Raw genomic sequence first — 41,696 nt, 5'->3', positions numbered from 1 at the left:
TCCCTAGTACGAGAGGACCGGGATGGACGCACCGCTGGTGCACCAGTTGTCATGCCAATGGCACAGCTGGGCAGCTAAGTGCGGAACGGATAAACGCTGAAGGCATCTAAGCGTGAAGCCGACCTTAAGATAAGATATCCCTTCGTAAGAGTAAGACCTCTCAAAGACTATGAGTTTGATAGGCTCAAAGTGTAAGCGTGGTGACACGTTCAGCTTGCGAGTACTAATCGGTCGAGGGCTTTTCCTTTTTACTTCATTCAGAGTTCACGCCTCGCATTACGCTTTATTCGTTTCAAAACTTCAATAAATAGTCGGTGCTTATGGCAATGAGGTCACACCCGTTCCCATTCCGAACACGGAAGTTAAGCTCATTCGCGTTGACGATACTTGGCTGGCGACGGCCCGGGAAACTAAATCAGTGCCGACACTATATACATTATCGGAAGCTGAAAAAGCTTCCGATTTAATGTTATAAGGGCCATTAGCTCAGTTGGTTAGAGCATCCGGCTCATAACCGGACGGTCTGGGGTTCGAGTCCCTAATGGCCCACTCAAAAAAGCACTTCGCATTCCGAAGTGCTTTTAATTTTTATGTAAAAGTAAGCCACCTGCGTAATACAGGTGGCTTTGATATTATGTGTGCCATTGTTCGTTGAGAAATTCTATCCTGCTATTGAGCCAATCAAGAAGAAAATCAGCAGCTTCTTTTTCTGTTTTGCATTTTTTTTCAGGTTCAGACAGTTCATTTACAAAATCAGAATTGTTTTTGATATTGTTCCATTTCTGATAATTTTTTTCAAAATCATTTGTTAAATTGGTGCTGTCATCGGATATAAGCTTACAGGTGCGTTCAAAAACTCCGTTATCATAGGCTTTGGTCCATGTTTTCCTGACCATATCCTGATACCAGTCCTGATGTGCAAGAACAACGAGCCAAGGATTTATGGTGTCATATCCGCCGAATTTGCTGCCGCCGTCAACATCGGGTACTACATTTGAAGCGTAAAATCCTGTTCCGTCAATACATCTGTCCTTATTGCCCATTGAGGAATCAAAATCCCACGGAGCTTCAAATGTAAGTTTTTTCTTTCCGTCAGCACCAAAATCAGCGTCCATATAAAAGCTTGACCAGTAAATATCAGCGTCGCAGGTCAGCTCACTTATGATGTACATATCAACGAGAGACTGTACATCAACCACGTTTTCTACAGCCTGCTGAGGTGTAATTTTTGTGTTTTCCGAGATATTCTTGTAATCTGCATCGAAAACAAAAGCCTTGTCATGATATGCTGCCTCATACATGATCTTGTAAGTGTTATTTACGAAGTTTTCGATAAAATCGTGCTGTTCCTGAGAGTAAATATCGCTCTTTATGGTCATACCCACAGGTTTTTTATGTTCCATTTTTGTTGCAGGAAGAGCTCTCATCTTCTGTCCATTATCCGAACCATTAAAAGCTGTCAAGGGAGCATTGCCTGCCAGATCAAGAGTAAATTTATGCAGCTCATCCTCGTAGTCAAAATAGCCGTCATATTCCATGAAATAGCCGATATCAGTACCGGTGTAGTCCTTTTTGGGCTCTGTGATATTTACTCTGTTAGACGACACCTGCAGAGTATCAGAGAGCAGATAAAGTCCCAAATATTCGCCGTTTATGATAACCTGTACGAAGTCCGTGTCAGCAGCGTAAAGACCGTCCTCACTAAGTATCTCACGGGACGCATAAAGAGCAGCCTTATTTCTTAGCATTGAAGCGTCCTTATACTCAGCAAGCAGCAGCCAGCTTTTCTGCTCAGCGCCGTTATTAAGACCAAGCATACTCTGCTTTTCATTGAACTTTATCTTCAGAGGCTTTTTATCATATAATGTAGTCCAGTTTCCACGAACCTTTACCTTTGCATCTGCGGAATCCACCGTAACCTCGCCGTTCTTGTCCTTGAGAGTAATGGTGCAGTCCTCATAATACGGCTCAGGAGGAATCTTGTAATTTGGTGTCCATGAAGCTATAGCCTCTGAAACATGACCTGCTACAGGCTTATTTATAAAATCGAGGACATTTGCGTCCTTGCTCTTTGTTTCAATTGAAAGTACGGGAAGAACATCGGAAATAGACTCTCCGGTATTTGCCGCAGTTGATGCTACGTCAGTTGTCTGCTGTGTTTGACTTATTGCAGAATCAGATTCAAAGCTGCTGTCATTATTGGCTGAACAGCCAAAAAGCATTAATGCCGCAGCAGAAGCTGAGAGTATTCTGGGAAATTTTTTCATTATTTAAGCTCCTTAAAAGAAAAATCATATTTATATATTACCACATATTGCATGAAAAATCAAGGCATTTATGCACAACTTTTAGCTTTTTTATTTGACTTTTCACTATAATTATGTTATAATAATACCAAATAATACATCCATGTAAGGAGCAGTTATGAATAAAAACAGAGAGTTCAGCATATTATTTCCAAATTTTGCTGACATAGAATATAAGCAGCTCTCACCTGAAAGCTGTCACGACCTTGGTCTTGACACACTTTGCAGCTGTATTACAAACGATTCGAAAGAGCAGAATCTAATTATGAATATAATCTCGAATATGACAGCTGATCCGCGTGTCGCTGAGTACAGATGTCAGGTATTTGGTGATATACTGCGAAATCCAAAGCTCAGAACTCGTATGGTTGAGCTTTTTGATAAGCTTGGTTTCATAAAGCAATTCAGCGCTTCACGCATACAGTCCGACGAAAAGCTTGGCTTCTGGCATCTTATGCACAGGCTTGATGAGCTGAATGACTACATAAAGTGCGTTGAGGAGATGAAGCATTGTCTCGAAGGGGAAAAGCTCGAATCCAAAGGATTGAAGGGCTTTCTGAGCTATATTGATGAGCTTTACAATGAAGCCTGCTTTGCTGAGATGAAAAAGGATATTGCTGAATTAAAAGTAAAATCCGCTGATATACAGAGCGTTACTGTTGGTATCAATGTAAACGAGCGCTTTGAGGCAACAAGCATGGGACTTATCTCCGTAAACGCAAGACAGTTCAAAAAATCAAATATAGTCAGCAATTTTGCTGACGCTCTTGCTTCTAAAAACAAGATAAACGACAGACCTGCATGGGACGGCGATATGCATTATCATCAGGTAGATAAGCTAAGAACACACGTTATTTCTAAAACCATAAATAAAATGGGGGAGTATCTGGCTGTAACGAACACGCCTTTTGTTGACGGCAGGATAAGAGCTACAGTTACGCAGACTCCCGACGGCGACGGCTCAAGCGGCGCGACCTTCTATCTTGATAAGGTGCTGAATAAAATGCTTGACTCAATGGTGAAGAAGCTCCGTGATACACTGTCTAAATACGCGGATATAGCCATTGTCAATATTTCTCAGCTTGTTCCCGAGTTCTTTTATTATATCAGATTTGCTGATTTTATTGAGCAGTACACTGAAAAAGGCTTCAAATTCTGTGAAGCCAAGACTCTTTCAGACGATGATATATTCATGGACGCTAAGGGAATGTACAACATGAAACTTGCAGTCAACAGCGAAAAAATGGAGGATATCGTCTGCAACGACCTTGTTTTCGATAAGGAGCATACTATTTATATCCTTACAGGCGCAAACAGAGGCGGCAAAACTACTATAACTCAGGCTGTGGGTATCATGTACGTTCTGGCGCAGGGCGGTATTTCCGTTCCTGCGGATTCTTTCCTCTACAGACCTGTGGACTGTGTATATACTCATTTTCCTGCGGACGAGGATAAGACTCTTGATCTTGGCAGACTTGGCGAGGAATGTGTCCGCTTCAAGGATATCTATTCAAGCTGCACCAAGGACAGTCTGCTTCTGCTCAATGAGACTTTTTCAACAACTTCATTTGAGGAGGGCTTCTTTATCGCACGTGATTCAGTAAAGGCGATAGCTCAGAAGAAGGTTCGTACTATTTATAATACACATATGCATAAGCTCGCGCTGGAGGCTGATGATATCAACTCCACCGAAGGCTACGCGAAGGTTTCTTCACTTATCATGAAGAGCGATAACGGACAGCGCTCATTCAAGGTAGAGGTCGGTTCGCCCGAGGGTATGTCCTATGCTCATGATATCGCCGTGAAATACGGAGTTACCTTTGATATGCTGACAGATACAGAAAAAACCACCCATTAACCGTGATATTTAAATAGAAGTTTTACGCTTATTATTGAGAGAACAATTTTGAAGATGTTTTCTCAGATTTCTTTCAAGACCGTTATTTCATTTTTTCTATAAAAGAGCCCCAAAATTAAACTTGCCCCTCTGTAAAAATTACAGAGGGGCTCTTTTATAGAAAAAATCAGCTAAAAGTCTTTGGAAAGGGGTTCGGGGGAAAGCCTTTCTTCAGAAAGGTTTCCCCCGATAAAAAGTATAATCTGCTATATAAGTACACAGTTAATAGGTGGTTTTATTGTCTGACGCTGCGTTTTGCTTTTTTGTTTTCATACATTCTGGCGTCGCTTATTTTGAGGAAGTCCTCGAGTCTTCCTGTTGCGTCGGTTTCAATAAGATAAGCGCCGCAGCTCAGTGATACTGAGTAGGGCTTCTTGGAGTAACCGTTATAGCTCTCACACAGGTCGTTGAGCCTTTCTATAAAGCGTTCAAGCTTTTCCTCGGAATAGTCGGGAGCAAAGATATAGAATTCATCGCCTCCTGCTCTTCCAGCTATTTCGCCCGAGTCGCAGCATTTCGTGATTATGTCCGCAGCGCCCTTTATAGCACGGTCGCCTTCGTAGTGACCGTAATCATCGTTGATACGCTTAAGACCGTCCATGTCAATGACCATGGTGCAGACTGTGCGGCTTTTTTCAATTGCAAGGATAGCCTCGCGTGACATATCGTCGAAGCCGCGGCGGTTCAGCATACCTGTAAGAACGTCCTTTATGCTGAGATTTTCCAGTGAACCGATAAGCTTGTTGATTCGGTCGTTCTTCATAAAGGTTTCCAGTGTCATTGCGATATTCAGCAGCCATACATTGTAGAACTCGTTGAATACGTGCTTTTCTGTCATCTCAATTGCAGCATATCCGAACATTCGCTCAGCGCAGTGAACGCTCATAATGTAAATAGAATGAGGTTTGTCGGACTTTGTCTGCGGAACCATTGACGAGAAGTCAAAGGTGAGGGGAGAGCGGTCGTATTCATTGTTTTTATCTATCCAGATAGCAGGCGTGAATTTTCCTGACGGACAGGTATAATCGCTTTCGCTTGAAAGTCTGCCGCTGCCGTCGATATGGAGCATAAGGAAAAATGCATTGAAGTTTCCGAAATTAGTGGAATCAGTCTCAAAAACGTCAGCAAGACCTTTCAGGTCGTCCACCTTATTAAGCTTCAGGATAGATGATTCAGAATCATAAAGATTATAGGTGAAGGAGCGGTTAAGCGCATAGACGTTATTGATATTCTCGGATTCCTGCTTGTAATCCAGTGGGTGACAGCCGCATGAGTGCGTGAAAATCGGAGACGGAACGATACGAAGATCGGTAATCTCTTCTTTTTTGTCAGCCAGATCCTTTAAAAGCTGGATACATTTATAAGCTATATTGCGCCTTTCTCGGGTAGCAGATGTGATATGCGGTATGTATTCCTGTCCTTCTATGGAGCCGTCATAGCCGGAAATGGCAATGTCCACGGGAACCTTGATACCGCGCTTTTTCAGTGCTGTTATAAGAGCGATAGCCATATAGTCGTTTGAGCAGACTATAGCTTCGGGACGTTCAGGGCGTGACAGGAAAAAATCAGCAGCCTCCTCCCCCTTATTGAACCAGAAATCTCCCTCGAATACACCGACGCCGTCCTTTGGGAATCCGTGTGATTCCATTTCCTCATTGAATACTTTCAGACGAAGCTGTGCGTCAGGGTGGGTGAGATAGCCTGCCATAAAGCCAATTTTTGTATAGTGATGAACATCTATCATATGCTCGATGAGCTGACGCATACCGCCTGCGTCGTCGAAATCGATATTATAGAAGCCCTCTACATAGCTGCTCATGGAAACAACGGGACACTTAGCTCCGCGGAGCTTGTGAATGACCTTTTCGGTAATGCCGTCAATATTGTAGCCCTCACCATCGAAAATAATACCGTCGAACTGGTCAAGGTCAATGAATTCAATGAGATCAAACTCATAATCACCGTACTGTGCGTTTTTGCCGCCGATCTTACCGAGGGAATTGATATAGACCAGATTTACATTGAGCTCCTGTGCTGCATCGTTGAAAGCAGTTGGCATACTTTGTCTGTAGAGACTTGAATAAGAACAGCCAAAGATAGCAATAGTTTTCAGTTTTTCGGTCATTGTCAAGCTCACCTCGGTTGGATAATCCTATAAAAATTGTAGTTATTAGTAGTATATATATCCTTTTATATTATAATAATATCACATTTTAGCCTGTTAGTCAATGAATATTTTGTTACAAAATAACATTTTATGAGAAAAAAAGAGTTATTTTTTTTAATTAATACATATAGTTATCTAAGTAAACATTTATACAGCTCAGCCAAAAGAAGTATAGTTTACAATTTAAAACGATTTACAGAATATTCATACAATATTATAAAATATATACAAATTTACATTAAAACTATGCTATAATAAAGTAAAAGTAAACTCATTTAGGGGGTGAGTTTTTGACACAAAGCATTCAGGTGCAGATGTGTGCAATGGTACTCATGCTGCTTGTCTGCTATTTTTCTTTTATCAGACACAGCGTTGTACTGAAAAGTATGCTGCTGTACAGGCAGCTGGTAGTAGTTACAACAGGATGCGTTGCGGCGGATATCCTGTCAATTATTGGTATCGCTCACGCAAATTCGCCTTTGACCGATATATTATGCAAGATATATTTGTTTTTTGTTATATGGACAAGTTTTCTGTCCTTCAATTATGTCTGTTATGACATTGTAAAGATCAGGCGCAAGGTCATGCTGCTGCGTTTTTTCAGGTTCTTTACTCTTGTCAGCAGTATCATACCGTTTTTTCTGCCCATTGATTTTTACAATTCGGGAGACGAGATCTACAGCTTCGGACCTGCTGTGACCTATACTTTTGTAATTGCTCCTATTTTTATAATAGCTTCCATGGTACTTATCCTCATATGCAAGAAGCATATGAATCCTTATCGCAGCAACGCTGTTATGATATGGATGCTTTTGGAGACCGCAGGAGCGCTTATCCAGATAAATAACCGCGGATTGCTGCTTATAAGCTTTTCTATGGCTTTAGGAGTTACTGTCCTCTTTGCTAAGCTTGAAAATCCCGACAGCGGTATTGAGCGTGTTACAGGCTGCTATCGTATATCGCTCCTGAGGGAGTATATCCAGCAGCTATACGATAACGACGATAAGGAAAGAGCGCTTATAGTTATTGAGAACGAAGAACTGGAAAAGGAACTTTCTATTGAAGCTATCATGCTTATCGAGATAGCTAATTTCCTGAAAAGATTGAATTGCGGAAAGGTGTTCCGCGGTATTGGGAACGATTTCGTTATCGTCTTCAATGACGTAAACGAAGCGAAAAAGATTTTTCCTGCTATAAAGGAGCGCTTTGAATTCGGCTGGCATGAGGGGAATATACTTCACCCGCATTATCTTCTTGTACCTACTATCACGGTATTTGAGAATCCGGGTGAGCTTTTCTCCACATACAGATATTACTCCAATATGACTGCTGATAGCAGCGAGTCCTTTTTGATAATAGATTCGGAAGCTCTTGATAAAATGAAAGAGTTCCGTTTCATGCAGAGCGAGATAAAAGCTGCGCTTAACGAAAACAGGTTTATTGTCTTTTTGCAGCCTATATACTCTGTAAAGGAAAGAAAGTTTGTATCTGCCGAGGCTCTTGTACGTATGAAGAACCGCGAGGGCAATCTAATCATGCCGAGCAGCTTTATCCCTATAGCCGAGCAGACAGGACAGATAGAGCAGATAGGCGAGAGGGTATTCGAGATAGTCTGCGACGTTATTAAGGAGCATGACATACAGGAGCTTGGACTTAATTATATCGAGATAAATCTTTCAGTCATTCAGTGCGAGAACCGAAATCTTGCAGCTCGATTTTCGGATATAATCCGCAGATATGAGATAGAGCCAAATACAATAAATCTTGAAATAACCGAATCGGGCTCTATAAAGCAGAAAAGCATACTTCTTGACAATATGGACTACCTCAGCAGATACGGCTGTACGTTTTCACTGGACGACTTTGGTACAGGCGAATCAAACCTCAATTATATCGTGAATATGCCCGTGGATATCGTAAAGTTTGACCGCTCCATGATACTTTCCTATTTTTCAACGGAAAAAGCAGGCATTATGCTTGAATATGTAACAGGCATGATAAAGCGCATGGGTATGAAGATAGTTGCCGAGGGCGTTGAGGAGAAATACCAGTTCGAGGCGCTTTCAAAGCTCGGAATAGACTATATACAGGGCTATTACTTCTCAAAGCCGATACCGATACCCGAGTTTATCAGTTTTGTCCGCCGTGCCAACACAAGAAAGTAGCAGCACGTACTGTTTCCCCAAACAGTTTTCCGCAGACTGCCTGCCGATGATTGTCGGCAGGCAGTTTATGATTTTATGTTGATTTTTCGTCATATAATACGATTTGTATTGACAAAAATCGGCTATTATGTTATAATTTAAGTTGGTAAAAATCTATATCGCGCGGGGGTGACATTAATCAAAAAAATATTGAAATACGCGTTGAATATAGGTCTTATTCTCGTTATAACGTTGTTTACGCTGAATCTGATCTTCAAGGAGCAGGAGCTTCCCGAGATAATCAGCGACCTGAAATTGGCAGATCCCCGTTGGATAGCTTTAGGAGCGGCGGCAGCGATATTCTTTGTGGCAGGAGAGTCATCTATCATTCACTATATGCTGAGAGTGCTTGAACAGAAGACCAGCTTTTTAAGGTGTCTGAAGTATAGCTTCATCGGTTTCTTTTTCAGCTATATTACACCGTCCTCAACAGGCGGTCAGCCTATGCAGATGTACCACATGAAGAAAGACAAGATAAAGATAGGCTATTCTACGCTGATAATGCTTCTTATTACTATAGCGTACAAGTCGGTTCTTGTACTGCTGGCGCTGGGATTCCTGATATTCAACTTTGATACTGTCGCCTTGTATGCAGGGGACATGAAATGGCTCATAGTTCTTGGATTTGCGCTTAATCTTTCGTTTATAATCCTGCTTCTGCTGGTTTTTATAAAGCCTATATGGGCAAGAGCTCTTGGTATCAAGGTAGTTGACCTGCTTACAAAGCTTCATATAATGAAGCGCAGGAACAAGGAAAAATACACCGAAAAGCTCATCAGGATATGTGATACCTATGCTATGGGAGCGGACTACATCAAAAAGAATCTTTCGGTAGTGTTCAATGTATTCCTTATGACCGCAGTTCAGCGTATCTGCCTGTTTTCCATTACATGGATAATCTACAGGGCATACGGAATGAACGAAACAAGATATATCGATATTCTGACCATTCAGATAATGATAGCTGTGGCTGTGGAAATGCTTCCTCTACCGGGAGCGGCAGGCATCACAGAGGGCTGTTTCCTGCTGGCGTTTACAGAGATATTCACTATGGAGAGAGTAAAGCCTGCACTGCTTATCAGCCGCGGACTTAACTTCTATCTCATTCTCATTATCGGAGCTGTTGTGACCTTTGCAGCGCACATAATAAACATTAAAAGAGACAAAAAACAAACAGAATAGCAATTTATCTCCGCGGGAACGCGGAGTTTTTTATTGTCAAATAATCGTAAAATATCTTGCAATTTAATATTTATGGTGTTATAATAATGTGTGAGGTGATAAAATGAGTATAATTGCTAAGCTGCTTCAGAGTATAGTTTCATCTGATATATATATTCTTTTTTTCTGCTTTGCGGCGCTGTTTGTTGCATTCAGAGTAAGCAGGCTGACAAAGAATGTTGACAATGATATATATGACTGGGAAGAAAAAAGCGACGAATTATCAAATAATCCCGAGAAAACAAATAAGGTATTTGACAGCTACAAGCATCTGAACCGCAGCTATACTGTTTTTATTGCCTTGATATCTATTTTTCCGCTTTTGGGAATGTTCGGCACAGTCACAGCGCTACTGAGTATTGATATGTCCGATGCTGAAACAATAAACACTGCTAAAAGCAGCTTCTTTAATGCACTGACATCAACAACATGGGGCATTATTTTTTCAGTAGGCTTTAAAATTGCAAATGCTTACTTTTTTGCAGATGTTGAGGACCTTATACAGAGGCTTTTAGCTTTGAAGAAAAAGCTTATCAAATACGGAATAGATGAATCCATAAAGAATAAGTCAGGGTGGCGCGTATGAAACTGCGCGAGATTATCCTTGATTTTACGTCCCTGCTCGATGTTATAATGATAATCCTGTTCTTTTTCGTCCTGTACAGCACCATGGACACAGAAAAAGCCGCAAATAAGGCTAAAGAAGCGGAACAGACATACAATCATCTCATAGTTGAGCAGAAGGAGATAAATGAAGAAGCTCAGAAGGATCTGGAGCGTATCAAGGTTGCGGACGAAAATGCGGCTGTTAATCAGCAAGCTCTTAACGCCTTTGATAAGGGCGACTTTTTCACTTTCCGTCTTGATGTTACCGAGCAAAGCGACAACTGGACTTTGAGTATATCATTTGGCAGAAAGCGGCTTGGCAGTATACTTTCGCAGGAGACTGATGATATAAAGGGCTCTATAAGAGATATACTTGAAAGGTCAGGCTTTACGACCGAAGATACATATCTTTGTATCCTGTCCTATGACGGTCAGCAGTACGGAACTGCACTGGCTTTCAGGGAAATTGACGAAGCAATAGATGATATTCAGCGCGAATATCCTAATTTATATTTTTCAAATCTTAATAAGTGAGGTAATCAAAAATGAAGAAATTATTGGCATTTATTCTCTTAGCAGCAGTTATTGCAGCATTAATCTGGGCATTCCTGCACTTCAAGGGCTTCGGACTGCTTGGTGACAAATCAGAGGACGGCAATGGCAAAAATGATACAAGCGTATCCGAGGTTGTCGAAAATACCGAACCTGTAACAACCGAGAAAGCAACTGAGGAAAACAAGGACGAAAAGCTTGAAATATCAATTTCCAAGAACGAATACGTTATCGACAACAAGATGACGGGACTTGACGACCTTATAAAGCTCATTTCCGAAAAAGACAAGAATATCGGAATTGAAATTACAATTGACGATACCGCTGCAAAGAACACAGTGGACGAGCTCACGGACAAGCTTGACGAGCTTGGCTACAAGAACTATAAAAAGCTTGATAAATAAGAAAAAGGCTGATACGAAAGTATCAGCCTTAATTTTATGTAGTTTCTTTTCTGATGACAGTACCTTTTGGGAAAATCAGGTCGGACTTGAAAGAGAACTTCATCATTGCATGATTTGCAGTCTCAATTTCCTCGCCGTTTTCGTCATACAGATTATTCAGTACCATTGCCACAGGCTTTTGTGACGGTGCAAGAAGCTCCACGGTATCGCCTGCAAAGAACTTGTTTCGCTGTGTGCAGTATACAGTGCCGTTTTCGCAGCTCTCAACAACTGCCACAACATCATAATTGCGAATATATCCGCTGTTTTCATAATACTGTGACTCCTCGGGAGTACCGAAGAAAAAGCCGTTGCAGTATTTTCTGTGGCTTACTTTGTAAACCTCGTCCCTTATCCAGTCGGGGAGTACAAAGTTATCAGGGTTCTTGTAATAGTGGTCAACAGCCATTCTGTAGGCATTTGTGACGACTGTAACATAGTAAGCGGACTTTGCGCGTCCCTCTATTTTCAGGCTCATAACGCCTGCCTTTGCCAGTTTGTCGATGTGTTCTATCATGCACATATCCTTGGAGTTAAGGATATATGTGCCCTTTTCGTCCTCGAAAACAGGGAAGAACTCGTTGGGGCGCTTTTCTTCTACAAGATGATAGCCCCAGCGGCATGGCTGAGCGCATTCACCGCGGTTTGCGTCACGGTTTACGAGGTACTGTGAAAGAAGACATCTTCCCGAGAACGAAACACACATAGCTCCGTGAACAAAGGTCTCGATATCAAGGTCGGGGCTTGTTTTTGCTCTTATCTCGGCAATTTCGTCCAGAGATAGCTCTCTTGCGAGAACAACGCGCTTAGCGCCCATATTGTAGAGTTCTCGTGCAGTAACGTAATTCACGATACCTGTCTGAGTTGAGATGTGTATCTCCATATCGGGAGCGTATTTCTTTATCAGCATGAGAAGTCCGATATCAGCAACTATAAGGGCGTCTACCTTGGCTTCAACAGCTTCCTTCACGAACTGCTCGAAATCAGGTATCTCATTGTTTCGCGGCAGGGTGTTGCAGGTGAGATACACCTTTACACCTCTGTCGTGAGCAGTCTGAACAGCTTTGCAAAGCTGCTCGAAATCGAAATTCATGGGCGAAGAACGCATACCGAACTGCTTTCTGCCGAGATATACAGCGTCAGCACCGTAATCCACAGCAGCAGTGAAGCGTTCCTCATCGCCTGCCGGAGCAAGAACTTCAAGCTTATTCATTAGCAGCAGCCTCCGCTTCCTTCTGTGCTTGTTCTGCTTCGTACTGAGCCTCGTCAGCCTTTACCATAGCCTTCTTCTGCTCATGCTCGTCATTGGTCTTGGAGAAGTAAGTCTTCTGAGTATAGATATTAGCGATGAAATAGTAATCCTCGGACGGCATTTTTTCAAGAACAGCGTCAATAGCGTCGATACCGGGGTTGCAGATAGCTCCCGGAGGAAGTCCCTTTGACTGATAGGTATCGTAAGCCTTGACGATATCGTTGTTGAGTACAGTCATATGAGGCTTGATAGTGTAGTTTGCGTAGTTCTTGGTAGGATCTGACTGGAGCATACCTACTGTTTCAGCGTCCTCATGTTCAAGACGGTTCCAGAATACGCTTGCAACGTGATTCATGTCCTCACGATTCGGAGCCTCCGCCTGAACGATTGAAGCGAAAGTAACAAGCTGATCCAGTGAAAGGTGGAGATTCTCCATTTTCTTGATACGCTCGTCTGTGAGCTTCTGGTCGAAGTTGTAGTATATTTTCTGGCATACCTGCTCAGGATCCATATCCTTTGTGAATGTGTAGGTATCAGGGAAGAGGTAGCCTTCCATACGTGTATCAGCGAATCTGAGAGTGCTTGTATTCTTGTTGAGCTTGTCCTCGAATCTGTTGCCGTAGCCGCCTGCATTGAAGTAGAACATGAAGTCGCTTGCCTTGCATACGCCCTGCTGCTCGAGGAGGTCAGCTGCTTCGTAAAGAGTAATTGCTTCACGGAATGTAACATTTACAGCTTCTTTTTTCTCCTCCTCAGCCTCATTGGTGAGCGTATCTATGATAGTCTCGTAAGCCATATTGGGACTTACGAAGTGCTCTCCGGGGAGGTACACATCGGGAGTTTTTCTGAATTTAGAGAAAAGCTGGAAGCACTTGGGCGAGTTAATGATACCCTCCTCGTAAAGCTGCTGTGATATCTGCTCCGTGTTGGTGTTTTCAGGGACGATTATCATTTTTGTAGTGTCGTCCTTGCCGATGCCGAACATATCTTTGCCGAATGCTATTATAACAAGAGATAGACAGATAGAAACGGCGAAGATAAATACAGTCAATATCAGAACACCCGGTAGTCTGCTTCTTCTCCTTTTCTTCTTTTTCTTGTGATGAGCTGCATTGCGCTTTACAGCCGCACTGTTGCGAACGTGCTCGGACTCGTTTATATGAGGTCTTGGAGCTCTCGCAGGCGGGGGAGCGGCAGCGCCCTCATGTCCGCCCTCGGCACCTGGACGAGGACGTCTTTCAAACTGTCTGTGAACAGGTCTTGGAGCAGGCGCAGGAGCAGGAGCTTCTTCACGAACAGGCTCCTCTGAGTTTCCGACAGCCTCAGCCTTTTCTTCTGTTTTTTCTGGTATTTGGTTTATCTCTGCCTCCTGCTTTTTGGCATTGTCAAGCTGATTAAGGATATCATTGATAACATCATTGTTGTTATCAGCCATTGCAGAGCACCGTCCTTTCTTCTGTAACTATTATATCGACTCTGAGGTCGTGCTGCATAAGGGGCAGCTGATCGACGATAAGCTCCTCATAAGCGAGAGCTATAGTCGTCATATCGTGGTTTTCCTGTATGAATTTATCGTAGTATCCGCCGCCGTAGCCGAGACGTCCGCCCTCTTCCGTAAACGCCAGACCTGGGATTATGCATACGGTCTTATCGGTTATAACAGGCTGGGGGAGAGCGCTGTCGGGCTCTGAGATACGGTACATACCCTCATGCAGGTCGGCTACAGAGCCGATGATGTGGAAGGTCATCGAACGCTCGCCGCAGCATATTGGCAGAGCAACGTTCTTGCCCATTTCTATGAGCTTGTCAATGAGCAGATATGTATCGACTTCCGAGCCAAAGGAAGCATAAAGAAGGATATTGTCAGCCTCCAGTATCTTTTCTTCCTCAAGAAGTCTTTCGGTGATATCCATATCCTTTGAGACCTTGTCGCGTATCTCCGCGCGGAGATGTGAGAATTCTTTTCGCAGTTCTTTTTTATTATCCATATCAATCACATAAGATAGCATTACGCTGTCGTCGGCTTTCTTCCTTTGAATGAACTTTTTCCACAAGCTTCAGACCGAAATCAACGGCTACTCCTGCACCTCTTGCAGTGATGAAAATGCCGTCCTCGGCAACGCCGCCGTTTCCGATGTTTGCGCCGTCAAGCTGAGTCTCGAAGCCCTCGTAGCAAACGGCTGTCTTGCCGCGGAGAAGTCCCTTGTGTCCGAGAATAGACGGAGCAGCGCAGATAGCGCCGATGTATTTATTATTAGCTGCGCAGTAGTCGATAGCAGCCTGAACGTACTCTGACTTTTCAAGATTGAGAGTACCCGGCATACCGCCGGGGAGAACTATCATTTCAAGCTCGTCGGAAAGCTTGGCTTCCTGAGCAATGGTATCTGTGACAACAGGGATACCGTGTGAGCCTGTGATGATGTTGTCGCCGACGCCAACGGTAACTACCTGCTTGCCTGCGCGTCTGAGAAGATCAATGGGTGCGATTGCTTCGGTCTCTTCAAAACCGTCTGCGAGAAAAACGTAGATCATGATCTGTTTCCTTTCATTTAAATGTAACAGTATATTTTTTGAGGAGAAATGCAGGGTGATAGGACTGCTTCGACCTGCGAAGCCCCTCAAGCCCTAAATCTTCCTCTCTGTTGATATATTTATAGTCGGCAGCGGCAGCTTTTGCGAAGCTGTTGTTGATACCGACATATATTCCGCTGTATTGGGTATCTGCCTTTTCGATGTGAACGCAGAATGTTTCGTTGTTGAGCTTTTCGCCTATAGTGAAGGCAGCTACCTTGCCGTCTATGCGGATAACTCCGCCTGTAAGTCCAAGCTCATTAAAAAAATTGAAGTAAGTATTTATAGCGTACTGCTCGGCAATAAAGGAGCGGTCTGAAATATCCGTCTTGTTATTGTACTCAACTGCACTGAATGTTATGCAGTCATCGAAGTCTTTTTCAGTCATCAGTGAAAATTCAGCGCCGAGCTCATTGAATCTTGCCAGATGATTGCGCTTGCTGTGATATTTTCTGCCAGAAAGCTCAATAAGGTCGGCTGAATTGTAGATGTAGTCCCAGTCACCATCGTCTGTATCCACGGTAAAACTATCGGGAAACAGCTCGTTCAGCATTTCAAGTGAAGTTTCAGTAACACCTGCAACTCTCAGAGGTTTACCCAGAGAATAGGCGTACTCTTTCATAGCGCCCATGACTTCAATATAGCTGCCCTCGCCCGATGGAAGAAAGAACCGCGGTATACCGTCCTCGGTAGTAAAAGAACAGCAGATGTAGAAATCCTTGTAAAAGGCTATCTGTGAATCAGCAAGCCGCCGCCACGCCATATTATTGGCAAAGCTGTACTCGCAGCCCATAAACTGCGATTTGCTGAGCGCTTTTGTTATGCGCTCCTTATCAGTTATATCAATAACTCTGAATTCGAACATTTACTTATCATTTCTCTTCATTGCAGCGAAGTAATCCTTTACTTCGTTTATTTTTCCGCAGGTCATCTTGCCCTCAGGACATTTTCCCTCAGCCACACAGGAAGGACCTGCATGAGAGAAGATATGGGGAGCGACCTCCATGCACTGACGGAGCATTTCGTTTGCCACAGCTCTTATCTCCCACTGTGCGCGGTTGCAGCAGCGGTGACGGAAGAAGTTGAACAGTGAGCGGACATTCATGGTAACGACTATTTTTGTCTCACAGGCATTAGGAAGAAGAAAACGTGCGTCCTCGTTAGCCATTTTTGAAGCCTTTGAACGGGCTGTTTTTTCGTCCATGCCCTGAGTCATGAATTCCGCGGTATGCTTTTCTGTAAGGATATTGGCAAGCTTTTCATAGCTTTCGGTTATCTCGGCGATAACTCTGTCGTACTCTGCCTTAGCTTCTGGTATTTCCTCAATAGCAGGGGGAGTGATGAACTCAAAGCCGTTCTCGTTTACATAGCGCTGGCTTTTCTGAGAGTAGGAAGCTATACGGTGCCTTACAAGCTGATGTGAACAAGCTCTTGATATTCCCTCGATACCGAAAGTGAAGCTTACGTGCTCCATAACGCTTTCGTGACCGATAGAAACGAGCATATCCAGAAAGCTTTCGATCTTCTCCTCGGTAAGTCCGTCACGGAGAGATTCGATATCGCTGCTTGAATAGCAGAGCTTTGCAGCTGTAGCGATAAGCTTTTCAGCGTCAGGAGTATGTGATAAGAGTTTGACGTTCAATACAGACACCTTCCTTTATAATAAAGCATATACATCTATTGTAACATTTATCTGTAATTAAGTCAAGGAAATAACGCGAATTTTAATTAATGTAATTTATTTAATAAGTAGATTTGGTGATAAAACGGAAAAAATTTTCGTTTTACTATGGACAAACCGAAAAAAATGTTGTATAATTAAACAGTATCTGGAATCTACAATTATATCGGAGGAATATACAGATGAATAAGTTTAATAAGTTTGCGGCAGCAGCTGCTGCATTTGCGCTTGCTGCGGCTTCAACTTCATGTGGCGCACCCGAGGCTATCACTTTTGGAAAGGGTACACAGACAGCGCTTACCGTTGACGGATATGATGTCCCCGCAGGCGTATTTATCTATAACGAGCTTTACGCATACAATCAGGCGTCATATGAGCTTTACGGCACACTTGGCAAAATGCCTACTGTAGACGAGGTCAAGAACCACCAGTTTGAGACGCTTGACGCTACAGACTGGATACAGGACAAGGCTACAGAGTCATGTATCGATTTCGTTGCCAACGAAAGAGAGTTTGAAAAGATTGGCGGAGCTCTCACAAATGAAGAGCTTAATGAGATAAAGGAATTCGTTTCTTCAAACAGCGCACAGGCAATGTTTGCTGATAACGGCGTAGGCGCAGACTCCCTCACTAAGATAATGGAAAACAACTACAAGCGTGAGGCTGTTTTCAAGCATTACTACGGACTTGATTCCGAAAAGGGCTGCACAGAGGACGAGCTCAAACAGTATTATCAGGACAAGACAACAAGAGTAAAGTATTTTTCTGTTTCTATGGTCGATGATAACGGCGAAGCATTCGGTGCTGACGAGAAGCGCCGTCTCAATAACATGATCGATGATTATGTTGATGAGATAAACGCAGAGAGCTCCAACAGCGCAAGGCTCAAGAAGATCGACGAGTGTGAAAAGGAATACAGCGAGTATGTTGAAAAGCGTACTGCCGAGGCTGCTGCAAAGGCTGCTAAGGAGGCAGGCGAGACAACAACTACTACCACAACTACTACAGCCGCAGGTACAACAACTACTACAACAACAGATCCTTATGCAAACGAAGTAACGGTCACAAAGCGTACAACAACTACTGTTGATTCCAATGCTGTAAGTGCTGTAACTACAACAACCGCTTCTGCCGAGGCTGCCGCTTCACAGAAGGCGTTTGAGGATTACAACGATTATATTTTCGAGAAGCTCGGCTTATACAAGGCTGAGAAGTATCAGTACGATGAGAACACAGTATACGTCATCATCAAGGCTGATATCAAGGACAGAATGAACTCCGCTGACCTCTGGACTGAAAATACTATCCAGTCACTGCTCAGCGAGCGTTACTATGAAGATTTCGAGAATATGATGAAGGGTATCGCCAAGGGCTATACTTCCGAGAAGAACAGCTCCGCGTACAGAAAGTTCACACCATTCAGTCTCAAGCTTGAAGACAAGTAAAAATGATAAAGGCTGCCGAAAAGGCAGCCTTTTTTATGCATTGTTTCGTTTTTGAAGTCTTACGTCCTTGCCTCTGAATTCAAGGCAGGTGTACATGGAGACTATTCTTGACATTACACGCTTGTCATACCTTTGGGCAATGCCTTCAAGGTCGAGGTTTGTGCTGATGATAGAAGGTTTGCCGCAGTTAAGACGGGTGTTGATTATGTTGTATATAGTAGCGGTGTAGAAAGGGGTTACATATTCCGTTCCCAGATCATCGAGAATAAGCAGGTCGGTGTTCATTACGAGGTCGATCATTTCCGAGTTGTATTCGCGGTTGAAGTGTTCCTTTTCGATACTTCTGAGAATATTTATAGCCGAGTCATAAATGACGCTGTAGCCTTTTTTCAGTACAACATTTGCGATAGCAAGTGAAAGATGGGTTTTTCCCAGACCTGTTTCGCCGAACATCAGTATGCTTTTTGACTGATTATTGAAAGTTTCTGCGTATTGCTTTGTAAACTCAAGGATATTCTTCATTGTCATGTAGTTTTCCCCTGAGTAGTATATAAGGTCGAAGCTTTCAAAATCCGACAGCTTTAGCTGAGAACTCTTGTTGAGCTCGTCCGCAGCAAGTTTTCCGCACAGTGTCTTGAAGCACTCACAGTATTTGCTGCCGTTATAGCCGCGGTCACAGCATACAGGGCATGTGTAGTGCATATCGAGATAATCCTCGGGGTAGCCATGCTCAGCAAGTATCTTTCTTGACATAGCCTGAGCGCCGAGGTTGTACTGCCTGAGCTGTTCGACCTTTTCGGATATATCCTGTCCTTTTCCGTTTGAGATAATAGAGATAAGCTGTTTTCCTGTATTGAAAAGAACGTCGTTAATCTCTCTAATCTGCGGAATTTTTTTATTTATCTCATCGATACGCGCTTCATTCTCGCTTTCAGCCCTCTTGCGGCGGTTAGTGAGGATAGCCTGCGCCTTATCGAAAATTTCGCTGTCCATTTATGCTTCTCCTTAATAAAGAAATTTATTGATAACGGATTTATATTCCTCGATATCTGTGGAATTATTACCGCTCGGTGATGAATTCTTTTTCTTTTTGTAGTCGTTTTCAGCGTTCTGAACGTCCTTAACGGTAGCAAAGCCGTTGTCTCTCCATGAAAGGAGAATCTTGTTTATGTAATCGAAATTCAGCTTATCTATGCGCTCAATGGTCTTTTCATAGGCATAGCGTATGAGCTCGACGGAAAAACCTGCATTTTTCCACTGCTGTATAAGCTCAGCCTGCTTAGTTGTGGGACGGCGCGTCATTTCAAATGCACGCATTATACCCGAAATGTAGTCTCTTGAAGCGCTCATGCGCTGTATCTCGTCCTGTGCCGCAGCCATAGTGTTTATATCGTTTTCAGCCCATACAGAGGCTATTTTTTCAACATAGGCAGTATTGGTCTTTTCAATAGAAGCACAGTAAGATATGAGAGTGATTATTACCTCTTTTTTCAGTCCTAAGTGGTCGTACATCCAGATAATAGAGTTCATCTGGCTGTTTTTCAGACCTCCGAGAATGCTTTCTGTTATCTTGAACAGCTCTCTGATATCCTGAGAGTCAGCCATAATAGCAGCTATCTCCTGACCGCTGAGATTTGTTTTATGGTCGGGAGCAGGTTCTGCTGTTTTCTGAACAGCAGGTGCGGTAGGTTCGACGCTCTGAGCAGGCTGTTCCATTAAAGAGGGGACAGGAGCAGGTACGCCGCTTGTCTGCGGACTGAGAACATTTGCCTGCTGCCAGAAAAGAACAGCTTCCTCGGCTTCTTCTGGCGAAACTCCTGTATTGGCGGAAATATCTTCTGTGGAACACATTTTTCCAGAATATCTCAGCAGATACAGCAGGACTTTTATCTGTCCGCCTGTAGCCAGCTTTAGAAAATTATCGGCAACGATACTGGGAACACCGAACATTGCTCCCCATATGCCGCAATTGACCTTGAATTCCAAGAAAGACACCTCCGAAAAAATACTGCAAGAGATATTATAGCATATAGATGAGAAAATAGCAATTGACAAAAACAGATAAATTTAGTCTGCTTCTGTAAGGATTTTTTCTGCCTCTGCGTATTTCTGCATACGCTCAATAGTCTTATCGCTTATGCGCTTTTTGATATCGGTGATACGGCTGATATCAGAGTTATGGTGCAGGTCGGCGAGCTTGACTGTCTTGGCGACTCTGTTTCTCTTTACAGCGCGGATATAGTCGAAATAGTCCACATTATCGCTGTGAGTAAGGAGCTTTACAGCTTCAGTGACCTCAGAAGGGAACTCCTTTTCAAGGTCCTCGATAGTAACGTCGGTGTCCTCGACAACATCGTGAAGCAGAGCGGCACATACTGTAAATTCGTCGGTCATCTGCTCTGCTAAGTGATACGGGTGGAAGATGTAGGGGATACCGCTTTTGTCTAACTGTCCCTGATGAGCGTTGTATGCTATATCCATTGCTTTGCAGGTAAGTTTTGTGTAGATCATGGCTTTTCCTTTCTGAGTTCTCTGTCGATAAACTCTTTTAACGGCTTGCGGATTATGGCGTTTCGGTTATTTCTGAACCATTCGTATGACTGCCTGAGTGATTCTTCAAGGGGAGTAAGCTTATCGATCAGAGCATTCATTGCTTTGACATCAAGAATGTACTCATAGTCATAGAACGGGAAGTAGCTTCTCTGTGGGATATCCTCGGTAACGTATTCAAAACGCGGAGTCCTGCCCACGACACGATAGCACAGCTCCGCCCATTCTTTCACTGTTACGGGAGTTTCATATCCGACGTTCAGAATATGCTGTTCAGGCTTCTTTTGCAGAATAGCTTCGATCACGCGGCAAAGATCGCCGATATGGAAGAATTGAAGCTTCATTTCACCATGCTTCGGCAGATAGAACACTCTGTCCTGTTCAGCACATTCAAACACAAAGGCTTCACGGTGCAGATTATTCATAGGACCGCATAAATATGGCGGACGAAGCGCATATGCTTCGGGAACACGGCTGAAAAGAGCAGTTTCGGCGGATATCTTATCGGTTCCGTATTTGCCCCAGATACTATTCTCGCCGCATTTGTCAGTCTCTTTGAACGGCTGTGGGAGCGTTTCAGGATAAACGGCACTGGAGCTGATGAAAATATAGCTGTCAAAGCTGTCAAGACCGTCAAGCAGATCGTTCACATCGTCTGCATTGTAGGATGTTACGTCTATTACAGCGTCGAAATGCCTGCCGCGGAGTTTATCGCCAAGGTCGTGCCTGTCGGCTATGATAGGTGTGACGCCTGTGGGATTAGGACGGCTTCCGCGGTTGAGAACAAATACATTATGCCCGTTTTCAGCAAAATATTCGGCAGTATATCTGCTGGCGAAGACAGTTCCGCCTGTGACAAGGATATCCAAGCTCGTTGCTCCTTTCTAAAATATGAATCAATTATATCATAAAAATAATGAAAAAGCAACAATCGGAGCTAATAATCTCACGTTTCAAATCAAAAAGCTGCATTATCAAACATTTTCTTCAGCTTGCCGATAGCTTTTTTCTCGATTCGTGATACGTAAGAGCGTGAGATGCCCATTTTTACGGCAGTTTCGTTCTGCGTATGGGGTTTGCTGCCGTAAAGTCCGTAGCGGTAGACGATGATATCAAGCTCCCGCTTGTCGAGACATTGCGTAAGAAAGCTGTAAAGCTGTCGTGAGCGGATAAGAATATCCACCTGCTCATGGATATCTACTCCGTCGTCGATAAGGTCCATGAGCGTGAGGGCGTTCCCGTCTTTGTCAGTCTCAACAGGTTCGTTGATGTAAACGTCGCCTGCGGATTTTTTTGCTGCGCGAAACTGCATTAGTATCTCATTTTCAATGCATCTGCTTGCGTACGTAGCGAATTTTGCGCCTTTTGAGTTATCAAAGGAGGATACGGCTTTGATAAGTCCCACAGTTCCTACGGAGATAAGTTCATCCTGCTCGTCTGCTCCCGAAGCGTATTTCTTTACGATATGGGCTACAAGACGCAGATTATGTTCGATAAGCCTGTTTCTTGCGGAGCTGTCGCCCTTGGACATAAGCTCGAAGCACTCATTTTCTTCTTTTTTAGACAGCGGCTTGGGGAATACGGCAGAACTTTCGATATGCAGAGCAAAAAAGAAAAGATTCCGCAGCAATTCAATAAACATAGTACATCACCTCATTGTTCCTGATAGAAAATGATATGAAGAAAAGCATGGACAATATAAAAAATAAATGTATTTAACATTGCTTCATACAGATATGTTTTTATAAAAATAAAATAAAAAACAATTTATCTGTATTGACGTTGAGCGATAAATATTATATAATAATAGTGTATGGATTTTTTAAGAAATGTTTTTGTCTGATATTTCAGACCAGTTACATCGGAAGAAGTGATAAATTGAAAAATTATGTTTCAGCTTCTGTGCTTAGCGCAGATATGCTTGAACTTGGCAAAGAGATAAAAAAGCTTGAGGATAACGGGATAGATATGCTCCATTTTGACGTTATGGACGGCATATTCGTTCCGAATATAACCTTTGGCATACCTGTGCTTCAGCAGGTGAGAAATGTCACTGATATAACTCTTGACGTTCACCTCATGATAGCCGATCCTTTGAAGTACGTGAAGCGCTTTGCAGAGAGCGGCGCTGATATAATATGCTTCCATATCGAAAGCGACAGCGATACACTTGAAACTATCAAGGCTATAAGAGAATGCGGAGTAAGGGCGGCACTTGCCATTAAGCCTGCAACTCCTGTGGAAAGCGTTTTTGAGTTTCTGCCTTACCTTGATATGGTACTTGTTATGACAGTTGAGCCCGGCTTCGGCGGTCAGAGATTTATTACCGAGACAGTTGACAAGATACGCGCAGTCCGTCAGAAGATAACCGAACTCGGACTTGACGTAAATGTTGAAGTGGACGGCGGCATAAACGGCGTAACATCAGGAACAGTACGGGAAGCAGGGGCTAATGTGCTTGTTTCGGGCAGCTATCTTTTTGCTGCCGAAGATATGGCTAAGGCTGCACAGTCCCTTAAGGAAGATATGCCATGCTGAAAAAAGCGAGAAAAGAACGCCTTATATGGCTTGATATAATGCTTACGCTCCTTACACTGGAGCTGATGTCCTATTTCTATTACGGAATGCGTTCTGTTGTTCTTGCAGGAGTTTGTGTGGCTGTTTCGGTTGCGGCGGAGTTCATATCTCTGCGTATCATGAATAAGAAATTTACTGCTGATGACCTTACCTGTACCTCTGACGCACTGATACTTGCGCTGATGTTTCCTGTAGTTATGGACTACAAGGTCGCGGCGCTCGCCGTGCTTTTTGCGATTATCGTTGCCAAGAACGTCTTTGGCGGCAGGATAAACATGATTTTTTCTCCTGCGGCGGCAGGATATATTTTCGTGCTGACCTCATGGGGACGACAGCTTCTTCAGTATACCGAGCCGTACACCAAGACAGGTATATTCGATCACCCGACATCACTGGTGAAATCGGCTTCATACATTTTCAATACAACAAGAGTTTTCTCCCATACGGATTTTGAGCTTTTGCTGGGCAATTTCAGCGGTCCGTCGGGCTCCGTAAGCGTACTGCTCCTTTGCGTTGCGGCAGTAGTGCTTATGATGAGGAGAAGTATTTCCGCAGGCGCTTTTATCGGAACAATTTTCGGTACAGGCTTTTTTGCGATTGTAACTCCCGTGCTCAGTTCAAGGACTGCTTCGCTCAAATATTCACTGGTACTGAATATGGTGCTGTTTTCGGCTATATATATAGTTTCAGATGTAAGAATAGCTCCAAAGCGTAATTATTATGCGTTTTTCTACGGACTTTTCATCGGCATCATTTCCTATGTGCTTGTAGCTACGGGTGTTAAGGAAAACGCTATTATCATTGTTTCGGTACTGTTCACACCTATTGCTCTGGGCTTCAAGAATCTTGAAAAGAAGATAGAGATAGCCGAAAAGGAGCATATCGAAGCTGTAACGGCTCAAAACGCCGACGGAGAGGGGGCTGCTGTGCATGAATAACAACAAAAAGCAGCTTCTCGGCGGTATCCTCGGCGATAATATCGTTCTTTCCGGTCTTATGGTCATATCTCCTGTTATAATCTGCGGAGATACGCTGAAGAACGCCGAAGCCCTGATATACGCATTTACGGCTATAACATTTCTTTCGGTGCTTATTTCTTCATTTGTTCCGAGAAAACTGCCATATACCGTAAAAGTAATACTTTATGCGCTGATATCGGCTCTTGTATATATACCCGTAAAGCTTGCCACACGAGAGTTCTTTCCGGGAGTCATCGAGCGAATAGGTATCTATTTTCCACTGCTTGCGGTGAATTCACTTATAGTTTTTCAGACGGAGGCAAGGTTCTTCCGAATGAAAAGAACTGATATGGCTGTATCTCTCATATTCTGCATAATCGGATTTGACGCCGTCATGCTCATAACAGGCGTTCTGAGAGAGCTTTTTGCATACGGTACAATAAACAGCCGTATAGTGGATATAAATACGCTTATAAGCGGACTTTCACAGCCATTCGGAGGATTTATCTTTCTCGGACTTATGTGCGGAGCCTACAGGTTTATTCGCGGGCTTGTTTCAAAAAATAATGATGTAAGGAGTAATGCTGATGTTTCTGATAGATGAACTTATAGCGCTCCTTGCGGCAAATCTCATATTATCACAGGCGCTTGGCACAAGCACCATGTTCATAGCGGCTGACAGCAAGAAGAATATGCTTGCAACGTCCTGCGTCATCACGGTTTTCACAACTTTTGGTTCTGCGGCGGCATATTTTATCGACTGTATGCTTCCCGAGCCGGCGGCAGACCTGAGACTGCTGCTTTATACGGCAGTCATTGGTATACTGTATGTTATCATGCTTACTGCGTCTTATTTCGTCGGCAGGAACTGGTTTGCGGACTTCCGCAAGTATATCCATGTATCGGCGTTCAACTGCGCTGTAATGGGTACGCTTTTCACTATAAGCGGCAGAGCTGCAGAGAACAGCTCGGAATTTGATCTGGGCTGGTATATCTCGTCGGGCTTTGAAGCAGGCATAGGCTTTATCGTGGCGGCACTGATCCTTGCTGCTGCATACCGTAAGCTGAATTCGGCAAAGGTACCTGCGTCGTTCAGGGGATTCCCTGCAATGCTCGTTTACCTCGGGATCATTTCAATGGCAGTATATTCGCTTAAGTAAAAGGAATATACTGATATTATAGGAGAGTTATTAAATGAAATTCAAAAACAAAGGAAGAAAGATCTACAAGACCAAGGAGAAGAATTACTACGGCAAAAGCCCTGTGGGAAAGGCTTTTTCTGTCGGTCTTACTGTTCTTCTGATAGGCGGTATAGGCTTTATTGGCTACAGTGTTGCCGAGCCGCTTATAAATTACTCTAAGAAAAAGGGCGACAATACAGAAAGCTCTGTTGCAGAGGCAGCTACCGAGGAGCTTACCGACGAAAACGGCGAGGTAGTTACGGAAAATACTGCCCCTGATGTTCCGCTTCCCGTAAGCGCGGAAAAGTACAGAGCATATTCGCTTACTACCAATGATCTTATCGGTACTGATACTCTTAAGGACGCATTGAAAAGAGTTCCGGCAGGCGAGAATATCGAGTACGTAGAAGTGCCGCTCAAGGTGGGCGGCGGAGAAGTTTACTACGCTTCCAATAATTATTACGTTACCTCGGCAGGTCTGATACGTTCATATATCAGGCTGAAGGATATAGTTTCTACTATAACCGACGCTGGTTATAAGCCTGTTGCCTGCGTAAGCACTTTTAACGACAATACGCTGCCGAACTACTTCCGTGATATGAGCTATCTCTGCGTTGACGACGGCTCACAGTGGATAGATAACACAGTTGAAGCAGGCGGAAAGCCATGGATGAACCCTTTTTCCGAAACAGCGGTAAGCTATAACGGTGATATAGTTGAGGAGATATCATCGGCAGGTTTTGACAAGGTAGTGTGCTATGACTTTATATTCCCTGATTTCCGTCCCTCTGACGCTGAATATCTCGGAACAGAGGTCACAGGACCTGACAGATACATGGCTCTTACCTCGGCTGCAAATCTTATGTATGATAAGATAATGCATAATGGAGCAACAATGCTTCTTGAAGTCAATGCAGCCGATCTTCTCAGAGGCAAGGACGATGTTTTGCAGCCTATGCTTCTTAAGGTAAATACGGTCGTTCTCAACATAGATGTGGACGCCATAAGCTATGGAGTCTATACAGGAGAGACTGTGTATGAATTCAATGGTACTCCTGCTGAAAACGTAAAGAAAATGCTCGAACTTGTTAGCGATGACGTTGAGGATTTCAACGTTGCAGTGCGCGTTTCAGGCGTTACGGCAAGCACACAGGATCTTCTCGATGCAAAGGATGTAATAGTCGAATACGGGTTCGATTCATATGTACTCGGCTAAAAAATAACTCCCGACATAACGTCGGAGAATGGAGATTGTTATGGCAGAAGTTTTTAAGGTATCACTTCAGCGTTTGATCGATGAATTCAAGCTGGAAAACATCTATACCCCAAAGGATCCCAATGAGATAATGATCGATGAAAACGATGTAAACCGTCCCGGTTTACAGCTCATGGGCTTCTATGAGTATTTCAATCCCGAGCGTATCCAGATCATCGGCAAGATGGAGTTCGCTTATCTTTCCACTATTGATGAAAAGACCAGAAGAGAGCGTTTACAGTGCCTTTTCTCGCAGCGCATACCTGCTCTTATAATCACCAGAGAGCTCCCGTACTTCCCTGAAATGCTGGAGCTTGCCACGGAGTTCGAGGTACCGCTTCTCAGAAGCAAGGAAAGCACATCTAACTTCATCGCAGGACTTATTGCATTCCTTAATCTTACACTTGCTCCGAGAATAACACGTCACGGCGTTCTTATCGAGATATACGGTGAAGGTGTTTTCATTACAGGTGAGAGCGGCGTAGGTAAGAGCGAAACAGCTATCGAGCTCGTAAAGCGTGGACACAGACTTGTTGCCGATGACGCCGTTGAGATTAGAAAGGTCTCAAACATCAGCCTTGTGGGAAGCTCGCCCGACAATATCCGCCATTTCTTGGAGCTCCGCGGTATCGGTATCATCAATGCAAGACGACTCTTTGGTATCGGTGCTGTCAAGATGACTGAGAAAATAGACCTTGTAGTTGAGCTGGAGCAGTGGAATTCTGAAAAGATTTACGACCGTATGGGTGTAGATACCGAGTTTGTAAATATTCTCGGCGTAAAGATACCGTCCCTTACAATTCCCGTAAAGCCGGGACGTAACCTTGCAGTAATACTGGAAGTTGCTGCTATGAACAACAGACAGAAGAAAATGGGCTATAATGCAGCCCGTGAGCTTCTTAACAGACTTGGAATGGAATCCGATCCCAAGGAAGTTGTGCGTGAATACGACGCATTCTGAGGATAGCATTACATAATTGAAAGATTCAGGGGGAAACTACTTTGGATATCAATGAATTGACAAAATTATGCGAAAAGCTCGGCTGCAAGATAACTCCCGAGGTTTCGCTTAAAGAATATATAACATTCAGATTCGGCGGTCCGTGCAGAGCTCTTATAAATATCAATTCTGCCGCTTCTGCCGCTGAACTGATAAAATACATGAAGCAAAATAATATCAAATACGGTATCCTCGGCAGAGGAAGCAATGTTATTGCTTCTGACGAGGGATTTGACGGAGTTATACTTCATTTCGGAAGTGATTTTTCCGATATCGAAGCCGACGGAAATACTATCCGCTGTGACGCGGGAGCACTTCTTGCTTCTGTATGTGTCCGTGCCCAGCAGCTTGGACTTACAGGTATGGAGAACCTTTTCGGTATTCCCGGTACTGTAGGCGGTGCGCTTTACATGAATGCAGGCGCTTACGGCAGCGAAATGAAGGACGTAGTAGTCTCAGCCGAGTATATCGACGAGGACTGTACCATAAAAACAATTAAAAAGGACGATATGGAGCTTGCCTACCGCAGAAGCTTTTTCTCGGGTTCCGACAGAGTCATAACATCTGTTACAATGGAGCTTGCTGCTGGCGACGCCGACGAGATAAAGGCGGCTATGTCCGAATGTATGGCAAAGAGAAGCTCCAAGCAGCCGCTTGACTACCCAAGCGCAGGAAGCACCTTCAAGCGTCCCGAGGGAAGCTATGCTTCACTGCTCATAGACCAGTGCGGGCTTAAAGGTCTGACCTGCGGCGGTGCAATGGTAAGCGAAAAACACAGCGGTTTTGTGATAAACAAAGGCTATGCAACCTGCGCAGACGTCCTGGAGCTCTGCGAAAAGGTAAAAAAGGTAGTAAAGGAGAAAACAGGATTTCAGCTTGAGCTTGAACCTGTTATCCTCAGCTGACTTTTAAGGTAATTAAGGAGAGAATTATGCAGTTACTGATAGTAACGGGTATGTCTGGCTCGGGTAAATCCAGCGTTATGGACGTAATGGAGGATATAGGCTTCTATTGTATAGATAATATCCCCCCAAAGCTTATAACGCAGTTCGTTGACCTGTGCAGGCAATCCGAAACTGATATCAATAAAATAGCCGTTGCGGTTGATATCCGTACAGGCGATATGTTTGCGGAGATTTACCGCTCGTGGCTCGAACTGAAGCGTCAGCCCGATGTTGATGTAAAGGTATTGTTTATCGAGGCAAACCATGACGTACTGCTTAAGCGTTATAAGGAAACACGACGCAAGCACCCACTGTCCGATAAGTTCAACGGAAGTATACATGACGCTATAAACTTTGAGTGGTCACAGCTTTCACAGCTGCGTGAGATAGCTGATTATTACATAGAGACCTCAAACTTTACCACCTCACAGCTAAAGGAGCAGGTAAAGTCAATATTCCTTGAAAAGAATTCGGATTCGCTTATAATCAAGGTCATGTCATTCGGCTTCAAGTACGGAGTTTCCACTGAGGCTGATCTGGTATTTGACGTCAGATGTCTGCCCAATCCGTTTTATATCGAGGAGCTTCGCAACCATACAGGCTGCGACAGCTGTGTAAGGGACTATGTTATGGGCTTTGAGCAGTCGGCAACTCTTTTTGAAAAGCTCAAGGACCTTATCGACTATCTTATACCGCTGTACGTGCAGGAGGGTAAGAGCCAGCTCGTTATAGCCTTTGGCTGTACAGGAGGAAAGCACCGCTCCATAACCTTTGCGGAGCTTATGGCTGACCACCTTATCGAAAAAGACTATAAGGTACAGAAGTACCACCGCGATATAACAAAAGATAAAAAATTCTGAGCAGGGAGTGAGTTAAAATATCCTTCTCAAATGATGTAAGGCAGGAGATATGCTCATCTGTAAACGATAAAGACAGGCGATTTGCCTGCCTTTATGGTATGCTGCTGTTCTGCAGAACGCTCAATCGTGAGCATATCTGCTTCCAGAGCGAGAGCAGAGTCTCCGCCCAGCTATTTTGCAGCCTTTTTGAAGCTGTTTTCCGTAAAAAGCTAAGCATAACCGAGCACACAAGAAAAAACGGTATTATTCTTTGCTCATGCGATACGGACGGCGATACTGCACAGGAAGTTTTTCAGAAATACCGCCTTTCAGATAACAAAAGGCTTATCGATTCCGAGATTATTGCAACAAATAGTCTCGGAGTTTTTACAGCAGGAGTGTTTCTTGCCTGCGGAAGCGTAAACGATCCTAACAAGGAGTATCACCTTGAATTTGCCTGCCCTGAGGAGGGGCTCGCTCAGCAGCTTGCAACACTTCTCGGCGACATAGGCGTTACCGCAAAAACAGTTGTCCGCAGGGGACAGCACATAGTCTATATCAAGGGCAGTGAGTCCATTGAGGACACGCTGACCTTTATCGGTGCGTCCCAGTGTACTCTTGAGCTGATGAATACCAAGATATACAAGGATATCCGTAACAAGGCAAACAGGATAGCCAACTGCGACGCTGCCAATATCGACAAGGTAGTCAAGGCAGCTATGAAGCAGATAGATGATATCAAGCTCATCGACCATGCTGTAGGACTTGATACGCTGTCAGACGAGCTTCGTGAGGTAGCACAGCTACGCCTTGATAATATCGACATGAGCTTACAGGAAATAGGTGAGACTCTCAGCGAGCCCATTAGCCGCTCGGGTGTAAATCACCGCTTCAAGAAGCTTGCTAAGCTTGCAGACGAGATACGCGGAGGTTCGTATGAGAAGTGACGAGTTTGTAAATCTTCATGTCCATACCGAATACAGCCTTCTTGACGGTGCCTGCCGTATAAAAGAGCTTATTGCACGTATCAAAGAGCTCGGGCAGACTGCTGTTGCCATAACTGACCACGGAAATATGTACGGTGCTGTAGAGTTCTGGAACGCCGCAAGAGCCGAGGGCGTGAAGCCTGTTATCGGCTGTGAGGTCTACGTTGCAAGGCGTACACGCCATGACCGTGAGCCAAAGCTTGACGCTTCGCCATATCATCTCATACTTCTCTGCGAGAACAACGAGGGCTACAGAAATCTTGTAAAGCTTGTCTCTCTGGCAAGCATAGAAGGCTTTTACAATAAGCCCCGTGTTGATCTGGATCTCCTAAAAAAATATCACAGCGGACTTATCTGTATGTCAGCTTGTCTTGCAGGCGAGATACCGCGGCTCCTTGTCGACGGTCACTATGACGAGGCAAAGGCAGTTGCTTTGAAATACCGTGATATCTTCGGCGAGGGTAATTACTTCATAGAAGTTCAGAATCACGGCATAAAAGAAGAACTGAAGATACTTCCGCTTTTATATAAGCTTTCCGCAGAAACGGGTATCCCTCTTGCGGCTACAAACGACTGCCACTATATTGAAAAAAAGGACGCCGAAATGCAGAACGTCCTTCTTTGCATACAAACGGGAAAAACTCTCAGCGATCCTAACGCTATGCATTTTGAGACTGAGGAGTTTTACGTTAAGTCCGCAGATGAAATGGCGGCTCTTTTCAAGGGACACGAGGAAGCTGTCAGCAATACCGCTCTTATTGCGGAGCGCTGTAATGTTGAGTTTGAGTTCGGCAATATAAAGCTCCCGAAGTTCACTATCGAGGGCGTTGACGATAATAAGGCGTATTTCCGTGAGCTTTGCCGAAAAGGCATGATAGAACGCTACGGCGAGGATCCTCCGAAAAAAGTCACTGAGCGCATGGAGTATGAGCTTGACGTTATCACAAAAATGGGCTATACAGACTACTATCTCATAGTCTGGGATTTTATACGGTATGCCCGTGAGCATAACGTACCTGTAGGTCCGGGGCGTGGTTCGGGAGCAGGCAGCCTTTGCGCCTACTGTATCGGTATCACCGGAATTGATCCTATAAAGTTCAATCTGCTCTTTGAGCGTTTCCTCAATCCCGAAAGAGTAAGTATGCCTGACTTTGATATCGACTTCTGTATCGAGGGGCGTCAGAGCGTCAAGGACTACGTTGTACGCAGATACGGTGCGGATTATGTTTCAGAGATAATAGCATTCGATACGCTGAAAGCCCGTGCGGCAGTCCGCGATGTGGGACGAGTTCTCGGCATATCCTATCAGCTCTGTGACAGAGCCGCAAAGGAAATAGATCCGAGGGCTACACTTAGTCAGGCTATGAAGGAGTCCGATGAGCTCAGCGGGCTTTATCATTCAGACAGAGATATGCGCAGATGCATTGACCTTGCAAAAAAGCTTGAGGGAATGCCGCGCCACGCTTCAACTCATGCGGCAGGTGTTGTAATATCCGCAGTACCTCTGAGCGACCTTGTGCCATTACAGAAAAACGACGATACAGTAGTTACTCAGTACACTATGGGTGTTCTTGAATCACTGGGACTTCTGAAAATGGATTTTCTCGGACTTCGAAATCTTACTATTATAAGAGACACGGTCAACGAGATACACAAGACTGAACCTGATTTTGATATCAGTGCAATACCTGTTGACGATAAAGCAGTCTATGAAATTATGACGAAAGGTGATACAGAGGGCGTATTCCAGTTTGAAAGCGAAGGCATGACTGCCCGTGTTATGGAGCTTGCTCCCGAGCGCCTTGAAGACCTTATCGTTATAATCTCACTTTACCGTCCGGGACCTATGAAGTCCATACCTATTTATATTGAAAACAAGAAGCACCCAGAAAACGTCACCTACAAGCACCCGCTTCTGAAAGACATACTTGCCGATACCTACGGCTGTATGGTATATCAGGAGCAGGTAATGGAGATTTGCCGCAAGCTTGCAGGATATTCCTACGGACACGCCGATATAGTCCGCAGAGCTATGGCGAAAAAGAAGCACGACGTAATGCTGAAAGAGCGTGAGAGCTTCGTAAAAGGAGCGGCTGACAATGGTGTTTCAGAGGATATTGCAAATTCGGTATTCGATGAAATGGTAAGCTTTGCGTCGTATGCTTTCAATAAATCCCATGCGGCAGCATACGCCTACCTTGCGTATCAGACTGCATATCTGAAATGCCATTACCGCGGTATTTATATGGCGGCGCTTATGTCCAGTGTTATGGGACAGAGCGACAAACTTGCGGAGTATATAAACTCGTGCAAGGAAAACGGCATTGAGATACTCAGTCCCGATATAAATAAAAGCAACAAGGGCTTCACATTTGTAGGCGGCAAGATGTATTTCGGTCTGCTTGCCATAAAAAATGCAGGAAGCGGACTTGCGGACAAGATAATCGCAGAGCGTACAAAAAACGGTGCTTTCACAAGCTTACAGGATTTCTGCGAGCGCGTCGAGGGCAGGGAGCTTAACAAAAAAGCTCTTGAGAATCTTATAAAGTCAGGAGCATTTGACGGTCTGGGACTTAACCGCAGACAAATGCTGGAAAGCTATGACGAAATACTGGATATGACAGGAGCAGGTACAAGGGGAGTCATTGAGGGACAGCTCAATTTCCTTGAAGGCACGGATACCTCAGAGATGAATTTCCGCATCCCGTATAAGCAGGAGTATGATACAAAACAGCTTCTTGCAATGGAAAAGGAAGCCACGGGAATGTATCTCAGCGGACACCCACTTTCGCCTTATTACTGGATAGGGGAGCTTATGCACGTCCGCAGGATAGGTGATATCCTCACAGACAGCACTGTAAGGGACGGTATGTCCGTAAAGCTTCTTTGCTGCGTGGAAAGCTCAAAGCTTCATGTTACAAAAAACGGCGACAAGATGAGCTTTGTTTCCTTTGCTGATGAAACAGGGGAGATAGAAGGAGTTGTGTTCCCAGACCTGTTTATGGTAAGCGGCGGAAAGCTTGCCCCCGACGGTATTGTTATTGTTAGCGGCAAAATATCCGTCAAGGACGACAGACTTTCTGTGATATGCGGAGCAATAACTGCTGATACAGAGCTTGAACGCCTGATATCCACTATGAAGCTCTGCATAAAGACGACCTCGTCAGAAGCCTCTTTTACCAAGGAATTTATTGAACTTTGTGCCCGAAACAAAGGGACTACAGCGATATGTTTGTATCTTGCGGATATGAAAAAAACTGTTATCCCGAGGACAAAACTCAGCGTAAAGGTCACAAGGGAGTTCTGCGAGGAGCTGAAAAAACACTATTATCCCTCTCAGATCGGACTAATACAGTGATTTTTAAGATGAAAGCGGAAAAAATACGGAATACACTTGACATTTTTTCCACAAAGTAGTAAAATATAAGAGTATGGAATTACGCCGCAGTATTCCTGCGGATTAAACAATATATGCCAAGTGCAGAATGGAGAATATGTATGATCAAGAAAATTGGTGTTTTAACAAGCGGCGGTGACGCTCCCGGAATGAATGCCGCTGTAAGAGCTGTTGTAAGATCTGCTCTTGCAAAGGGTATGGAAGTTTACGGTATCCGCAGAGGTTATGTAGGACTTCTCAACGGTGATATCATCAAGATGGACGAGAGAAGCGTTTCTGATATTATCCACAGAGGCGGTACAGTTCTTTATACTGCAAGATGTCCTGAATTCAGAACAGCAGAGGGCGTTGCAAAGGGTAAGGCTAAGCTTGACGAGCTCGGTATCGAGGGACTTGTAGTTATCGGCGGTGATGGCTCATTCAGAGGTGCAGCTGATCTTTCTGCACAGGGATTCCTTTGCATTGGTATTCCCGGTACTATCGACAATGATATTGCCTGCACAGATTACACTATCGGTTTTGATACAGCTATGAATACAGCTATGGAGCTTGTTGACAAGCTTCGTGATACATCTCAGTCACATGACAGAATCTCAGTTGTTGAGGTAATGGGAAGAGGTGCAGGTCACATCGCTGTTAATACAGGTATTGCCTGCGGAGCTACAGATATAATCACAAAGGAAGTTCCTTACGATATCAATGCTATTGCAAATACAATGCTGGCTAAGAAGGCTAAGGGCAAGCAGAACTTCGTAGTTATCGTTGCTGAGAGCATCGGTCACTCAGACGAGATCGCAAAACTGCTCCACGAAAAGACAGGCATCGAAGCAAGATCAACTATCCTCGGTCACGTACAGAGAGGCGGCTCTCCTACAGTAAGAGACAGAGTTGAAGCTACAAGAATGGGCTACTATGCTGTTGAGCTCATTGAGCAGGGCGTTGGCAACCGCGTTATCGGTATCAAGGACAGCAAGCTTGTTGATTATGATATTCAGGAAGCACTTGCTATGCACAAGGATTATGACGAGAAGCTCCACCACATCGCTGAAGAGATCGCATACTAATAATAATACTAATGCACCTGTTTTGGCAGGTGCATTTTTTATGTCAGAAGCTCGTTGAGATATTTTTATCAGAGGTTTCAGTCGAATACTTCCAATGATCAATGTGATTTGAGTTTATGAAGTATTCAATTTCCTTTGGCGGAGCATATTCACCGCAAATGTCTACTATTATAAGCTTTACCTTCATTTTTTCGGGTATTATAGCCTTTATGTAGACGCTGACGCTTTGCCCTACGGATATGCCCTCCTTTGATTCGGCAAGTCCTGCGAGATTAGGCGTAAGCTCCACAAAAACGCCGTAGCTCTCGATTGAGCGCACCACACCGGGGACAGTTTCGCCCGTTCTGAATCTGCTTGCATTTTCCTCCCATGTACCGAGAAGCTCCTTGTGGGTGAGGAATATCCTGCCATTTTCAACACCCTTGACCACTACTTTTATGAGCTGTCCGTTCCTGAATCTGTCAGTAGGATGAGATATCCGAGATACCGACATAGTATCTATAGGCACAAGAGAGGGGATACCGCAGCCTATATCAACGAAGCTGCCGAATTTTTCCATGTGGGATATCCTTGCGTCGATTATATCTCCCGATTCAAGCTTTGATACGAAGTTCCTTTCACATTCTTTCTGTGCCGCTTTTCGTGAGAGCTTTGCCTCAAGCTCTCCGTTTTCTGTAAGCTCAAGCTCTGTGACTTTAAAGCATACTATTTTATTTACGCGTGATATAAGAGCTATATCACGCGTTTTGCCCTCTGCTATGCCTATAGCGCCCTCCTCACGGGGGATAATGCCCCTTGCGCAGGGCAGCTCTACTATAAGGTCGTGGGAGCCTGTACAAAGTATCGCCTTTGCTTCAAGGATAATTCCTTTTTCCATAGCCTCTGTCAATCCCTCAGCCGTGGATATATACCTTTGATTGGACGGCGAATCATATAAGCAGCCTTCTGGTCTGAATTCCATGTTTTTACCTCCGTTATAACAACTTTACAGTCAATCATATGCGGCTGCTCCTGCTTATATGCTACTGTGCAAAGCGTATATTAAGTCCGCCCATAGCATTTAGAACTGAGATGACATTGTCAACTGCAGCACTGCCGCAGACTATGCAGGCAGTGGTCTTGCGATTACGTGCAGGCTCAGGTATTATATCCTTTGATGCAGGGGACTCCATTACAGCTGTTAGAAAATTTGTATGGGTATTGCAATAGGTAGGGATAACAGTAAAGGTAGAGCCTCGCCCAAGTCTTGCGGAGCGCTCGGCTATCCTGTTGTACATCATTTTTGCGGAATAAACATAGTCCACACTTTCTCGTACACGCCTGAGAGCGTACTCAGCAAGCTCGGGTGTTTCAAATTCGGCAGTTACTCTTGATATCATAATTTTTTCCTTTCTATTTTTTGTATGGGTTCAATATGAATAATTGGGAGTTTTTATTATTTTTCACCAAAATGAAAAAAATATACCCACAAAATATTGATTTGAGAGCAGTTTTAGGGTATAATAAAAATGTTCGATTTTTTCTATTTACGCGAAAGGGGGATAATGTCTTGGATATCAGACCGGGTGATGTGCTTACAATGAAGAAGAACCACCCCTGCGGCGGCAGCGAAATGTTCGTGATACGTGCAGGAATGGATTTCAGATTAAGATGCGTCAAGTGCGCAAGAGAATTTATGGTCGCCCGAAATAAGATTGAAAAGAGTATCCGAAGCGTAAAACACGCCGATGAGGGTTAGCATAGTGCAACATTTATTGTAATATTTTTAGCATTAAGGAGAATACTGAATGTTTGAAAAGCTTGCATTAATGGAGCAGAAATACGAAGAAATAAGCGCCAAGCTCTCTGAACCTGACATAATCAGCGATAATAAGCTGTATACTCAGCTTATGAAGGAGTTCAAGAACATGACTCCTATCATTGAGAAATACAGGGAATACAAAAAGGCACAGGCAGCCTTTGATGAGGCGAAGGAGCTTCTTGAAAGCGGCGGTCTCGATAAGGATTTCAAGGAAATGGCTCAGGCTGAGTACGATGAATCCAGAGAGAAAATGGAGACCTGTACACAGGAGCTCAAGGTTCTTCTTTTACCGAAGGATCCTAACGATGACAAGAACGTTATTATTGAGATAAGAGGCGGCGCAGGCGGCGAGGAGGCTTCGCTGTTTGCAAATTCCCTCTATCGTATGTATACAATGTACGCAGAGACTATGGGCTGGAAGCAGGAGGTGCTCAGCGCCAATCCCACTGAGTTGGGCGGCTTCAAGGAGATAAGCTTCTCTATTGAAGGCGAAGGCGCTTATTCACGCCTTAAGTATGAAAGCGGAGTTCACCGCGTACAGCGCGTTCCGGAAACAGAATCACAGGGACGTATCCACACCTCGACAGTTACCGTGGCAGTTCTCGTCGAAGCAGACGAGGTGGAGCTTGAAATAAATCCCACGGATCTGAAAATAGACTATTTCCGCGCAAGCGGTGCAGGCGGACAGCATATAAATAAAACAGAGTCCGCTGTAAGAATAACTTATCTCCCCACGAATACCGTGGTGGAGTGTCAGGACGAAAGAAGCCAGCATAAGAACAAAGATAAAGCAATGAAAATTCTGCGCTCACGTATTTACGAGGCTATGCAGGAGGAGCAAGACGCAAAGATCGCTTCGGAGAGAAAAATGCAGGTCGGAACAGGCGACCGCTCCGAACGTATCAGAACATACAATTATCCGCAGGGACGTCTTACGGATCACCGTATCGGTCTGACTATTTACAGACTGGAGGACATTCTCAACGGAAATCTTGATGAAGTGTTTGATGCGCTTGCAACTGCCGATCAGGCTGCCAAGCTCGCAAGTCAGGAAGCGTAGTTTTTATGGATACAGTTTTACTAAATAACAAGGAAAAAGACCTTGAAATAGCTGCTGAATTTATTAAAAAAGGTGAAATAGTCGGTATACCTACAGAAACAGTCTACGGACTCGGTGCAGACGCTTCTAATGAAGCTGCTGTGCGCAAGGTCTTTGAGGCAAAGGGCAGACCTGCCGATAATCCGTTGATAGTACATCTTGCAGATTTTTCACAGGCTGTTGACTACACATCAGCTATACCTGCTCTTGCATACAAGCTTGCAAAGCGCTTCTGTCCCGGACCGCTGACTATGGTACTTCCAAAAAACGACAGGATACCCATGATAACTTCAGGCGGACTTGACACAGTAGGCATCAGAGTGCCCTCACATCCTGTAATGCACAGGATAATAGAGCTCGCAGGCAGACCTATAGCCGCTCCGTCAGCGAATACATCGGGATATCCAAGCCCTACATCTGCTGACCACGTTATGCGTGACATGAACGGTAAAATAGCAGCTGTAGTTGACGGCGGCAGTTCAGAATTCGGCGTTGAATCAACAGTCATCTCCATTGAGGGAGAGAGCACTGCAAGGATACTTCGCCCGGGCTGTGTCACAAGGGAAATGCTTCTTGAAGTATGCGATGAGGTCATAATCGACCATGCTATACTCCACGAGCTTGAAGCAGGACAAAAAGCCGCTTCTCCCGGAATGAAGTACAAGCACTATTCGCCAAAGGCAGATATAATCATGGTCGAGGGCTCACTTGAAGGCTTTATCTCCTATGTGGGAGAACATAACGGCGACAGTGTTTATTCGCTTATTTTCGATAATGACAGGGATAATTTCCCATACAGATATATGACCTATGGTAAGGACAGCTCTCAGCAGGCACATCTTCTTTTCCAGAGACTGCGTGAGCTTGACGACATAGGTGCCAAGGTAGTCTATGTCCGTGCTCCCGAAACAGAGGGAGTAGGACTTGCAGTATATAACCGTCTTATAAGGGCGGCAGGATTCGAGGTGATAAGGATATGAACAGTCTCAACGGAGTTATGGTCGTTGGTCTGACAGGTCAGACAGGGGCAGGGAAGAGCACAGTCTCAAAGATATTTGCCTCCAATGGCTTCACAGTCATCAACTGCGATCAGGTGGCTCGCAAGATAGTAGAAAAAGGGACAAAGTGTCTCGATGAGATAGCTGACCTTTTCGGTTCTGCTGTTATAAATGAGGACGGCACTCTTAACAGACGCGGTCTTGCAGGCATAGTTTTCTCAGACAAGTCCAAGCTTGAAGCGCTTACCACTATTACATATCCTTACATCACAGGCGAGATACTTCGTCAGATAAGAGTTCACTCTATGAAAGGTGAGAAGCTCATACTTCTTGACGCTCCTACACTTTTCGAGAGCCGAGCAGATGATTTCTGCGAGATAATCATATCCGTCCTTGCAAATGCTGATATACGTGAAAAGCGTATAATCGCCCGCGACGGGCTTACAGTGGATCAGGCTCACAGACGTATGAACTCTCAGCTCGATGAGGAGTTCTTCAAGAGCCATTCCGATTACATAATCCACAATAACGGAAATATGGACACAGTCAATGGCATAGCATGGGAGGTATCAGGCAAGATACGTGAGCTTTACAAAAGCAAACAGGCCCCGATGAAAGTGCAGTAATTCAGCCGTAAATGGCTGTTATACAGTTTTTTCTGCGAAAGGAGAGGTTTTTAATGGCAGAAAAAAAGAACGAAGCTAAGAAGCTCAAGGAAAAGCTTCTTATCCAGCGTAAAAACGCTTATCATCTTGTTTCGGACAAGGATATAAAAGCCTGCGATAAATTCTGCGAAGGCTACAAGGACTTCATGAACAAGGCAAAGATAGAGCGCGAAGCAGTTATATACTCTATAGAGCTTCTTAAGAAAAAGGGCTTTGTTGAATTTAAAACAAGCATGAAGCTTAAGGCAGGGGACAAAGTATACCGCAACAACCGCGGCAAGTCTGTTCTTGCAGCTGTTATCGGTACAGCGCCTATCACAGATGGTGTAAGACTTTGTGCAGCTCATATCGATTCCCCGAGACTTGACCTCAAGCAGAATCCGCTGTATGAGGACACGGAAATGGCTCTTTTCAAGACTCATTACTATGGCGGTATCAAGAAGTATCAGTGGACCACTATTCCGCTCGCGCTTCACGGCGTAGTTATCAAGGCTGACGGTACAAGCGTGCCCGTAAATATCGGCGAGGACGACAGCGATCCTGTATTCTGCGTAACAGACCTTTTGCCGCACCTTGCAGCAGCACAGATGCAGAAGCCTCTTGCTAAGGGAATCACAGGCGAGCAGCTCAACATCGTTATCGGTTCGCGCCCGTTCAAGGACGACGAGGAGAGCGGTTCTGTCAAGCTCAATATAATGAATATTCTCTTTGAGAAGTACGGTATCACAGAGGCTGACTTTATTTCTTCAGAGCTTGAAGCAGTTCCTGCATTCAAGGCAAAGGACATCGGCTTTGACAGAAGCATGATAGGTGCTTACGGTCACGACGATAAGGTATGCGCATATCCTGCACTTGTAGCTACAGCTGAGTGCAAGAAGCCAAAGCATACAGTAGTAACTATACTTACCGACAAGGAAGAGACAGGCAGCGACGGAAACACAGGTCTCCGTTCTGCATATCTTGAATATTTCGTAGCAGATATTGCTGAAACTCTCGGCAGTGACGCAAGAACAGTCCTTTCTGCTTCCCAGTGCTTGTCCGCAGATGTAAACGCAGCATATGATCCTACATTCCCTGAGGTCAACGAGCGCAATAACAGCGCATATATAAATCACGGCGTAGTTGTTACAAAGTATACAGGTGCCCGCGGCAAGGCTGGTACATCTGACGCTTCTGCCGAGTTCACAGGACGTATCAGACGTCTTATGGATTCAAAGAATGTTATCTGGCAGACAGGCGAGCTTGGCAAGGTAGACGAGGGCGGCGGCGGCACAGTAGCTGCTTACATCGCTAACCTTAATGTTGATACTATTGATCTTGGAGTTCCTGTGCTTTCAATGCACGCTCCGTATGAGATAGTTTCAAAATTGGATACTTATATGGCATACAAGGCTTTTGAAGTATTCATGGCAGACTAAATATCAAAGCCCTCGGACTTCCGAGGGCTTATTTTACAAATAATTACATTTTGGAAATATATACTTAAATATTACTTATCAATAATCTATATATATGGATTAATTATTTATATTTGCAATAAGTATTGCATTATGCTATAATAATTTATGGAAAGTCATTCTTTCATAAATGACAATCTCATATCCCCTTATTAAGAATGAGAACCTCCCCCCTAATGGCTCTCATTCTTTTTTTTCGCAAAAAAGCCCCGATCAAAGACGTATAGCCGTCTGATCGGGGTATACTTATTTATATTTCCAGACCTTCGATCTTGTCTGCGTATTCATATACAGTTCTTATGCAGTCAGAGATAAGAGCGTTGTTTTCGCTTGCCTTACGGTAGATTATCATATCGCGGTTAAGATTGTTTGCATAGGAGCATTTTCTTGTAACAAGCTCGTTGAATCTGAGAATGCTCTGAGACATTGGAGCTACCCACATATACGCGTTCTTGACAGTTTTGAGCATACTTATCTGAGTACCTCTGTCGTAGATGAGGATACGCTTTGTAGAGCGTTTTTCGTCATAATCCTGATTAATAGCAGCTCGGCGAACCATTTCAGGTTCATCATCACCGT

The 41,696-nt window shown here is 44.2% G+C and carries 39 protein-coding genes, 1 tRNA gene and 2 rRNA genes (1 of these 42 only partly in view); 26 read left to right on the top strand and 16 right to left on the bottom strand.

Annotation, left to right across the window (positions count from 1 at the left end; translation table 11 throughout):
* The 3 genes from BT105_RS02830 to BT105_RS02820 form a co-directional block, all read left to right on the top strand.
* Positions 1–248, top strand: a 23S ribosomal RNA gene (locus tag BT105_RS02830); the annotation flags it as partial.
* Between the two features lie 62 nt (positions 249–310).
* Positions 311–427: ribosomal RNA gene (gene rrf / locus BT105_RS02825) — 5S ribosomal RNA — on the top strand.
* Between the two features lie 48 nt (positions 428–475).
* Positions 476–549: transfer RNA gene (locus BT105_RS02820), tRNA-Ile, on the top strand.
* 83 nt (positions 550–632) lie between these two features.
* Here the strand turns inward: BT105_RS02820 and BT105_RS02815 are convergent.
* A complete protein-coding gene (locus tag BT105_RS02815; RefSeq protein WP_072299303.1) occupies positions 633–2,267 on the bottom strand; it encodes a CotH kinase family protein in 1,635 nt (544 codons plus the stop codon).
* Between the two features lie 157 nt (positions 2,268–2,424).
* Here BT105_RS02815 and BT105_RS02810 point away from each other — a divergent pair, with 157 nt between their 5' ends.
* Complete coding sequence (locus BT105_RS02810) at positions 2,425–4,164, top strand: MutS-related protein (RefSeq protein WP_072299302.1); 1,740 nt, start codon at positions 2,425–2,427, stop codon at positions 4,162–4,164.
* Positions 4,165–4,438: 274 nt separating this feature from the next.
* On the opposite strand, the gene BT105_RS02805 is transcribed toward BT105_RS02810, so the two are convergent.
* Positions 4,439–6,328 carry a diguanylate cyclase domain-containing protein gene (locus tag BT105_RS02805; protein WP_072299301.1) on the bottom strand — a complete coding sequence of 630 codons (1,890 nt, stop codon included), beginning with the start codon at positions 6,326–6,328 and terminating at the stop codon, positions 4,439–4,441.
* A gap of 332 nt (positions 6,329–6,660) precedes the next feature.
* Here BT105_RS02805 and BT105_RS02800 point away from each other — a divergent pair, with 332 nt between their 5' ends.
* From BT105_RS02800 to BT105_RS02780, 5 genes are all read left to right on the top strand, one after another.
* The gene (locus BT105_RS02800) at positions 6,661–8,535 is read left to right on the top strand and encodes an EAL domain-containing protein (protein ID WP_143186527.1); all 1,875 of its coding nucleotides are present in this window, start codon (positions 6,661–6,663) and stop codon (positions 8,533–8,535) included.
* 189 nt (positions 8,536–8,724) lie between these two features.
* Positions 8,725–9,756: a lysylphosphatidylglycerol synthase transmembrane domain-containing protein gene (locus BT105_RS02795; RefSeq protein WP_072299299.1), complete on the top strand. Its 1,032-nt coding sequence runs from the start codon at positions 8,725–8,727 to the stop codon at positions 9,754–9,756.
* 103 nt (positions 9,757–9,859) lie between these two features.
* Positions 9,860–10,381: a MotA/TolQ/ExbB proton channel family protein gene (locus BT105_RS02790; RefSeq protein ID WP_072299298.1), complete on the top strand. Its 522-nt coding sequence runs from the start codon at positions 9,860–9,862 to the stop codon at positions 10,379–10,381.
* Positions 10,378–10,935: a hypothetical protein gene (locus tag BT105_RS02785; RefSeq protein WP_072299297.1), complete on the top strand. Its 558-nt coding sequence runs from the start codon at positions 10,378–10,380 to the stop codon at positions 10,933–10,935. The genes BT105_RS02790 and BT105_RS02785 overlap by 4 nt, the downstream gene beginning before the upstream one ends.
* A gap of 11 nt (positions 10,936–10,946) precedes the next feature.
* Positions 10,947–11,357 carry a hypothetical protein gene (locus tag BT105_RS02780; protein ID WP_072299296.1) on the top strand — a complete coding sequence of 137 codons (411 nt, stop codon included), beginning with the start codon at positions 10,947–10,949 and terminating at the stop codon, positions 11,355–11,357.
* Between the two features lie 34 nt (positions 11,358–11,391).
* On the opposite strand, the gene BT105_RS02775 is transcribed toward BT105_RS02780, so the two are convergent.
* The 6 genes from BT105_RS02775 to thyX are packed head-to-tail and all read right to left on the bottom strand — an operon-like array spanning position 11,392 to position 16,861.
* Positions 11,392–12,609 carry a peptidase U32 family protein gene (locus tag BT105_RS02775; protein ID WP_072299295.1) on the bottom strand — a complete coding sequence of 406 codons (1,218 nt, stop codon included), beginning with the start codon at positions 12,607–12,609 and terminating at the stop codon, positions 11,392–11,394.
* Positions 12,602–14,083: an endolytic transglycosylase MltG gene (mltG, locus tag BT105_RS02770; RefSeq protein ID WP_072299294.1), complete on the bottom strand. Its 1,482-nt coding sequence runs from the start codon at positions 14,081–14,083 to the stop codon at positions 12,602–12,604. The genes BT105_RS02775 and mltG overlap by 8 nt, the downstream gene beginning before the upstream one ends.
* Positions 14,076–14,636, bottom strand: coding sequence for a 5-formyltetrahydrofolate cyclo-ligase (locus BT105_RS02765; protein ID WP_242940072.1), 561 nt, complete (start codon positions 14,634–14,636; stop codon positions 14,076–14,078). Before BT105_RS02765 ends, mltG begins: the two co-directional genes overlap by 8 nt.
* 1 nt (position 14,637) lies before the next feature.
* Positions 14,638–15,180: a DJ-1 family glyoxalase III gene (locus tag BT105_RS02760; protein WP_072299292.1), complete on the bottom strand. Its 543-nt coding sequence runs from the start codon at positions 15,178–15,180 to the stop codon at positions 14,638–14,640.
* A gap of 13 nt (positions 15,181–15,193) precedes the next feature.
* Entirely contained in the window at positions 15,194–16,084 is an 891-nt protein-coding gene (locus BT105_RS02755) for a DUF2156 domain-containing protein (protein ID WP_072299291.1), read from the bottom strand.
* On the bottom strand, positions 16,085–16,861 hold the full coding sequence (thyX, locus tag BT105_RS02750; RefSeq protein WP_072299290.1) for an FAD-dependent thymidylate synthase: 777 nt from the start codon (positions 16,859–16,861) through the stop codon (positions 16,085–16,087).
* Positions 16,862–17,082: 221 nt separating this feature from the next.
* Here thyX and BT105_RS02745 point away from each other — a divergent pair, with 221 nt between their 5' ends.
* Positions 17,083–18,345 carry a hypothetical protein gene (locus BT105_RS02745; RefSeq protein ID WP_072299289.1) on the top strand — a complete coding sequence of 421 codons (1,263 nt, stop codon included), beginning with the start codon at positions 17,083–17,085 and terminating at the stop codon, positions 18,343–18,345.
* Between the two features lie 33 nt (positions 18,346–18,378).
* Here the strand turns inward: BT105_RS02745 and BT105_RS02740 are convergent, their stop codons facing one another.
* From BT105_RS02740 to sigK, 5 genes are all read right to left on the bottom strand, one after another.
* Entirely contained in the window at positions 18,379–19,338 is a 960-nt protein-coding gene (locus BT105_RS02740; protein ID WP_072299288.1) for an ATP-binding protein, read from the bottom strand.
* 12 nt (positions 19,339–19,350) lie between these two features.
* On the bottom strand, positions 19,351–20,331 hold the full coding sequence (locus BT105_RS02735) for a DnaD domain protein (RefSeq protein ID WP_072299287.1): 981 nt from the start codon (positions 20,329–20,331) through the stop codon (positions 19,351–19,353).
* Between the two features lie 81 nt (positions 20,332–20,412).
* Positions 20,413–20,856 carry an HD domain-containing protein gene (locus tag BT105_RS02730; protein ID WP_028515484.1) on the bottom strand — a complete coding sequence of 148 codons (444 nt, stop codon included), beginning with the start codon at positions 20,854–20,856 and terminating at the stop codon, positions 20,413–20,415.
* Entirely contained in the window at positions 20,853–21,764 is a 912-nt protein-coding gene (locus BT105_RS02725) for an NAD-dependent epimerase/dehydratase family protein (protein WP_072299286.1), read from the bottom strand. The genes BT105_RS02730 and BT105_RS02725 overlap by 4 nt, the downstream gene beginning before the upstream one ends.
* An 89-nt stretch (positions 21,765–21,853) precedes the next feature.
* Entirely contained in the window at positions 21,854–22,537 is a 684-nt protein-coding gene (gene sigK, locus BT105_RS02720) for an RNA polymerase sporulation sigma factor SigK (protein ID WP_072299285.1), read from the bottom strand.
* A gap of 236 nt (positions 22,538–22,773) precedes the next feature.
* Here sigK and rpe point away from each other — a divergent pair, with 236 nt between their 5' ends.
* The 11 genes from rpe (at position 22,774) to pfkA (ending at position 35,097) form a co-directional block, all read left to right on the top strand.
* The gene (gene rpe / locus BT105_RS02715; protein ID WP_072299284.1) at positions 22,774–23,433 is read left to right on the top strand and encodes a ribulose-phosphate 3-epimerase; all 660 of its coding nucleotides are present in this window, start codon (positions 22,774–22,776) and stop codon (positions 23,431–23,433) included.
* Positions 23,427–24,410, top strand: coding sequence for an RnfABCDGE type electron transport complex subunit D (locus BT105_RS02710; RefSeq protein WP_072299283.1), 984 nt, complete (start codon positions 23,427–23,429; stop codon positions 24,408–24,410). The genes rpe and BT105_RS02710 overlap by 7 nt, the downstream gene beginning before the upstream one ends.
* Positions 24,403–25,035 carry an Rnf-Nqr domain containing protein gene (locus BT105_RS02705; protein WP_072299282.1) on the top strand — a complete coding sequence of 211 codons (633 nt, stop codon included), beginning with the start codon at positions 24,403–24,405 and terminating at the stop codon, positions 25,033–25,035. The genes BT105_RS02710 and BT105_RS02705 overlap by 8 nt, the downstream gene beginning before the upstream one ends.
* A complete protein-coding gene (locus BT105_RS02700; RefSeq protein WP_072299281.1) occupies positions 25,019–25,591 on the top strand; it encodes an Rnf-Nqr domain containing protein in 573 nt (190 codons plus the stop codon). The genes BT105_RS02705 and BT105_RS02700 overlap by 17 nt, the downstream gene beginning before the upstream one ends.
* 34 nt (positions 25,592–25,625) lie before the next feature.
* Complete coding sequence (locus BT105_RS02695; RefSeq protein ID WP_072299280.1) at positions 25,626–26,828, top strand: putative glycoside hydrolase; 1,203 nt, start codon at positions 25,626–25,628, stop codon at positions 26,826–26,828.
* A 40-nt stretch (positions 26,829–26,868) separates the two neighbouring features.
* On the top strand, positions 26,869–27,828 hold the full coding sequence (gene hprK, locus BT105_RS02690; protein WP_072299279.1) for an HPr(Ser) kinase/phosphatase: 960 nt from the start codon (positions 26,869–26,871) through the stop codon (positions 27,826–27,828).
* A gap of 56 nt (positions 27,829–27,884) precedes the next feature.
* On the top strand, positions 27,885–28,772 hold the full coding sequence (murB, locus tag BT105_RS02685) for a UDP-N-acetylmuramate dehydrogenase (RefSeq protein WP_242940071.1): 888 nt from the start codon (positions 27,885–27,887) through the stop codon (positions 28,770–28,772).
* A 26-nt stretch (positions 28,773–28,798) separates the two neighbouring features.
* A complete protein-coding gene (gene rapZ / locus BT105_RS02680) occupies positions 28,799–29,671 on the top strand; it encodes an RNase adapter RapZ (RefSeq protein WP_072299277.1) in 873 nt (290 codons plus the stop codon).
* A gap of 17 nt (positions 29,672–29,688) precedes the next feature.
* On the top strand, positions 29,689–30,597 hold the full coding sequence (gene whiA / locus BT105_RS02675; RefSeq protein ID WP_072299276.1) for a DNA-binding protein WhiA: 909 nt from the start codon (positions 29,689–29,691) through the stop codon (positions 30,595–30,597).
* Positions 30,587–33,994: a DNA polymerase III subunit alpha gene (locus BT105_RS02670; RefSeq protein ID WP_072299275.1), complete on the top strand. Its 3,408-nt coding sequence runs from the start codon at positions 30,587–30,589 to the stop codon at positions 33,992–33,994. The genes whiA and BT105_RS02670 overlap by 11 nt, the downstream gene beginning before the upstream one ends.
* A gap of 140 nt (positions 33,995–34,134) precedes the next feature.
* Positions 34,135–35,097 carry a 6-phosphofructokinase gene (gene pfkA, locus BT105_RS02665; protein ID WP_072299274.1) on the top strand — a complete coding sequence of 321 codons (963 nt, stop codon included), beginning with the start codon at positions 34,135–34,137 and terminating at the stop codon, positions 35,095–35,097.
* Positions 35,098–35,140: 43 nt separating this feature from the next.
* Here pfkA and BT105_RS02660 read toward each other — a convergent pair whose 3' ends face one another.
* Both BT105_RS02660 and BT105_RS02655 read right to left on the bottom strand, forming a co-directional pair.
* Positions 35,141–36,058, bottom strand: a complete 918-nt coding sequence (locus tag BT105_RS02660; protein ID WP_072299273.1) for a S1 RNA-binding domain-containing protein — start codon at positions 36,056–36,058, stop codon at positions 35,141–35,143.
* Between the two features lie 61 nt (positions 36,059–36,119).
* Complete coding sequence (locus BT105_RS02655) at positions 36,120–36,476, bottom strand: hypothetical protein (protein ID WP_072299272.1); 357 nt, start codon at positions 36,474–36,476, stop codon at positions 36,120–36,122.
* A 170-nt stretch (positions 36,477–36,646) separates the two neighbouring features.
* On the opposite strand from BT105_RS02655, the gene BT105_RS02650 reads away from it, so the two are divergent.
* Genes BT105_RS02650 through BT105_RS02630 form a run of 5 tightly spaced genes read left to right on the top strand, consistent with a single transcriptional unit; the run spans position 36,647 to position 41,078 of the window.
* On the top strand, positions 36,647–36,835 hold the full coding sequence (locus BT105_RS02650) for a DUF951 domain-containing protein (protein WP_028515499.1): 189 nt from the start codon (positions 36,647–36,649) through the stop codon (positions 36,833–36,835).
* Positions 36,836–36,884: 49 nt separating this feature from the next.
* Entirely contained in the window at positions 36,885–37,958 is a 1,074-nt protein-coding gene (gene prfA / locus BT105_RS02645; RefSeq protein WP_072299271.1) for a peptide chain release factor 1, read from the top strand.
* 5 nt (positions 37,959–37,963) lie between these two features.
* A complete protein-coding gene (locus BT105_RS02640; RefSeq protein ID WP_072299270.1) occupies positions 37,964–38,977 on the top strand; it encodes an L-threonylcarbamoyladenylate synthase in 1,014 nt (337 codons plus the stop codon).
* Entirely contained in the window at positions 38,974–39,621 is a 648-nt protein-coding gene (gene coaE, locus BT105_RS02635; RefSeq protein WP_072299269.1) for a dephospho-CoA kinase, read from the top strand. The genes BT105_RS02640 and coaE overlap by 4 nt, the downstream gene beginning before the upstream one ends.
* A 53-nt stretch (positions 39,622–39,674) precedes the next feature.
* Complete coding sequence (locus tag BT105_RS02630; RefSeq protein WP_143186526.1) at positions 39,675–41,078, top strand: aminopeptidase; 1,404 nt, start codon at positions 39,675–39,677, stop codon at positions 41,076–41,078.
* A gap of 289 nt (positions 41,079–41,367) precedes the next feature.
* Here the strand turns inward: BT105_RS02630 and BT105_RS02625 are convergent, their stop codons facing one another.
* Positions 41,368–41,696 carry the 3' end of a LysR family transcriptional regulator gene (locus BT105_RS02625; protein WP_072299267.1) on the bottom strand. Its footprint extends 610 nt past the window's final position, so only the last 329 of its 939 coding nucleotides appear in the window; its start codon lies beyond the right edge, outside the window; it ends in the stop codon at positions 41,368–41,370.

Source organism: Ruminococcus flavefaciens (assembly GCF_900119075.1).
GTDB lineage: Bacteria > Bacillota > Clostridia > Oscillospirales > Ruminococcaceae > Ruminococcus > Ruminococcus flavefaciens_Q.
The sequence above is the reverse complement of the archived record's forward strand: the minus strand, read 5'-3'. Positions and strand labels throughout refer to the sequence as shown.

Bases quoted from the DNA above. Each gene is read 5' to 3' on its own strand.
- BT105_RS02705 (WP_072299282.1), top strand. From the start codon at position 24,403: ATGAATAACAACAAAAAGCAGCTTCTCGGCGGTATCCTCGGCGATAAT.
- BT105_RS02695 (WP_072299280.1), top strand. From the start codon at position 25,626: ATGAAATTCAAAAACAAAGGAAGAAAGATCTACAAGACCAAGGAGAAG.
- sigK (WP_072299285.1), bottom strand. From the start codon at position 22,537: ATGTTTATTGAATTGCTGCGGAATCTTTTCTTTTTTGCTCTGCATATC.
- BT105_RS02805 (WP_072299301.1), bottom strand. From the start codon at position 6,328: ATGACCGAAAAACTGAAAACTATTGCTATCTTTGGCTGTTCTTATTCA.
- coaE (WP_072299269.1), top strand. From the start codon at position 38,974: ATGAACAGTCTCAACGGAGTTATGGTCGTTGGTCTGACAGGTCAGACA.
- BT105_RS02810 (WP_072299302.1), top strand. From the start codon at position 2,425: ATGAATAAAAACAGAGAGTTCAGCATATTATTTCCAAATTTTGCTGAC.
- BT105_RS02660 (WP_072299273.1), bottom strand. From the start codon at position 36,058: ATGGAATTCAGACCAGAAGGCTGCTTATATGATTCGCCGTCCAATCAA.
- BT105_RS02780 (WP_072299296.1), top strand. From the start codon at position 10,947: ATGAAGAAATTATTGGCATTTATTCTCTTAGCAGCAGTTATTGCAGCA.
- BT105_RS02640 (WP_072299270.1), top strand. From the start codon at position 37,964: ATGGATACAGTTTTACTAAATAACAAGGAAAAAGACCTTGAAATAGCT.
- BT105_RS02730 (WP_028515484.1), bottom strand. From the start codon at position 20,856: ATGATCTACACAAAACTTACCTGCAAAGCAATGGATATAGCATACAAC.
- BT105_RS02655 (WP_072299272.1), bottom strand. From the start codon at position 36,476: ATGATATCAAGAGTAACTGCCGAATTTGAAACACCCGAGCTTGCTGAG.
- hprK (WP_072299279.1), top strand. From the start codon at position 26,869: ATGGCAGAAGTTTTTAAGGTATCACTTCAGCGTTTGATCGATGAATTC.
- BT105_RS02775 (WP_072299295.1), bottom strand. From the start codon at position 12,609: ATGAATAAGCTTGAAGTTCTTGCTCCGGCAGGCGATGAGGAACGCTTC.
- BT105_RS02700 (WP_072299281.1), top strand. From the start codon at position 25,019: ATGTTTCTGATAGATGAACTTATAGCGCTCCTTGCGGCAAATCTCATA.
- BT105_RS02790 (WP_072299298.1), top strand. From the start codon at position 9,860: ATGAGTATAATTGCTAAGCTGCTTCAGAGTATAGTTTCATCTGATATA.
- mltG (WP_072299294.1), bottom strand. From the start codon at position 14,083: ATGGCTGATAACAACAATGATGTTATCAATGATATCCTTAATCAGCTT.
- BT105_RS02670 (WP_072299275.1), top strand. From the start codon at position 30,587: ATGAGAAGTGACGAGTTTGTAAATCTTCATGTCCATACCGAATACAGC.
- rapZ (WP_072299277.1), top strand. From the start codon at position 28,799: ATGCAGTTACTGATAGTAACGGGTATGTCTGGCTCGGGTAAATCCAGC.
- prfA (WP_072299271.1), top strand. From the start codon at position 36,885: ATGTTTGAAAAGCTTGCATTAATGGAGCAGAAATACGAAGAAATAAGC.
- BT105_RS02630 (WP_143186526.1), top strand. From the start codon at position 39,675: ATGGCAGAAAAAAAGAACGAAGCTAAGAAGCTCAAGGAAAAGCTTCTT.
- BT105_RS02815 (WP_072299303.1), bottom strand. From the start codon at position 2,267: ATGAAAAAATTTCCCAGAATACTCTCAGCTTCTGCTGCGGCATTAATG.
- BT105_RS02745 (WP_072299289.1), top strand. From the start codon at position 17,083: ATGAATAAGTTTAATAAGTTTGCGGCAGCAGCTGCTGCATTTGCGCTT.
- BT105_RS02785 (WP_072299297.1), top strand. From the start codon at position 10,378: ATGAAACTGCGCGAGATTATCCTTGATTTTACGTCCCTGCTCGATGTT.
- pfkA (WP_072299274.1), top strand. From the start codon at position 34,135: ATGATCAAGAAAATTGGTGTTTTAACAAGCGGCGGTGACGCTCCCGGA.
- BT105_RS02755 (WP_072299291.1), bottom strand. From the start codon at position 16,084: ATGTTCGAATTCAGAGTTATTGATATAACTGATAAGGAGCGCATAACA.
- BT105_RS02765 (WP_242940072.1), bottom strand. From the start codon at position 14,636: ATGGATAATAAAAAAGAACTGCGAAAAGAATTCTCACATCTCCGCGCG.
- BT105_RS02760 (WP_072299292.1), bottom strand. From the start codon at position 15,180: ATGATCTACGTTTTTCTCGCAGACGGTTTTGAAGAGACCGAAGCAATC.
- BT105_RS02740 (WP_072299288.1), bottom strand. From the start codon at position 19,338: ATGGACAGCGAAATTTTCGATAAGGCGCAGGCTATCCTCACTAACCGC.
- BT105_RS02710 (WP_072299283.1), top strand. From the start codon at position 23,427: ATGCTGAAAAAAGCGAGAAAAGAACGCCTTATATGGCTTGATATAATG.